The organism is Bradyrhizobium sp. UFLA05-125 (genome assembly GCF_059803515.1).
This window is the reverse complement of the sequence record NZ_JBANBJ010000018.1, coordinates 1-55,119: the sequence shown is the minus strand read 5'-3', so window position 1 is coordinate 55,119 and position 55,119 is coordinate 1. Positions and strand designations below refer to the sequence as shown.

At 63.6% G+C, this 55,119-nt stretch carries 56 protein-coding genes (1 of these 56 only partly in view); 25 read left to right on the top strand and 31 right to left on the bottom strand.

Annotated features, from left to right (window positions below):
- Positions 1-521, bottom strand: the 5' portion of a protein-coding gene (locus SO156_RS18225; RefSeq protein WP_498535811.1) for an ABC transporter substrate-binding protein. The gene continues 850 nt to the left of window position 1, outside the view; 521 of the gene's 1,371 nt are visible here — the first part of the coding sequence; it begins with the start codon at positions 519-521; the stop codon falls past the left edge of the window.
- Between the two features lie 509 nt (positions 522-1,030).
- Between SO156_RS18225 and SO156_RS18220 the strand changes: the two genes are divergently transcribed.
- Positions 1,031-1,723: a Crp/Fnr family transcriptional regulator gene (locus SO156_RS18220; RefSeq protein ID WP_498535810.1), complete on the top strand. Its 693-nt coding sequence runs from the start codon at positions 1,031-1,033 to the stop codon at positions 1,721-1,723.
- A 37-nt stretch (positions 1,724-1,760) separates the two neighbouring features.
- On the opposite strand, the gene SO156_RS18215 is transcribed toward SO156_RS18220, so the two are convergent.
- From SO156_RS18215 to SO156_RS18205, 3 genes are all read right to left on the bottom strand, one after another.
- Positions 1,761-2,786: a histone deacetylase family protein gene (locus SO156_RS18215; RefSeq protein ID WP_498535759.1), complete on the bottom strand. Its 1,026-nt coding sequence runs from the start codon at positions 2,784-2,786 to the stop codon at positions 1,761-1,763.
- A gap of 117 nt (positions 2,787-2,903) precedes the next feature.
- The gene (locus SO156_RS18210) at positions 2,904-3,845 is read right to left on the bottom strand and encodes an SMP-30/gluconolactonase/LRE family protein (protein WP_498535758.1); all 942 of its coding nucleotides are present in this window, start codon (positions 3,843-3,845) and stop codon (positions 2,904-2,906) included.
- Positions 3,802-5,820, bottom strand: coding sequence for a PQQ-dependent sugar dehydrogenase (locus tag SO156_RS18205; RefSeq protein ID WP_498535809.1), 2,019 nt, complete (start codon positions 5,818-5,820; stop codon positions 3,802-3,804). Before SO156_RS18205 ends, SO156_RS18210 begins: the two co-directional genes overlap by 44 nt.
- Positions 5,821-6,079: 259 nt before the next feature.
- On the opposite strand from SO156_RS18205, the gene SO156_RS18200 reads away from it, so the two are divergent.
- From SO156_RS18200 to SO156_RS18185, 4 genes are all read left to right on the top strand, one after another.
- A complete protein-coding gene (locus SO156_RS18200) occupies positions 6,080-6,313 on the top strand; it encodes a DUF6894 family protein (RefSeq protein ID WP_498535757.1) in 234 nt (77 codons plus the stop codon).
- A 10-nt stretch (positions 6,314-6,323) separates the two neighbouring features.
- A complete protein-coding gene (locus tag SO156_RS18195) occupies positions 6,324-6,500 on the top strand; it encodes a hypothetical protein (RefSeq protein WP_458147471.1) in 177 nt (58 codons plus the stop codon).
- Positions 6,501-6,621: 121 nt separating this feature from the next.
- Positions 6,622-7,437: an arylamine N-acetyltransferase family protein gene (locus SO156_RS18190; protein ID WP_498535756.1), complete on the top strand. Its 816-nt coding sequence runs from the start codon at positions 6,622-6,624 to the stop codon at positions 7,435-7,437.
- A 137-nt stretch (positions 7,438-7,574) separates the two neighbouring features.
- On the top strand, positions 7,575-9,164 hold the full coding sequence (locus tag SO156_RS18185) for a gamma-glutamyltransferase (protein WP_498535755.1): 1,590 nt from the start codon (positions 7,575-7,577) through the stop codon (positions 9,162-9,164).
- 262 nt (positions 9,165-9,426) lie between these two features.
- Here SO156_RS18185 and SO156_RS18180 read toward each other — a convergent pair whose 3' ends face one another.
- Genes SO156_RS18180 through SO156_RS18165 form a run of 4 tightly spaced genes read right to left on the bottom strand, consistent with a single transcriptional unit; the run spans position 9,427 to position 12,867 of the window.
- Entirely contained in the window at positions 9,427-10,713 is a 1,287-nt protein-coding gene (locus tag SO156_RS18180; protein ID WP_498535754.1) for an NAD(P)/FAD-dependent oxidoreductase, read from the bottom strand.
- Positions 10,714-10,726: 13 nt separating this feature from the next.
- A complete protein-coding gene (locus tag SO156_RS18175) occupies positions 10,727-11,458 on the bottom strand; it encodes an amino acid ABC transporter ATP-binding protein (RefSeq protein WP_498535753.1) in 732 nt (243 codons plus the stop codon).
- Entirely contained in the window at positions 11,455-12,108 is a 654-nt protein-coding gene (locus SO156_RS18170; RefSeq protein WP_458147467.1) for an amino acid ABC transporter permease, read from the bottom strand. Before SO156_RS18170 ends, SO156_RS18175 begins: the two co-directional genes overlap by 4 nt.
- Before the next feature lie 6 nt (positions 12,109-12,114).
- Positions 12,115-12,867 carry an ABC transporter substrate-binding protein gene (locus SO156_RS18165; protein ID WP_498535752.1) on the bottom strand — a complete coding sequence of 251 codons (753 nt, stop codon included), beginning with the start codon at positions 12,865-12,867 and terminating at the stop codon, positions 12,115-12,117.
- Positions 12,868-13,052: 185 nt separating this feature from the next.
- Here SO156_RS18165 and SO156_RS18160 point away from each other — a divergent pair, with 185 nt between their 5' ends.
- Positions 13,053-13,691 (top strand): helix-turn-helix domain-containing protein, encoded by a 639-nt coding sequence (locus SO156_RS18160; protein WP_498535751.1) that lies wholly within the window; start codon positions 13,053-13,055, stop codon positions 13,689-13,691.
- A gap of 93 nt (positions 13,692-13,784) precedes the next feature.
- Here SO156_RS18160 and SO156_RS18155 read toward each other — a convergent pair whose 3' ends face one another.
- Positions 13,785-15,050, bottom strand: a complete 1,266-nt coding sequence (locus SO156_RS18155) for a D-amino acid dehydrogenase (RefSeq protein ID WP_498535750.1) — start codon at positions 15,048-15,050, stop codon at positions 13,785-13,787.
- 174 nt (positions 15,051-15,224) lie between these two features.
- Positions 15,225-16,553, bottom strand: a complete 1,329-nt coding sequence (aptA, locus tag SO156_RS18150) for an omega-aminotransferase AptA (RefSeq protein WP_458147463.1) — start codon at positions 16,551-16,553, stop codon at positions 15,225-15,227.
- Between the two features lie 146 nt (positions 16,554-16,699).
- Here aptA and SO156_RS18145 point away from each other — a divergent pair, with 146 nt between their 5' ends.
- A complete protein-coding gene (locus SO156_RS18145; protein ID WP_027552747.1) occupies positions 16,700-17,248 on the top strand; it encodes a cupin domain-containing protein in 549 nt (182 codons plus the stop codon).
- A 183-nt stretch (positions 17,249-17,431) separates the two neighbouring features.
- Here SO156_RS18145 and SO156_RS18140 read toward each other — a convergent pair whose 3' ends face one another.
- From SO156_RS18140 to SO156_RS18130, 3 genes are read right to left on the bottom strand one after another with little or no spacing between them, the layout of a single operon-like run.
- Positions 17,432-19,693 (bottom strand): xanthine dehydrogenase family protein molybdopterin-binding subunit, encoded by a 2,262-nt coding sequence (locus SO156_RS18140; RefSeq protein WP_498535749.1) that lies wholly within the window; start codon positions 19,691-19,693, stop codon positions 17,432-17,434.
- Positions 19,686-20,735, bottom strand: a complete 1,050-nt coding sequence (locus SO156_RS18135; protein ID WP_498535748.1) for an FAD binding domain-containing protein — start codon at positions 20,733-20,735, stop codon at positions 19,686-19,688. The genes SO156_RS18140 and SO156_RS18135 overlap by 8 nt, the downstream gene beginning before the upstream one ends.
- The gene (locus SO156_RS18130) at positions 20,732-21,223 is read right to left on the bottom strand and encodes a (2Fe-2S)-binding protein (protein ID WP_458147460.1); all 492 of its coding nucleotides are present in this window, start codon (positions 21,221-21,223) and stop codon (positions 20,732-20,734) included. The genes SO156_RS18135 and SO156_RS18130 overlap by 4 nt, the downstream gene beginning before the upstream one ends.
- Before the next feature lie 24 nt (positions 21,224-21,247).
- On the opposite strand from SO156_RS18130, the gene SO156_RS18125 reads away from it, so the two are divergent.
- From SO156_RS18125 to SO156_RS18115, 3 genes are read left to right on the top strand one after another with little or no spacing between them, the layout of a single operon-like run.
- Positions 21,248-21,448: a hypothetical protein gene (locus SO156_RS18125; protein WP_458147459.1), complete on the top strand. Its 201-nt coding sequence runs from the start codon at positions 21,248-21,250 to the stop codon at positions 21,446-21,448.
- 15 nt (positions 21,449-21,463) lie between these two features.
- Positions 21,464-22,099, top strand: coding sequence for a TetR/AcrR family transcriptional regulator (locus SO156_RS18120; RefSeq protein WP_498535747.1), 636 nt, complete (start codon positions 21,464-21,466; stop codon positions 22,097-22,099).
- 13 nt (positions 22,100-22,112) lie between these two features.
- Positions 22,113-22,514 (top strand): DUF4864 domain-containing protein, encoded by a 402-nt coding sequence (locus SO156_RS18115; protein WP_458147458.1) that lies wholly within the window; start codon positions 22,113-22,115, stop codon positions 22,512-22,514.
- Positions 22,515-22,659: 145 nt separating this feature from the next.
- On the opposite strand, the gene SO156_RS18110 is transcribed toward SO156_RS18115, so the two are convergent.
- The gene (locus tag SO156_RS18110; RefSeq protein WP_498535808.1) at positions 22,660-24,048 is read right to left on the bottom strand and encodes a DUF1254 domain-containing protein; all 1,389 of its coding nucleotides are present in this window, start codon (positions 24,046-24,048) and stop codon (positions 22,660-22,662) included.
- A gap of 401 nt (positions 24,049-24,449) precedes the next feature.
- Complete coding sequence (locus SO156_RS18105; protein ID WP_498535746.1) at positions 24,450-24,824, bottom strand: cupin domain-containing protein; 375 nt, start codon at positions 24,822-24,824, stop codon at positions 24,450-24,452.
- 161 nt (positions 24,825-24,985) lie between these two features.
- Between SO156_RS18105 and SO156_RS18100 the strand changes: the two genes are divergently transcribed.
- Positions 24,986-25,375, top strand: coding sequence for a helix-turn-helix domain-containing protein (locus SO156_RS18100; protein ID WP_498535745.1), 390 nt, complete (start codon positions 24,986-24,988; stop codon positions 25,373-25,375).
- Between the two features lie 1,474 nt (positions 25,376-26,849).
- On the opposite strand, the gene SO156_RS18095 is transcribed toward SO156_RS18100, so the two are convergent.
- A complete protein-coding gene (locus tag SO156_RS18095; RefSeq protein WP_498535744.1) occupies positions 26,850-27,059 on the bottom strand; it encodes a hypothetical protein in 210 nt (69 codons plus the stop codon).
- Positions 27,056-27,247 (bottom strand): hypothetical protein, encoded by a 192-nt coding sequence (locus tag SO156_RS18090; protein WP_458147454.1) that lies wholly within the window; start codon positions 27,245-27,247, stop codon positions 27,056-27,058. The genes SO156_RS18095 and SO156_RS18090 overlap by 4 nt, the downstream gene beginning before the upstream one ends.
- Before the next feature lie 624 nt (positions 27,248-27,871).
- Between SO156_RS18090 and SO156_RS18085 the strand changes: the two genes are divergently transcribed.
- Positions 27,872-29,314: a DUF2252 domain-containing protein gene (locus tag SO156_RS18085; protein WP_498535743.1), complete on the top strand. Its 1,443-nt coding sequence runs from the start codon at positions 27,872-27,874 to the stop codon at positions 29,312-29,314.
- Between the two features lie 465 nt (positions 29,315-29,779).
- Here SO156_RS18085 and SO156_RS18080 read toward each other — a convergent pair whose 3' ends face one another.
- Positions 29,780-31,069, bottom strand: coding sequence for an MFS transporter (locus SO156_RS18080; protein ID WP_498535807.1), 1,290 nt, complete (start codon positions 31,067-31,069; stop codon positions 29,780-29,782).
- A gap of 121 nt (positions 31,070-31,190) precedes the next feature.
- Here SO156_RS18080 and SO156_RS18075 point away from each other — a divergent pair, with 121 nt between their 5' ends.
- The 8 genes from SO156_RS18075 (at position 31,191) to SO156_RS18040 (ending at position 38,510) form a co-directional block, all read left to right on the top strand.
- The gene (locus SO156_RS18075) at positions 31,191-31,634 is read left to right on the top strand and encodes a hypothetical protein (protein WP_458147452.1); all 444 of its coding nucleotides are present in this window, start codon (positions 31,191-31,193) and stop codon (positions 31,632-31,634) included.
- A 74-nt stretch (positions 31,635-31,708) separates the two neighbouring features.
- Positions 31,709-31,996, top strand: coding sequence for a hypothetical protein (locus SO156_RS18070; protein ID WP_498535742.1), 288 nt, complete (start codon positions 31,709-31,711; stop codon positions 31,994-31,996).
- A gap of 9 nt (positions 31,997-32,005) precedes the next feature.
- Entirely contained in the window at positions 32,006-33,430 is a 1,425-nt protein-coding gene (locus SO156_RS18065) for a TolC family protein (protein ID WP_498535741.1), read from the top strand.
- A 13-nt stretch (positions 33,431-33,443) separates the two neighbouring features.
- A complete protein-coding gene (locus tag SO156_RS18060; RefSeq protein ID WP_498535740.1) occupies positions 33,444-34,775 on the top strand; it encodes a multicopper oxidase family protein in 1,332 nt (443 codons plus the stop codon).
- Positions 34,776-34,810: 35 nt separating this feature from the next.
- Positions 34,811-35,266: a cupredoxin domain-containing protein gene (locus tag SO156_RS18055; protein ID WP_498535739.1), complete on the top strand. Its 456-nt coding sequence runs from the start codon at positions 34,811-34,813 to the stop codon at positions 35,264-35,266.
- Between the two features lie 15 nt (positions 35,267-35,281).
- Positions 35,282-35,584: a copper-binding protein gene (locus SO156_RS18050; RefSeq protein ID WP_458147523.1), complete on the top strand. Its 303-nt coding sequence runs from the start codon at positions 35,282-35,284 to the stop codon at positions 35,582-35,584.
- Between the two features lie 281 nt (positions 35,585-35,865).
- The gene (gene flhA, locus SO156_RS18045) at positions 35,866-38,007 is read left to right on the top strand and encodes a flagellar biosynthesis protein FlhA (protein ID WP_498535738.1); all 2,142 of its coding nucleotides are present in this window, start codon (positions 35,866-35,868) and stop codon (positions 38,005-38,007) included.
- 302 nt (positions 38,008-38,309) lie between these two features.
- Complete coding sequence (locus tag SO156_RS18040) at positions 38,310-38,510, top strand: hypothetical protein (RefSeq protein ID WP_498535737.1); 201 nt, start codon at positions 38,310-38,312, stop codon at positions 38,508-38,510.
- A gap of 342 nt (positions 38,511-38,852) precedes the next feature.
- Here SO156_RS18040 and SO156_RS18035 read toward each other — a convergent pair whose 3' ends face one another.
- The 8 genes from SO156_RS18035 to fliI form a co-directional block, all read right to left on the bottom strand.
- Complete coding sequence (locus SO156_RS18035; RefSeq protein ID WP_498535736.1) at positions 38,853-40,082, bottom strand: NAD(P)/FAD-dependent oxidoreductase; 1,230 nt, start codon at positions 40,080-40,082, stop codon at positions 38,853-38,855.
- Between the two features lie 45 nt (positions 40,083-40,127).
- A complete protein-coding gene (locus SO156_RS18030; RefSeq protein ID WP_458147445.1) occupies positions 40,128-41,057 on the bottom strand; it encodes a formylglycine-generating enzyme family protein in 930 nt (309 codons plus the stop codon).
- Between the two features lie 13 nt (positions 41,058-41,070).
- Entirely contained in the window at positions 41,071-41,313 is a 243-nt protein-coding gene (locus SO156_RS18025) for a hypothetical protein (protein ID WP_498535735.1), read from the bottom strand.
- 25 nt (positions 41,314-41,338) lie between these two features.
- Entirely contained in the window at positions 41,339-42,301 is a 963-nt protein-coding gene (locus SO156_RS18020; protein ID WP_458147444.1) for a helix-turn-helix transcriptional regulator, read from the bottom strand.
- Between the two features lie 361 nt (positions 42,302-42,662).
- On the bottom strand, positions 42,663-43,625 hold the full coding sequence (locus tag SO156_RS18015) for an anti-sigma factor (protein ID WP_498535734.1): 963 nt from the start codon (positions 43,623-43,625) through the stop codon (positions 42,663-42,665).
- A 3-nt stretch (positions 43,626-43,628) separates the two neighbouring features.
- Complete coding sequence (locus tag SO156_RS18010) at positions 43,629-44,174, bottom strand: sigma-70 family RNA polymerase sigma factor (protein ID WP_458147442.1); 546 nt, start codon at positions 44,172-44,174, stop codon at positions 43,629-43,631.
- Between the two features lie 180 nt (positions 44,175-44,354).
- Entirely contained in the window at positions 44,355-44,774 is a 420-nt protein-coding gene (gene fliJ / locus SO156_RS18005; RefSeq protein ID WP_458147441.1) for a flagellar export protein FliJ, read from the bottom strand.
- A gap of 119 nt (positions 44,775-44,893) precedes the next feature.
- Positions 44,894-46,219: a flagellar protein export ATPase FliI gene (gene fliI / locus SO156_RS18000; protein ID WP_498535733.1), complete on the bottom strand. Its 1,326-nt coding sequence runs from the start codon at positions 46,217-46,219 to the stop codon at positions 44,894-44,896.
- A 391-nt stretch (positions 46,220-46,610) separates the two neighbouring features.
- Here fliI and ctrA point away from each other — a divergent pair, with 391 nt between their 5' ends.
- A complete protein-coding gene (gene ctrA / locus SO156_RS17995; RefSeq protein ID WP_016848562.1) occupies positions 46,611-47,312 on the top strand; it encodes a response regulator transcription factor CtrA in 702 nt (233 codons plus the stop codon).
- A 104-nt stretch (positions 47,313-47,416) separates the two neighbouring features.
- Here the strand turns inward: ctrA and SO156_RS17990 are convergent, their stop codons facing one another.
- A complete protein-coding gene (locus SO156_RS17990) occupies positions 47,417-49,468 on the bottom strand; it encodes a phospholipase D-like domain-containing protein (protein ID WP_498535732.1) in 2,052 nt (683 codons plus the stop codon).
- 137 nt (positions 49,469-49,605) lie between these two features.
- Here SO156_RS17990 and SO156_RS17985 point away from each other — a divergent pair, with 137 nt between their 5' ends.
- The 4 genes from SO156_RS17985 (at position 49,606) to SO156_RS17970 (ending at position 51,860) form a co-directional block, all read left to right on the top strand.
- On the top strand, positions 49,606-50,010 hold the full coding sequence (locus tag SO156_RS17985) for a DUF350 domain-containing protein (protein ID WP_458147438.1): 405 nt from the start codon (positions 49,606-49,608) through the stop codon (positions 50,008-50,010).
- Positions 50,011-50,012: 2 nt separating this feature from the next.
- On the top strand, positions 50,013-50,402 hold the full coding sequence (locus tag SO156_RS17980; protein WP_498535731.1) for a hypothetical protein: 390 nt from the start codon (positions 50,013-50,015) through the stop codon (positions 50,400-50,402).
- Positions 50,403-50,468: 66 nt separating this feature from the next.
- Positions 50,469-50,696: a hypothetical protein gene (locus SO156_RS17975; protein WP_498535730.1), complete on the top strand. Its 228-nt coding sequence runs from the start codon at positions 50,469-50,471 to the stop codon at positions 50,694-50,696.
- A 3-nt stretch (positions 50,697-50,699) separates the two neighbouring features.
- Complete coding sequence (locus SO156_RS17970) at positions 50,700-51,860, top strand: glutathionylspermidine synthase family protein (RefSeq protein ID WP_498535729.1); 1,161 nt, start codon at positions 50,700-50,702, stop codon at positions 51,858-51,860.
- A 59-nt stretch (positions 51,861-51,919) separates the two neighbouring features.
- Here SO156_RS17970 and SO156_RS17965 read toward each other — a convergent pair whose 3' ends face one another.
- The 4 genes from SO156_RS17965 to SO156_RS17950 form a co-directional block, all read right to left on the bottom strand.
- Positions 51,920-52,792, bottom strand: a complete 873-nt coding sequence (locus tag SO156_RS17965) for a CheR family methyltransferase (RefSeq protein ID WP_498535728.1) — start codon at positions 52,790-52,792, stop codon at positions 51,920-51,922.
- Positions 52,789-53,976 carry a protein-glutamate methylesterase/protein-glutamine glutaminase gene (locus SO156_RS17960; protein WP_458147433.1) on the bottom strand — a complete coding sequence of 396 codons (1,188 nt, stop codon included), beginning with the start codon at positions 53,974-53,976 and terminating at the stop codon, positions 52,789-52,791. The genes SO156_RS17965 and SO156_RS17960 overlap by 4 nt, the downstream gene beginning before the upstream one ends.
- A 76-nt stretch (positions 53,977-54,052) precedes the next feature.
- A complete protein-coding gene (locus tag SO156_RS17955) occupies positions 54,053-54,418 on the bottom strand; it encodes a response regulator (protein WP_007600538.1) in 366 nt (121 codons plus the stop codon).
- Between the two features lie 69 nt (positions 54,419-54,487).
- Complete coding sequence (locus SO156_RS17950; protein ID WP_498535727.1) at positions 54,488-54,958, bottom strand: chemotaxis protein CheW; 471 nt, start codon at positions 54,956-54,958, stop codon at positions 54,488-54,490.
- Positions 54,959-55,119 lie beyond the last annotated feature (161 nt).

The following is a 55,119-nucleotide window of genomic DNA, read 5'->3' as shown; positions in this document are numbered from 1 at the left end:
GGCCCGGCGACTTCCGGCGCCTGCGTGATGATGTTGACGTCGGTCTCGGGATTCCAGCCCTTGGCCTCGATCGCACGCAGCAGCATGCCGTGAGAGGTCGAGGCAAAGGGAACGGAGATCGTCTTGCCCTTGAGATCGTCGAGCGACTGCGCCGGCGAATTCGCCGGCACCACGATGCCGTTGCCGCTGCCCTTGGTGCTTCCCGACAGCACGCTGATGAAAAGGCTGCGGCGCCCGGCCTTCTGAAAAGCAACGCCGTTCAGCGAGCCCGGAAAATCCGCCATCGCGCCGAAATCGAGCTTGCCCGCGACCATCTCGTTGGTCAGCGGCGCGCCGCTGGTAAAGTTCTTCCACTGAATGTCGTAGGTGACATCCTGGTACTTGCCGTCACGCGGCAAGAATTTCTCCAGGAGCTTGAGTTCGCGGATCAGCAAGCCACCGGTCGCGCAATTGATCGTGGTGTCCTGCGTCCCGACCGCGACGCTGATGGTCTCGGCATGCGACGATCCGACGAGAGCCATCGTGACGACGATGGCAGCGACGCTTCCCCTCACGGGGCCAAAAGAGATCATGCAACGGTCCTCAGCTCGCAATGGCCGGGCTGACCGCACCGGCACGAAATCACTCGCCGGCAACTATTGGATTTCGGTCGTTCGCGTTGAAGCAATTACTTGCGTCGTGCGCTCAAGATAATCCGTGTCGCAACTTCGTCGTCGTTTCGAACGCGCGAGATCGAACGATTTTTCTCGCGAGCAAGCCATCGACAGATGAAATCGTTTCGGCAGCATACGCCCAACGCAAGAGCTTTGCTAAGTGCATGTGATAGCGTTCAAAGAGATGGACATTCCACCCGCATCACTCTTACCTAGCGGCGAATGCTGAGTGCAGACGGACAGTGATGACGACACTCAAAGAGGCGACGACGTTGCGAAGCCGGAGGCTTCCGGCCATCGGGCTCGACTGGCGCCATGCGGAGGACATCGGGGCCGCGCGCGCCCTGCCGGCCGCGAGGGATGCAACGGCACTGTTCATGAGCGAGACGGTCGACGGGTTGAACGTCGGCGCGCATTTTCTCGACCGCCTGTCGGCCGCGCAGAGGTTGCAGGTCCAGGCGGCCGGACGCACCGTCGTCGTGCCGCAGGGTGCCATGGTCTTCAACCAGGGCGAAGGGCATGACGGCATCTTCATCATCCAGCGCGGTCAGGTGCGCGTCTACTACACGGCGCCGTCGGGACGCGAGATCACGCTGGCCTACTGGACGCCCGGACACTTCATTGGCGGGCCGGAGATCTCCGGCGGCGGCATCCATATGTGGTCCGGCATCGCCATCGAGTCCTGCGAGATCACGATCCTGTCGGGCGCGGCGCTGGGGAAGCTGCTCACGGATATGCCGACCTTTGCGCTGGCACTGATCGACGGGCTGATCGCAAAGGGCAAGTGCTATTCGTCGATGGCGCAGATGCTGGGAACGCGATCGGTCATTGAGCGGCTGGCCCAACTCCTGCTCAACCTGTCGGAGCTTCACGGCAATCCAGACGGCGATACGATCGTTATCGATCGCAAGATCACCCATGACCAGATCGCGGCGATGGTCGGCTCGACCCGGCAATGGGTAACCATGATGCTGAAGCGTTTTCAGAACCGCCGCATCATCGCCATTGACGGCAGCGTGATCCGCATCAAGCGTATCGACCTGTTGGAGAAGATCCTGTTCAAGGATTAGATCAATCTCATCGCGCCGTGGCACCGGCGGCGCCGGATCACCGCGCCTCTTCAAACCCCGCGAGCACCGACGTCAGGTTCGCGCCGAGGATATCGGAGAGATAACCGCCTTCCTGCACGAACACGGTCGGCAATCCCATGCGCGCGATCGCCTGGCCGATGCGTCGGAAGCCCGGCGTGGTGACGGCTAGCCCCCTCAGCGGATCGTGCTCGGAGGCGTCGAGGCCCAGCGCCACGACGAGCGCGCCGGGCGCGAATGCGTCGATCGCGGTCTTGGCGCGCGCGAGCGCCTGCATGTAGCCGTCATCGCCCGTGCCGATCGGCAGCGGGATGTTGAGATTGGTGCCGAGCCCCTCGCCCTCGCCGCGCTCATGGGCATACCCCCACACGAAGGGATAGTACGCAACCGGATCGGCATGAATCGAGATGGTGTAGACGTCGGGTCGCGCATAGAAGATGCCTTGCGTGCCGTTGCCGTGATGCACGTCGACGTCGAGGATCACGACGCGCTCATGCCTGAGCCGCAGATGCGCGGCCGCGACCGCGCTGTTGTTGAGAAAGCAGAAGCCGCCGGCCATGTCGCGATAGGCGTGATGGCCGGGCGGACGGCAGAGCGCGTACGTCGCATCCTCGCCGTCCATCACGAGTTGCGCCGCCGTGGTCGCAACATCCGTCGCCGCGCAGGCCGCAGCCCAGGTGCCCGGCCCGATCGGCGCGGCGGTATCGGCGGTATGCCAGCCGAGCTTGCCGACGATGTGCGTCGGATAGGTGGCGGCATGCCGCACAGGATGGATGTTGCCGATCATCTCCGGACCGGAATCGCCGAGTGCGCTCCAGGCGCCCCAGGCCTCAGAGAGGAAGGCGAGATATTCCGGGCTATGGACACGCGCGCGCGGTCCTTGCCCGAATGTGGTCGGCTCGACAAGTTGATGCTTACCGTCCTTCAAACCCTTGAGCAGCCGGTCCGCGCGCTCGGGCTGCTCGGTCGTGCGCTTGACGACCCCGCGCACCAGGAAGAATTGCGGATCGTGGCTGCGATGCAGTTCGCTATAGACGGCTTTCACGTGGGCGGCTCCATTGCCTTGGGATCGAATGACGTCTTGATCCCGGCGGCGCTGCGATGCAAGCAAGAACAGCGCCGCACCTTGCGTGCGTGCCCTGCGCGGAGCGCGGATCGCGGCTCAGCAACCGCCGCGTTGCAGGCAATGCTCGCGACCCTGCTGATCGCTGCGGAAGGCCTCGACGAAGCCGCCCTGGCGTTGCGTGACGAAGACGGTCTTGCCGTCGGCGCCGCCGAAAGCGAGGTTGGTTGGCTCCTTGCCCTTCAACGCGACCTCGCGCTGAACCGCGCCGTTGGGCTTCATGACCGCGATCGTGCCCTTGAGAATGCGCGCGACATAGAGCCTGCCGCTGACGTCGGTGCGCAGGCCGTCGATGGTGTCGGGCTGGAACGTCTTGATCAGCTTTGCGTCGGTGAGCTCGGTGCCGCGGATGCTGTACGACCAGATCTCGCCGCTGTTGGATTCGCCGACATAAAGCGTCCTGCCGTCCGGGCTGAGATCGATACCGTTGGTGGTGCCCATCGCGCGCGGCGCCGCCATGAGCTGGCCCTGCACCGATCCGTCGGCAGTCTTCGCGATGCGCCAGATATGGCCCTCGCGCCCCTTCCAGTTCGGATCGCTCGCATAGATCGTGCCGTCGCGCGCGATCGTCATGTCGTTGGGCTGCTTCATCTCGTCGGAATGAAACCAGACGCGCGGCTCCGCGTTGCCCTTGGAAAGCGCGAAAATGTTGTGGCCCTTGTAGTCGGCGACGAACATGGTGCCGTCGCGATCGAAGCGGATGGAGACGCCGACGCTGCCTTGCGGAAGCTGCGCGAAAGGCTCGGACGCCGAAGCGCCCGCCGGCAATCTGCCGATCGTGCCGGGCTTGCCGAGATTGACCACGAACAGATTGCCGTCGAGATCGACGGCCGGCCCTTCGATGCCGAAGGTGTATTCGCCCGCCGGCGTCACCTGCGTGCTTTCGAACAGCTTCATCTCGGCGAAGGCCGGCTGCACGGCGATCGCCAGGAGCACGCTACTGCAAAGGCACCAGATCGTTCTGCTGGATGTAGTAGCCATCGTCGTCGGTGCATTCGCCGTTGAGATATTGATCGGCCGGCCGGTAGAACCGGCTGAAGCCGGCTTTGTCTACAGCGGTCCTTTGTGTCACGACGACGACCTTGGTGGCCGGCATTTCGCCGCATTCCTTGCCGCTGCGCGCGACGAATTTGCGCGTCGGTGGACCGGGCTTGATCCGCATGCGTGTTCCCGGAATCATATTTGCGACCAGCGAGTCCGCATAGTCGAGCAGGCGGGCGTAGCCGGGCTCGGTCTTCGCCAGCGCTTCGCCGCCCGGCGGCATCAGCTTCTCCGCGCCGACGCCGCGCAGGCGCGTACGCAGCTTTCCGGATCCGGGATCGCCGGGATAGATCCAGCCGTCCTGTGACAACATGAAGCGCAGCACGCTCTGGTCCTTCTCGGTGTCGGACTGGTCCTGCTTCAGTCCGAAATCCGAATGGCAGCCGACGCAGTGCTTCTGCACGAGCCCCTTGCGCAGCACCGAGAGCCGATCCCTGTTCTGTGCATCCTTTGCAACGAAAGCGGCGAGCTGGTCGATCTGCCCCGCGCTTCGCGTGTCGCAGGGGAGCGGCTCCGGCGCGTTGCCATCCGTGCGGTCAATCCGGATCACGGTCTGGTTCTTGTCCTCGACCAGCCAGATCGCGCCATCCTCCGCAACGGTGATGCCGACGGGCGCGCCCTGCGGCCGCGCGCCGTTGACGCGGTGCCAGCCAGCGATCAATTCCTCGAAGGGTGCCGCGGCGACCTCGCCTGCGTCGGTCCGGAAGCTGCGCGTCGGCTCGGCGGCGCAGCTCAGATGGTAGCGGACTGGCGGCGGACTCACCTTGGGGAAGCCGTGATCGTCGACGTCGTAGACCAGCAGGCGGCTGCCGGTCGGACGATAGCCATGAAGGGCGATCAGCAGCCTGCCTTCCAGCTCCGGAAACTTCTGGCCGTGATAGTAGAGCATCCCGAGCGGCGCGCCGTGCGGCGGCAGCAGCGAAAACGGCTGCTTGTAGAGGGCATTGCCGGCGCAGAGGTTCTTGTAAGGCCCCGATTGCAGTACCAGCCTGAATTCCGGGCTCACCGTGGAGAGGTCGTAGCAATAGGGCCAGCCGTAGTGCTTGCCCTGCTCGATCGCGTTGATCTCCTCGTTCGGCTTGAAGATATCAGGCAGGTCGCGGCCGTTCTCACCTTGCAGGAAAGCGTAGCCGGGATCGGGAAATTGCGGGTGCAGCGCCAGCGCCATCGAGTTGCGCAAGCCGCGCGCATAGACCTCGTGCGGCGGATTGAGATCGTTGGGCTTCAATGCGGGGAAGATGCCGCCTGAAGGCGGCGTGAACATCCAGATCGCGGCGAGCGCCGAGGCGCCTTCCGCCGGCGCGCATGGCCCCGTGATCGGCGGCTGGGTAATGCAGTCATCGCTATGCGAGCCGACATTGACGAACAGGCGCCCGGTGCGGTCGAACACGAACTGCTTGAGCGGATGCGCGCTCTCCTCGAGCCTGGTGCCATCAGGCAGGGTGAGCCGGCGGCCCGGCAGACGATGAAGGATGGTCTCGACCGTGCCGCGCGGATTGTCGGCAAGCGGATCGACGCGGAAGATCGTCTCGTCGGTGGAGGCATAGAGCTTCTTGTCGGGACCGATCGCCAGACCGAAGGGATATTCGATCCCCGTCAGCAGCTCCCTGATCCGCTTGCCCTCGGCCGCGCGGGGATCGAGCAGCAACAGTCGGCCGTCGGTGTGGCCCCAGCCGCCCATGTCGGCGACCACGAACAGCTCATGTCCGGGGATCTGGATGATCGATCGCGGGAATTTCAGATGATCGTCTTCGCTGGCGACGAGACCGGCGCAAAACCCTTGGCGGAGGTCGATCTTAAGTCTCGGGAAGGCGAGATCGCCACTGCCGCAGGTGTCCGTGCCGATCGCATAGCCGCTTTTCCGGATCGGGTCGGACGATGCCGGCGGCGCAAGGCCAAGCCCCGCAGCCAGCAGAACGCATGCGAGCGCGCGCGGCCGGCCAAAGGCCTTTCTCGTGAATTGCAAAGCTTCCCCTCCCCCGGTCCCCGGCAAATCGAGAGTTCCACGGCTCCGCTGCGCCGTCCAGCCGATGGTTAAGAATCGGTAACGCGCTCACCGTCCCGTGAATCGGAACATCCGTAAATTCCCTTACCGGGTTGAACCCGAATATTTCCGACAACGTCAGAGTGTTATGGGTTGATTGCGTCCGATTCGCTTCGTGGAGGAGGGGGCTGTGGTCCAGGTTTTTTTTCACTGCTCGAATACTGACGGCATGTTGATCGACCGGCACGGCACCGCCGTGTCGAATCTGACCGAGGCCCGCGACCGCGCTGCGCAAATCATGCGCTCGATGATCATGGTGCCCGGCGACGAAGACTGGCGCGACTGGATCCTGCACGTCAGCGACGACGACGGCGAGGAGATCTTCGACCTGCCGTTCAGCTCCATGCTCGGTAGGCCGCACTGAGGACTTTGCCATGCTGATCGCTTCGCTCACGCTGCTTCGCCACCACGTCTCCGCGATCGCCTCGCGGTGGCAGACGCTGGTGAAGCTCGCGGGCAATCCCTACCGCCCCGAGCTGCATTACATGCGTGGCCCGGGGCCGAAATGGCACGCCAGGCACGGCAAACGCCGGCCTGACGGCAGGCTCTGAGCCCACCGGATCGAAGGACGTCATCCGTCCCGGTCCCGCCCCCTCCCGCCACGATTAAAGCTTCCAACAGGAAACGGCCTTGTCTACCCTGCCCGCCTTTTCAGGCCGCAGGGATCATTTCATGTCGCATGAATTCCATTTGGACAATTACCTGGCACGCATCGGCCACGGCGCGGCGGTCAAGCCGGATCTGGCGACCCTCACGGCACTCCACCGCGCTCACGTCGACGCGATCCCGTTCGAGGGGCTCAATCCGCTGTTGCGCCGGCCGGTCGACCTCGATCTGCCGGCCGTGCAGGCCAAGCTCGTCGACTCCCGGCGCGGCGGCTACTGCTTCGAGCAGAATGCGCTGTTCAAGGCGGCGCTCGAGCACATCGGCTTTGCGGTAACGGGCCTGTCCGGCCGCGTGCGCTGGATGTCGCCACCCGACAGTCCGTTGGGTCCAAGGGTCCACATGCTGCTCAAGGTCGACCTGCCCGAGGGTCCCTACATCGCCGATGTCGGATTCGGCGTCTGCGTGATGGATAGCCCCTTGCAGTTCCGGACGGAGATCGAGCAGCGCACCGCGATGGGTACTTTCCGGATCAGCGAGACCAACGGCCTGTTCTCGATCAGTGCGAGACAGCCCAGCGGTTGGCGGACCATGTACGTCTTCGACCTGGTTCCGCAGCTTCAATCCGACTACGAGCTCGGCAACTATTTCACCTCGACGAGCTCCATCCCGCCCTTCACCAGCACGCTGATCATGGAGCGTGTCGCAGCGGATGCGCGCTACAAGCTCGCCAACCGCCGGCTGACCATCGAAGGACGCGACGGCGAGGTCAGAAGCGAGCGCACGATCGACAGCGCCGACGAGCTGCGACGGGTGCTGGATGAGACGTTCAACGTCGAGCCGCCGGTGCCGGCGGAACAGGTGTTTGCGCGGATCGGGGACTAGCGTCGGATTACCCGACCATCTTGCGTCTCCTTCACACCTGCCATGTTGCGCTTTCCCATGGATCACTGGCCGCGATGTGCCATGCTCTCGTCGCCACACCAGCGCAGTGCAATTCCATCCAACGCAATATGAGCGCCATGTCCCACCAGTTCAGCTATGCCCAGCAGCCACGGAAACCCGCGCGCCACGCCAAAGGCGGCATCGTCGCGGCGCAGTCACGCCGCGCGGCCGAGATCGGGGCCGAGGTGCTGGCGGCCGGCGGCGACTGCGTCGATGCGGTGATCGCCACGACCTTCGCGCTGAACGTGCTGGAGCCCTGGATGAGCGGCATGGGCGGCGGGGGCATCATGGTGCTCTATCGCGCGGCCGACAACCGCTATGAGGTGATCGACTACAACATGCGTGCGCCGCAAAGCCTGCGCGTCGAGGATTATCCGCTCACTGGAAAAGGCGCGGCCTCCGACCTCTTTCCCTGGGTCCGGGTGAAGGACGACCGCAACGTCCACGGTCCGGGCTCGATCGCCGTGCCCGGCGTCGTCGCCGGCATGGAGGAAGCCCATCGCCGCCACGCCAGGCTACCGTGGAAGGACCTGATCGCACCGAGCGCAAAACTCGCCGGCGAAGGCCTGCTGGTCGACTGGTGGACGACGCTGATGATCGCAAGCTCGGCGGCCGACCTGCGGCGCTATCCTGCCAGCACCGAGGCGTATCTTGTCGACGGTCTGCCCCCGAATGCGCCGTGGGGCATCAAGGCCGAGACGCGGTTACCGCAGCAGAAATTGCAGGCGACGCTGTCGCACCTTGCCGCATCGGGCCCGCGCGACTTCTATCAGGGCGATCTAGCCAGAAGTATCGCATCCGACATCCGGGCTGATGGCGGCGCCCTCTCGGTCGAGGATTTGGCCTCCTTCCGCGCCCATCTGCGCGAGCCGCTGAAAATTCCCTATCGTGGTGGCGAGGTGTTTGCGACACCCGAGCTCACCGCCGGCCCGACACTTGCGCATGCGCTGCGCCTGTTGCAACAAAACCTGAAGCCGGAAGGCGCACCCGATGCTGCGGCCTACGCTGAATACGCCGCCGCCCTGCAAGCGGCCTATCGCGAACGGCTCAACGACATGGGCGATGCCGATGGCAAGCGGTCGCTCGGCGCCGAATATCTCGCGCCCGGCTGTACCACGCATTTCTCCGTGGTCGATCGCCACGGCAACATGGCCGCGGTGACGCAGACGCTGCTGTCGACCTTCGGCTCGAAATACGTGACGCCGCACTCGGGCATTCCCATGAACAACGGCATCATGTGGTTCGACCCGACGCCCGGCACGACCAATTCGCTGGCGCCCGGCAAGCGCTGCCTCACCAACATCACGCCGGTGATCGCCGAAACCAGAGACGGCAAGCGCCTCGCAGTCGGCGCCTCCGGCGGCCGCCGCATCCTGCCCGCAGTCACACAGCTCCTCTCCTTCGCGATGGACTATGGCATGGACCTCGATGCCGCAATCCACCAGCCGCGCATCGACGCCAGCGAAGGCGCCGTCGTGACCGGCGATCGGCGGCTGCCCGCGGACGCCCGCAAGGCGCTCGCGGCGCGCTTCGATTATGAGGAGACGCAGGTGCAGGCCGTGCCGATGAAGTTCGCCTGCCCGACCGTCGTGATGCGCGAGGGCGACACGAATTCCGGCGCAGTCGATATCTTCCAGCCGTGGGCCGATGCGGTGGCGGAAGGCTGAGAAGGAAAGTCGATCGGGCCGCGAGCACCGCTGCACCTCTCCCGCTTGCACAGGGCAATCGCATATGATCATCGACTAGGTCGTCATGCCCGGCTTGTCCCGGGCATCCACGTTCTTTGTGCTGCGGGTTAGACGTGGATGGCCGGGACAAGCCCGGCCATGACGATGTGGAAGCTTCAGCGCCGCTAGCGCTTACGTCATATGCGATTGCCCTGCCCGCAAGCGGGAGAGCGAGCGCACCTGCGTCAAATCCAAACGCGCGCTAGATCCCCAGCCGGTCCCGCACGCGACCGGCGATCACCGCGCTCTTGACCCCGACCGGCCAGAAGGCGTGCAGCGGGATTGGCTTGATGCCTGTGATGGGCATGTCGATTTCGGCGCTCCTGCCGCCGATCAGGCGGCGAGCGAGCTGGGCGCCCATCGCTGTGGAGAGCGCGACACCACGGCCGTTGCAGCCGAGCGAGATCAGGATGTTCTCCGCCGGCTCGTGCACATGCGGATAGTGATCCTTGGTGATCGCAAGACGGCTGTTCCAGCCATGGGTCCAGGCGACGCCCCTGAGCTGCGGCCACAGCCGCTCGGCATAGCGCATGAGATAGGCGACATCGGACGGCGCGTTGATCCAGCGCATCGGGCCGCGGCCGCCCATCAGCAGGCGGTTCTGCTGATCGATGCGATAGTAGACCGTGATGTGCCCGCTTTCGTAGAGCACCGGACGCGTCGGCATGATCGAACGGGCGACCTCGTCGGAGAGCTGTGCGGTCGCGGCGATCGACGAAAACACCGGCACGATGGTGCGGCGGAGCGTGGGCCAGAGATCATCCGTAAAGCCGTTGGTGGCGAGCAGCACCTTTTCGGCACGTACCACCGCGCGCGGCGTCTCGATGCGCCAACGCGTACCTTCACGGCGAAGGGAGAGCGCCGGGGTTTCGCCGTGCACGTTCGCACCGGCCGAGATAGCGGCGCGCGCGAGGCCACGGGCGTAGCTCAGCGGATGCAGATCGCCGCCGCGCGCATCGAACATGGCGCAGAGATAGCGATCGCTGCCGGTCATCTCGCGCAGTTGCTCGCGATTGAGCAGCGTCACCGGCATGCCACGGCGAATGCACTGTTTTGCGGTGCTTTCGATCGCCGCGGCGCTTGCTTCATTATAGGCAGCGCGCAGTGTGCCGTTCTGCCGCGCCTCGCAGGGAATCTGGTAACGGCGGATCAAATCATGGGTAAAATTCGTCGTGCCGTAGGAGAATTCGATCATGCGGCGGCCGAGTGAGAGGCCGAAATCGGCCTCGATCTGGTCGGGATCGTGCTTCAGCCCCGGATTGGTGTGGCCGCCATTGTTGCCGGATGCGCCCCAGCCCGGCTCCTGCGCCTCCAGCACCAGCGTGTCGACACCCTGCTCGGCCAGATGCAGCGCCGTAGACAGACCGGTGTAGCCGCCGCCGACGATGGCAACGGAGACGGTCTTGTCCGCATCGAGTGGCGGCGTGGCCACCGGCGCAACGGCGGTGTCGGCGTAGAGCGAGGGCGGCAAAGGCAGGCGGGCGGTCATGTCGGACACCGGATCAGAGCGGATGCAGCACGCGGCGCAAGAAGTCTTGCGTCCGCGCATGCTGCGGTTGGTTGAGCACCGCTTTCGCCGGCCCCTGCTCGACGATGACGCCGCCGTCGATGAACAGCACGCGATCAGCGACGTCGCGGGCAAAGCCCATCTCGTGGGTGACGACGACCATGGTCATGCCGTCATCGGCGAGCTTGCGCATCACCGAAAGCACCTCGCCGACGAGTTCGGGATCGAGGGCCGAAGTCGGCTCGTCGAACAGGATCGCCCTGGGCTGCATGGCGAGCGCGCGCGCGATCGCGACGCGCTGCTGCTGGCCGCCGGAGAGCTGCGGCGGATGCATGTCGGCTTTTTCGGCGAGGCCCACTTGCGCGAGCAGCGCGCGGCCGCACTCGAGCGCCGCGGCACGCGGCTCCTTCTTTACATAGAGCGGCCCCTCGACGACGTTCTCAAGGGCCGTGCGATGCGGGAACAGGTTGAAGCGCTGGAACACCATCGACACCTGCGTGCGGATCGAGACGATCGATGGCGCATTGCGATCGACGCGCGTGCCTTCGATGCTGATGTCGCCGCGGTCGTAGCTTTCGAGCCCGTTGATACAGCGCAGGATGGTCGACTTGCCGGAGCCGGACGGGCCGATGATGCAGACCACCTCGCCCTTCTCGACGGATGCCGTGATGCCCTTGAGCACCTCGACCTTGCCAAAGCTCTTGTGGACGTCGTCGAGCTCGATCATCGCTTGCCGGCCCGCTTCTCGAAATGACGGACGAGCAGGATCAAGGGGATGCTCATGGTGAGATACATCAGCGCCACCAGCGTGAACACGCTGGTGTTCTTGAAGGTCGAGGAGGCGATCAGCTTGCCCTGTAAGGCCAGCTCGGCCACCGTGATGGTCGAGGCTTGTGACGAATCCTTCAGCATCATGATCATGACGTTGCCGTAGGGCGGCAGCACGATGCGCACCGCCTGAGGCAGCACCACGCGACGCATGGTGAGCCACCAGCCCATGCCGATGGTCTGCGCTGCCTCGATCTGCCCCTTGTCGATCGCCTCGATGCCGGCACGGAAGTTTTCCGCCTGATAGGCCGAATAGGCGATGCCGAGGCCGAGGATCGCGGCCTGCAATGCCGTGAGCGTGACGCCAAGATCAGGCATCACGAAATAGAGATAGAACAGCAGCACGATGATCGGGATGCCGCGGATCACGTTGATCACGCTGGCGCTCAGGCCCGACAGGAAGCCGATGCCGGAGACCCGCATCAGGGCCCAGACCAGCCCGAGCAGCGTCGAGAGGATCAGCGAGCCGATGGTGACGACGATCGTGAGCGCGACGCCGTTGAGGAGGATCGGGAAGAACTCGACGGTGTCGCGCCAAAAGCCCTGCATCGGCGATCAGCCCTTCAGGCCCCATTTGGCAAGAATCTTGTCCACGGTGCCGTTGGCCTTCAGCCGGCCGAGCGAGGCATTGATCTTGCCGAGCAGCTCGGTGTCGCTCTTGCGCACGCCGATGCCGACCGAGCCGACGGTCACGGGCTTGTAGCTCGCAACGAGGCGCACCTCGGGGAAGCCACCCTGCTTGAGGTTGTAGGCGAGGATCGGATAGTCGGCGAAGCCGGCCTTGAGGCGCGCGGCGTTCACGTCACGCAGGATGTCGGGAATGGTGTCGTAGGCCTTCACGTCGCTGAACAGGCCCGATTTCTTCAGCGCGTCGACGAAGGCGGTGCCGACCTGGGCGCCGACGACTTCACCCTTCAGATCCTCCTGCGAGGTATAGGCCTTGGTGTCGCTCCTCGGCACCACCAGGCCTTCGCCATAGGTGTAGATCGGATCGGAGAAGTCGATCACCTCCTTGCGCGGCGCGGTGATGAACATTGCGGCGGCAATGATGTCGATCTTGTTCGAGGTCAGCGAGGGGATCAGCGCCGAGAACTGCATCGGCTCGATCTGGACGTTGAGGCCGGCGTCCTTGCCGACCTCGGTGATGAGATCGACCATGACGCCCTGGATGGTGTTGGTCTTGGTGTCGAGGAAGGTGAAGGGAATGCCCGTCGGGGTCGAGCCGACCTTCAGCACCTGCTGCGCGGATGCCGGCATGCTGGCTGCAAGGGCGAGCGCCGCGACCGCGGCCTGAACGAAACGCTTCATCGCAATCCCCCTGTTGGGTTCGGCCGATGGCTGCGCACCCGCGCAGCTTGTGAGGGCAGATGTTGCGGGTCAGGCCGTTTCGGCTTATTTTCACCAATATGAAAATTTGGTCACACTTTCGCGGGTGATGCAAGCGGTTTTCATGCACATGAAGGAAGCGGTTTGAAGTGAGCGGTGGCAAAAGAATGCGCAAACCGGCCGCCGTGAAGGCGGTGAAGAGGGCAAAAGCCGTCGCCAAGCCGGCCGAGCCGGCGATGGACGTCGCGGTAGGACGCCGCATCCGCGATCTCAGGCGGATACGGCAGCTCTCACTTGAGACGATCGCCGAGCGCACGTCGCTGTCGATCGGCTTCCTCAGCCAGATCGAGCGCGGCCTGTCCTCGCCATCGCTGCGCGTGCTTGCGACGCTCGCCGACGTGCTCGGGGTCGGCATCGCCGCGCTGTTCGGCGCGAGCCCGAGCACGGACGGCACATCGGATTCCGTGGTGACGCGCGGTATGCAACGTCCGGAGCTGAAGCTCTGGCGCACCGGCATTTCGAAACAGCTGCTGAGCGCCGCGGGCGCCGAGAACCGGCTCAACCTGTTCCTGGTACATCTCGAGCCCGGTGGCTCGACCGGCGATGAGCTCTACACCCATGACGGCGAAGAGGCCGGCCTCGTGCTCGAAGGCGAGATGATGCTGACGGTGGATACGGAGACATGGTCGCTGAAGACGGGCGATAGTTTTCGGTTTGCAAGCCGGCGGCCGCACCGGTTTTCCAACCCGGCTGATGATGCGAAGGCAGTCGTGCTGTGGGTAAACTGCGTGACTGGGACGAGCTAATCTGCGTCATTCCGGGGCGATGCGAAGCATCGAACCCGGAATCTCGAGATTCCGGGTTCGCCTCTTCGAGGCGCCCCGGAATGACAGCGCAAATCACCCAAACCGGTGATTGTAACGATCCAGCGTCAGCTCGCTCGTATCGATTTCCGGCTTCTTGCCCGACAGCATGTCCGCGAGCACGCGGCCCGAGCCACAGGACATGGTCCAGCCAAGCGTGCCGTGGCCGGTATTGAGATGGAGATTCGGATAGCGCGTGGCGCCGATCACGGGCGGGCCGTCGGGCGTCATCGGTCGCAGACCGCTCCAGAACGTGGCCTTGGAGAGATCGCCACCGCGCGGGAACAGATCCGACACCGAGTGATCGAGCGTGGCGCGGCGCGCGGCGTAGAGCTTGTCGGAATAGCCGGAGATCTCCGCGGTGCCGCCGACGCGGATGCGATTGCCAAGCCGCGTGATCGCAACTTTGTAGCTCTCGTCCATCACGGTCGATTCCGGCGCGCCGGAAGCATCCTTGATCGGCACCGTGATCGAATAGCCCTTCACCGGATAGACCGGCAAGGAAATCCCGAGGGGAGCAACGAGGCGCGACGACCAGCTTCCGAGCGCGACGACATAGGCATCCGCCTGCAACAGGCCGGCACCGGTCGCCACACCGGTGACACGCGAGGCGTCCGTGACGATGCCGTCGATGGACGTGTTGAACATGAAGCGCACGCCGAGCTTTTCGGCCTCTGCGGCCAGCGCCTGCGTGAACATGTGGCAGTCGCCGGTCTCGTCCTCGGGCAGCCGAAGGCCGCCGACGAACTTTTCCTTCACGCCGGCGAGTGCGGGCTCTGCCGCGATGCAGCCCTCACGATTGAGCACCTCGTAGGGCACGCCATACTGCTTGAGCACGGCGATATCCTCAGCCGTGCCGTCGAGCTGCGCCTGGTAGCGGAACAGCTGGAGCGTCCCCTTCGAGCGCTCGTCATATTGAATGCCGATGTCCCGGCGCAGCGCGCGCAGGCAATCGCGGCTATATTCCGCGATCGGGATCATCCGGCTCTTGTTGACGGCATAGCGCGCGGACGTGCAGTTGCGCAGCATCTTGAGCAGCCAGACCCACATCACGGGATCGACCTTGGGCCGGATCACCAGCGGACCATGCTTCATCAAGAGCCATTTGATCGCCTTCACCGGCACGCCGGGACCGGCCCACGGCGAGGAATAGCCGGGCGAGACCTCGCCGGCATTGGCAAAGGACGTTTCGAGCGCCGGCTCGCCTTGACGGTCGACGACCGTCACCTCATGGCCGGCACGCGCGAGATAATAGGCAGAGGTGACACCGATGACACCGCTGCCGAGGATCAGGACTTTCACGTTTGACACCACTCCCGCGGCGTATGTCGCGCCGCTAGAGCATGATCCGGAAAAGTGTGAAGCGGTTTTCCGAAAAGATCATGCTCAAACAACAACCTAAAGCGCGATGACGATTCATCTCAATTTCATCGCGCTTTAGCAAGAACAACTGGTCGAGAACCGCGAGAGCAATTATCAGGCCACGCGTTTGATGGCGTCGCCGAGAATCGAGACAATCTGGTCGATGTGGCTCTTTTCGACGATCAGGGGCGGCGACATCGCAAAGGAGTCGCCGCTCATGCGCAGGTAAAGACCGGTGTTGAAGCAATCGACCATGATGTCATAGCCGCGCGCGCCGACCGCGCCATCACGCGGTGCGACCTCGACCGCGCCCATCAGGCCGCAATTGCGGATGTCGACGACGTTCGGCAGCCCCTTCAGCTGATGCAGCGCATCGCGCCAGTAGTCGGCGATCCCTGCGCCACGGGTGAGCAGGCCCTCGTCCTTGTAGATGTCGAGCGTCGCGATGCCGGCGGCACAGGCCACCGGGTGCGCCGAATAGGTGTAGCCGTGGAACAGCTCGATCTGGCCCTCCGGGCCGGTCATCACGCCGTCATGCACCTTGCGGCTCGCGAACACGGCGCCGCAGGGCACGGTGCCATTGGTGATGCCCTTGGCCGTCGTCATCAGGTCCGGCGTGACGCCGAAGAAATTGGCGGCGAACGGCGTACCCAGGCGGCCGAAGCCGGTGATGACCTCGTCGAAGATCAGGAGGATGCCGTGCTTGTCGCAGATCTCGCGCAGGCGCTTGAGATAGCCCTGCGGCGGGGGCAGCACCGCGGTCGAGCCCGGCACCGGCTCGACGATGACGGCGGCGATCGTCTCGGCGCCGTGCAGCGCGACGAGGCGCTCGAGATCGTCGGCAAGCTCGGCGCCATGGGCCGGCTGGTCCTTGGCAAAGGCGTTGCGGGTGAGATCATGGGTGTGGCGGATGTGATCGACGCCCGGCAGATGGGTCGCAAAGGCGCGGCGGTTCGCCACCATGCCGCCGACCGACATGCCGCCGAAGCCGACGCCGTGATAGCCGCGCTCGCGGCCGATCAGGCGGGTGCGGCTCGACTGGCCGGTGGCGCGATGATAGGCGAGCGCGATCTTGAGCGCAGTGTCGACCGACTCGGAGCCGGAGTTGGTGAAGAAGATGCGATCGAGGCCCTTTGGCGCGATCTCCGCGAGCCGCTCGGCGAAGTCGAACGAAAGCGGATGACCCATATTGAACGACGGCGCGAAATCGAGCGTCATGAGCTGCTTCTCGACCGCTGCCGCAATCTGCTTGCGGCCATGGCCGGCGTTGACGCACCACAGGCCCGCCGAGCCGTCGATCACCTTGCGACCGTCGACGGTGGTGTAATGCATGCCCTCGGCCGAGGAGAACAGGCGCGGCGCCTTCTTGAACTGCCGGTTGGCCGTGAACGGCATCCAGTGCGAATCGGTCTTGATGGTGTTCGGAATCTGGTGAAGGGTCACGGGCCGCTCCTTTGCTGACCCGGAAGCAGAGCCACGGCTTTAGAAGCGCAACAAGCCCTTTTCTGCACGGCCGCAACCCATTGATCTAGCTGGGGCGGCCGGTCCATATTTGCGCGATCCGCAACACCTGCAACAGGGATTTGCCCATGAGCGTCGACATCGGTGGACGGCTGCGATTCATCCGGGCGCGCCACAAGCTGTCGCAGCGCGAACTCGCCAAGCGTTCCGGCGTCACCAATTCGACGATCTCGCTGATCGAATCCAACCAGATGAACCCGTCCGTCGGCGCGCTCAAGCGCATCCTCGACGGCATTCCGATGGGCCTCGCCGAGTTCTTCGCGCTGGAGCCGGAGACGCGGCGCAAGATCTTCTATCGCGCCGAGGAGCTGACCGAGGTCGGCAAGAAGCCGATCTCCTACCGCCAGGTCGGCGACAATCTGTTCGGCCGGAGCCTGCAGATCCTCAAAGAGCGCTACGAGCCGGGCAGCGACACCGGCCGCGTGCCGCTGGTGCATGACGGCGAGGAAGGCGGCGTCGTGATCTCCGGCAAGCTCGAGGTCACGGTGGAGGACGAGCGGCGCATCCTCAACCCGGGAGATGCCTATTATTTCGAAAGCCGCAGGCCGCACCGCTTCCGCTGCGTCGGCGGCAAGCCATGCGAGGTGATCTCGGCCTGCACGCCGCCGACGTTCTGAGGAGATAGCGGCCGCGGAGATGCTGCGCCCCCTCTCCCGCTTGCGGGAGAGGGCTGGGGAGAGGGTGTCTCGGCAGAAAGACTCCCTCAAAGGAGAGAGCCCTCACCCGCCGCGCTCAGGCGCGCAAGTGCGCTGCCGAGCGCGTCGACCTCTCCCGCAAGCGGGAGAGGTGAACAAAGCATCTCACAGCGGCGTCAACATCTCCTCGATCCGGATCGGGAAGCGGCGCACGCGCACGCCGGTCGCATGCCATACGGCGTTCGCCACCGCGCCGGCGCTGCCGGTGATGCCGATCTCGCCGACGCCCTTGATGCCGAGCGCGTTGACGTGCGGATCGTGCTCCTCGACCGTCAGCACGTCCATCGGTGGCACGTCGGCATTCACGGGGATGTGGTACTCGCCGAGATTGGCGTTCATGATCCGGCCGCTGCGCCGGTCGATGATGGCCTCCTCGTGCAACGCAAAGGACAGGCCCCAGATCATGCCGCCGGCAAGCTGACTTCGCACCAGATGCGGATTGATGATGCGGCCCGCGGCGAACGCGCCGACCATGCGCGAGACCCGGATCTGCCCGAGCTCGGGATCGACCTTCACCTCGGCAAAGACCGCGCCGTGCGCATGCATGGCATAGTCGGTCTGCGCCGTCGGATTCGGTGCGCCGGTGCCGCGCGCATCGACCTCGGCAAGGCCGGCCCGCGCGAGGATGTCGGCATAGCTCTCGCCGCGGCTCTCGTCGTCGCGCCGGAACAGTTTTCCATCGCGCGCGATCACGCCGGCATTGCCGGCGCCGAACAGCGGCGAACGCTCGTCACGGGTTGCGAGATCGGCGAGCTTCGCAATTACGGCCGCGCCGGCATTGTGGATCGCGTTGCCCGCGGTCGCCGTATGCGCCGAGCCGCCGGCAATGCCACCATCGGGCAGATCGGAGGTACCGGAGCGAAACTCAACGCGATCGACATCGAGGCCGAGGCCATCAGCCGCGATCTGGGCGAGCGCGGTCCAGGCGCCCTGCCCCATGTCGTGCGCGCCGATCTCCATCACGCCGGTGCCATCGCGGCGGATCGCCGCGCGCGCCTCGGCCTGGAACATCAGCGCGGGGAAAGTCGCCGTCCCCATGCCCCAGCCAACCAGGAGACCGGAGTCATCGCGCATCTGCCGCGCCGCAAGCGGGCGGCTTCTCCAGCCGAAGCGCGCCGCGCCCTGCTCGTAACAGGCGCGCAGCGCCTTTGAGGAGAACGGCTTGCCGGTGGTCGGCTCGACCTCGGCATAGTTCTTCAGGCGGAAGGCGAGCGGGTCCATGCCGCAGGCGAGCGCCATCTCGTCGATCGCGCTTTCGAGCGCGATCGATCCCGTCGCTTCGCCGGGCGCGCGCATGAACAACGGCGTGCCGGTGTCGACACGCGCTGCCTCGTGCGAGGTCCTGATCGCGGGGCTCGCATAGAGCGTATGCGATGCGTCCGCGGCGGGCTCGTAGAAATCGTCATAGCTGCTCGACACCGTCTTCGCGTGGTGATCGATCGCGGTGAAGCGCCCGTCCGCGTCGACGCCCATCCGCAAGCGCTGCCGCGTCGGCGCACGATGGCCGACCGGGCCGTACATCTGCTCTCGGCGCAGCACGAGCTTCACCGGCTTGCCGACCAGCTTCGCCGCCATGACGCCGAGAATCTGCGGTCCCGTCAAAAATCCCTTCGAGCCGAAACCGCCACCGAGGAACGGGCTGCGGATCCGGATCTTGTCCGGCGCGATGCCGAACAGCTCGGCGACGCGGGCGCGCGCCATCACCATGGCCTGGCTCGGCGTATCGATCGAGAGCGTGTCGCCGTCCCAGCTAGCGACGATCGCGTGCGGCTCCATGGCGTTGTGGTATTGCGGCGGCGTCTCGTAGGTCACCTCTAACCGCTTTGCGGCCGCGGCGATCCCGGCGTCAACATCGCCATGCTGCACCTGTGCAGGATTGCCAACACCGACGACGGGCGGTGCGAACGCTTCGCCGGCATCGAGACCGACGCGAGGGTTTAGCGCATCATAGCGCGGCGCCAGCAGCGCTGCGCCCTCGGTGGCCGCCTCCAGCGTCTCCGCGATCACGACGGCGACCGGCTGGTTGGCGTAGCGGATCTCATCGCTCTGCAGGACCTCCATCCGGAATACGAACGGGTTGGTCTTGATGTCGGGGTCGATCGCGAGCTCGGGCTTGTGCTTCGACGTCATGACCTCGACCACGCCCTTGTGGCCTCTGGCCGCCGCGACGTCGAGCGCTGTCACGCGGCCGCGCGCGATGCTGGACACAGCGATCACCGCAAACAGCATACCGGGCGGATGATGGTCCGCGGCGTAGGCGGCCTGCCCCTTGACCTTCAGAACGCCATCACGGCGGGTCAGCGGCTGGCCCATGTTCGAGCCATGGCGGATGTGAGCGGGGGCGGAGGTGAGGCTGATCTCAGGCATGCAGGGCTCCGGAAGCAAAGGGAGAGGCCGGCAGCGCTGGAATGCGCGCGGGCGTTCCAGCGGCGGCAAGGGTCAGCGCGCGCACGACGATGCGGCGCGCGAGCTCGATCTTGAAGGCGTTGTCGCCGGACGGCCTTGCATCAGCGAGCGCAGCTTGCGCGGCTTCGCGGAAGGCGGACGGCTCGGGCGTGGCACCTTTCAGCACCGCTTCGGCAGCGCGGGCGCGCCAGGGCTTTGCGGCGACACCGCCGAGCGCAAGCCGGGCATCGCTGATCTTGCCGTTCTCGATCCTCAGCGCTGCCGCGGCGGATACCACGGCAAAGGCATAGGAGGTGCGCTCGCGGACCTTGAGATAGCGCGCATGGCTGGCGAAATCGCGGGCTGCGGCCGGCAGGCGCACCGCCACGATCAGATCACCGGGCTCGAGCGCCGTCTCGTGCTCGGGCGTTGCGCCCGGCAAAAGGTGCAGCGCATCGAGCGGCAGCTCGCGCCGACCGCCCTTGCCTTCGATCTCGACGATGGCGTCGAGTGCGAGAAGTGGCACGCAGAAGTCTGAGGGATGCGTGGCGATGCAGCCCTCGCTCCAGCCGAGCACCGCATGCAGCCGGTTCTCGCCGCCGCGCGCGTCGCAACCGCTGCCGGCCTCGCGCCGGTTGCAGCGGCTGGCGGGGTCATAGAAATACGCACAGCGCGTCCGTTGCAGGAGATTGCCGCCGACGGTCGCGGCATTGCGCAATTGCGCCGAGGCGCCCGACAACAGCGCTTCGGCAATCTCCGGATAGGCTTTTGCAAACGCGGGGTCATGCGCGAGATCGGCATTACGAACGAGCGCGCCGATACGCAGGCTGCCGTCTGGGAGATGCTCGATCCGGTCGAGCCCCTTCAGGTGCGTGACATCGACCAGACGATCCGGACGGCTGACGCCGCCCTTCATCAGGTCGAGCAGATTGGTGCCGGCGGCAAGATAGGTCGCGCCGGGCTGCGCGGCGGCGGTGACGGCCTCGGCGATGGTCGCAGGCCTGACGTAATCGAACGGCTTCATGCGGAGCGCCTCTGGTTGGCTTCACCGGTCTGCACCTCGAGCACGGCATCGACGATGCCGGCATAGGCGCCGCAGCGGCAGAGATTGCCGCTCATGCATTCCCTGATACGTTCGGGATCATCGCCCGCCTGCGCCTCCCGCATCATCCCGATCGCGCTCATGATCTGGCCGGGCGTGCAGAAGCCGCATTGAAAGCCGTCATGGGCGATGAAGGCCGCCTGCACGGGATGAAGCTGGTCGCCGCGCGCAATGCCTTCGATGGTGAGGATGTCGGCGCCGTCATGGCTGACGGCGAGCGCGAGGCAGGAGTTGATCCGCTTGCCGTCGACCAGGATGGTGCAGGCGCCGCACTGGCCGCGGTCGCATCCCTTCTTGGTTCCGGTCAGTTCCAGACGCTCACGCAAGAGATCGAGCAGCGTGACTCTGGGATCGTCGAGTTGGAAATCGCGCCGCACACCGTTTACGGTGAGGCTGATGGAGTGGGTCATACAGGGCTCCGATCAGATATGGAGATGGTCGATCGCATGCGCGCCACCGCCGTGGCCGCAGTCGATCTGTCGCCGGACGAACATGAGACGAGCCGACGTGTCAGCGAAGATACGGAGGCACCCTCCGTTTCACAAGTGCCGTCGAAAAATATTGGAATTCGTCAAAACCCCGTGTGCAAACAACGCGATGCCTCGCGCAAAGGGTTCAATCTAACCAGATCGTGATCTAGATTGGTCTGTATGGACGACCAGGTCGACAACATCCGGAAGCCCCGCGCCGACGCCGTGCGCAATCGCGAGCGCGTGCTGGAGGCTGCGAAAGCCGTGTTCAGCGCGGGTGGGCCGGAGGCGAGCCTGGAAGCCGTTGCAAAACGCGCCGGTGTCGGCATCGGCACGCTCTATCGCCATTTTCCAACGCGCGAGGCACTGTTCGAGGCGGTGTACCGCCGCGAGGTCGAGCAGCTCGGCGAGCTTGCCGAGCAACTCAGAAGCGCGAAGGACCCGGTTGACGCCCTGCGGCGCTGGCTGCGCTCCAATGTCGAGTTCGTCACGACCAAGAAAGGCATGTCGGCAGCGCTGGCCCTTGCGGTGCAGAGCGGGTCGGAGCTGCACGCTTTCTCGTTCGAGCGTCTGACCAAAGCCATCGGCTCACTGCTCGATCGTGCGGTTGCAGCCGGCCAGATGCGGGCCGACATCAGTCCCGAGGACCTGCTGCGTGCATTCTTCGGCATGTGCTACATGCACGACCAACCCGGCTGGCAATCGACCGCGCTCAGGCTGCTCGACGTATTCGTCGACGGACTTCGCGTGCAGTCCAAACCATCATCGCGCGCGGCCGTCAAAAAGACAAAACCGGCGGCGAAGAAAAAACGATAATACGGAGCCAGTGATGCGCATCGCGGTGTTGCTGATCACATTACTCCTGAGTTTTGCGGCCGCGCAGGCCGACAACATCGCCGACGCCAAGAGCGTGATCCGCGCCCAGGAGCAGGCTTTTGCCCGCGACGATGCCGCGGCCGCCTATTCCTACGCCGCGCCCGCGATCAGGAAGATCTTCCCGGCCGCCGACATCTTCATGGCGATGGTGGAGAGTGCCTACGCACCGATCTATCGGCACAAGAGCTTTGAGTTCGGCGAGACCAAGGTCGATGGCGACTGGATCGGCCAGTACGTCCACATCATCGATGCCAATAACGAAGCCTGGGACGCCCTCTATACGCTGGAGCAGCAGAGCGACGGCAGCTACAAGATCACGGGATGCTCGCTGTCGAAGGCAGGACAGGCAGTTTAGGCGTGGACTCTCGCGTCTGTGATGTCCGTTTAACCTTCAATAACGTCGAAGATGCCGGCGTTGCATGAGGTCCGAGAAGGGCCATGAGCCGACATTCAGCGTAAGGTGAGCACCGGTGCGTGAGCGTCGATGCTCGCGTTGATGCTCACTGAGCCATCAGGTTCGACACGCCCTGAAGCTTCGTGATGGGCGGCGGGTTCCACTTGCCGGTGAGGGCGTCCGATTTCGGAGCGTAGAGGCGCATCGTCAAGTTGAAAGGCCCCTTTGGCGCGGGCAGCCAGTTGATCTCTTTGTCCGCTCCCGGGCTCTCGTTCTGGAAGTAGAGGTCAAGAGAGCCGTCCGGGTTGTATTTGAATGGCATCCAGCTACTCACCGCAAAGCGATTGAGGCTGTTTGCTACCTGAAAGCCGTCACTGTCGTAGAGCGTGATCGACCAAAAGGCATTTGCCGGTGGTGTAGCGCCCTTGTCGAAGTGGACGGAGTATTTGCTTGCGCCGTCGAGCGGCTTGCCGGTTTCGTCGGCGAGGTTAAGTGGATAGATCGCATCTTCCGGTAGGTTCGCGCCGAGGCCAACCTGCGCGACGATGGCGCGTTTGAGATAATAATTGCCGTACACGCCCATCGTGTCGGTATTCATTGACCAGCCATTCGCAACCCGGGCAATAGTTGGCACTTTCCATTCCATGAGTTGTTGCCCAGCCGCCGGGGCATCGTCCAGCGCCTTCCTCACGACGGGATCGAGGTTGCTCATATCCAGGCTCTTGCCCGGCTCGATGCCGATCCGCTTCATCTGGGCAATAACCGGCTGGTCAGTGAGGTGGGGCGGGTGCAGCTTGAGAAGCTCAGCCGCATAGACGAAGTAATCGCCGCCCTTCATGGTATCGACCTGAATTTTTGGAGGCGTCTTCATGTCGATCCTCGGATCGATCTTCGCCTCGACTGGTTTGGATGGCTTGCCCCACTCCGAGAGCGGCGTGACTTTGTACCCGGCCTGAATTTTGTGAACCGCATCGTAATCCGCCGGACCGTCAGTCTTGGTGCGGCCAATAATCCAGACGTATGGGGTCGGCGCTTCGATTTGCGTAAATTTTTCCGGTACGGTTCCGCTCCAACCGCGTGGCGTGACGAGGAAATTGCCCGCTTGCGTTCCCGTCGTGCGCCAACCCGGCGACGCAAATACGTCCGTCCACATGTCGAGCATGGGCAGCAGGTAATAACGCCCACCCGTGTCAGGGACCGAAACGACCATCGGCTCCTTGGTGAGGTCGACGTACCCAAAGGAATACAGCGTGTCGAAATTGGGTCGCACGACCTGTCTCATGTCGGCAGCGGGAAAGGTCGGAACGTTGAACAACATGTTCATGGGCGCGCCGATGCCTTTGCCAGGCTCGACATTTGTAAGCTGCTTGCGGGTTACGTCCATGGACACCAACGGATAGAAGTAGATGTAGGCATCCCTGGCAATGGATTGCGCCTCCTGCTCGGTGATGACGCTCTGTGCCTGCGTGGTGAGTGAAAGGATAGGCGAGAGCATAAGACCCAATATCAAAGAAATCGCGCTTCTACTCACGTGATCTCTCCCATGAATGCGTTGCGGCTGAGCATAGAAATTATTCGGCCTAACGGGTGGCCTGACAACCCCGAGTAGACGAAACGCCATGTCATTTCTCGTTGATCTAAATCAAGAATGCCTCTTTTGGGTCATTCGCGACTGAGCCGGGCAGTGCTCACTACCAATCGATGTCCGCTTCCGTCCCGATAGCGACTGCTTTTGGGCAGACGCAGCAAACGACGCGAAGGGCCATAGGCAGTCAATTTGCGCCTCCAGAAGAAGGTCGACACCCGGGGCCGCCCAAAATGATAGAGCCGTCGGGCGCAGTCCCCGGCGGCTCCTAGAGTGATGTTTGCCCCGTCTCTTTTCGGATGCGCGAATGCCTATTTTTTTTCTACAAAGATTTGTTTGCAGTCCGCGTCGCCGATGTTCTCGGCTGAGTGTGAGGGGATCGCAGGCAATACCTGCACTGATCCGGCCTTGGCGACATTTTCAGTTGTCTTACCATCGGCCCCGTTCAGCCTGTTCTTGCAGTCGGCAAGGTTAACCACGACAAACGGCACGGGGTGACCGTGCACTTTGTCGTGGACACCCTTTTTGTGGTTCGCTTCGATCACTCGGTAGTTAGCGTCCTCAAAAATCACTTTGTAGGTGTCAGGATCGGCTTTGTAGGTTGGTTCTGCGGTTTGGGCCACCGAAGCGGAGCAGCCCAGGCCCGTCAACACCACTGCTCTCAACAAGATTCCAAAGGACTTCATTACATCCCCTCTGAGTTGGATCGCGATCTGCTAGTAACATCCGATCCTAACGACGGTCTTGTGATAGAGCGTCCATTTTGGACACTCATGTCGTTGCGCTATCGCCGCCGGTTAATCGCCAGGTCAGCCTTACGGTGATGAAAATATCAAAGGAGGGTCACATGCCTGGGACGTACCCGATTATGCACCGTACGGAGCGGCTTGCATTGGCGAAAGCGTACATTGCGCTCACCCGTGTGATGGTCGACTCTGTGTTCGGCAAGAAGCCTGCTGATCACTCGCTGTTGTTGATTGGCTCCGCAATCATGGTGGGCCACGCAGAAAACAGACCTATGAATGCAACAAAAATCTCGCATTACGTGGGCCTGCCGCGCTCGACGGTAATTCGCAAGCTCAACGAGTTCTCAAGAACTGGCGTGGTCGCGCGTCACGGCAACGTCTATCTACTGTCGGAAGAACGCGCCCACAATCAGACAAAGTACGTCACCGAAGCGATGCGCATTTTTTATACTGCGGAGAAAAGTTTGAAAGCCTCCAAGCTCGACACTTAGAAGGGCCGCTAATCGCTGCCGTGAGCGCGCACGAGACGCATGAGGCTCATTGGGGCCGCAGCATTACGCAAGCGTCATTTAGCAGAAGAATAGGCCATCGTCCGATTGCAAAATGTCCGCTCGGGGTCAAAAGCGGCCGTCTCGGCTAAGCCGCATGTTGGTCCGCTCTCGTGTTGAAAGCGGACTCCGCCCTGAATCACCAGCCAAAATGAGCCCAGCGCGGCATGGTTGTTATCGAAGCATAAAACCCGCAGCGGATTTCTCCGCGCGGGTTGATGCGAACTCTTTCGATGATGCCACTTTAGAGGTGATTTGCCCGACGCGTCAAATTGTTTTCGGATTTTCCTATTTTGCCAGAAGGTCCGATCTCCGTTTCCATTCCTGGAAGTATCAGTTTGTCCCTTAAGGCCATGAGCGGAAGACAGCACTGGTGCCCGTGCCCTTCCAACGCGATTGTTGCGGCGCACCAGGCGCTTGCTTGGGCGTATCCGTTGCCCGCAACGCCGGCGTGCACAACTTTTTGGCGAGCAAGCCGCTAGCCAGGTTGCAGAATACAAGCTACGAATTGCGCGTGGTTTATTTTGACCAATGGACGGCCTGTCCGTCCTGGAAAGGCATCATCATGAAATTGTCTTCAAGTGCTGTCGCCCCCTCGGTCCTCGCTATGTTCGCAACTGTCTTCCTGTGTGGCCCGGCATCGCCGCAAGGTTCGGCCACCAGCACGCTTCCCGGTGTCACCGTCAATGCGCCGGACCAGGCAGCAAGGCCCCATCATTCGCAACGGGGGTCGTCAAACACGGTGACATCCCGCAGGACAACCGGCACCTCAACCGCTCAAACGCCAGGGTTCGCGCCGAATTCAACATTGGGGAGGCTTGCCAAGCTGGAGAGAGAAGCCCGCAGCTGCAACGGTGGTTGCGAAACAAGTTTCAGGGTCGGCAACGCCCCCTGGGTTGGATGTAGCCTTGCTGGCCAGGGAGGAATGGATGGTAGCATGTTCTCGCCAACGTGCACAGACACGCTCAGCTACAACACTTACGCGCAGTGCGTAGAGACCAAGGCTTTCCTTGGCGCGCAACCCAGAGAATCTCGGTGGATTTGCAGCAGCCTGCTGGCCGGGGGCAAGTTGCCCGGCGAAAAGCGAGTCGCCGAAATCAAGCAATTGGGCACCCGATAGTCCACGCCACCCGCCGGCTGCACTCGAAGACGGGATAGCATGGCTCGAGGGATTTCGAGCCATGCGCAATGCGCTTCGGGGCACAAGCAGCGGTCAAGGCAAGCTGCCCCACGTCCGGTTTACCACCGACAGCAGACATCACAACGGCCCAAGCGCTGTTCGGCTTGGGGCCACTTCCAGGCTCATGCTCCGCAAACAAGAACTTGCTCGATGGGCAGGCCATTGAACGGTCCCAGTCAGTAACCGCAGCGGTCGTGGTTAAGCGGTTCAAACCGTCTGGGGAGGCAGCTTTCCACGCTAAGCTCCCCTGCGATCCTGGTTACCAATCACGCATCGCCATGCCGCCAGGCGCTCTGCTGGATGCTGGTTCATCCACTCGGCGAGCTGCGGCGCGCCCATCAGGCAGGACTGCAGTGAGACGTCGGCGAAGTCGGAGGTGGTGACGATCTGCTCGTGGCAATTCGTCGGAGAAGAGAGACTGCAGAGCACGGCGATGACCTTGATCACGACACGAGACCTCCGTCGCCGCGATGGGCTTTGGGGCCGCTGACCGTGTGACTTATCGATGCCTTGTCATGCTGCTCCCTGACCGGATCAGCCGCCGGGAAGATGCTGTCATATATCGCGCGGGCTTCTCGAATTAAGCGGGCTCGCTCGCGCTCAGACTTTGCGACAAATCGAATAATCTCGCCCATATTGAATGCTCCTGCTATTATTAAGAGGGACCATTCCCTTTGAAGGCGAAGAATAGGCGCGGCCTTGCTATTCAATCTGTGATACGTCTCACCATGCGCAGCGTGCTTTGAAAGACTTCGGGGAACGAACTTCAATTTGCTAAACGAGCCTGCTGATCGCGAACGCAGCAACGAGAAACACTCCGATAATTAATGCTGCCATGACGCGATCTTCCGTCCCTCTCATGTGAGCAACATCTGGCTCAAAGCACGCCCGTGCCTCCACCGCTCGTGTTGATATCGGAGGGTGGTTTTTCAATCTGTGACAGAAATCACGAGCGCCCCAGCAGTCGGCGTTGGATAGAAACTCGTTGGCAAGAATGATCTTCGTTTGTGGGATGTCTGCTTCGCGTCATTCGCGACTGAGCCAGGCAGCGCTTGCGACCAATCGGTGTCCGCTTCGGTCCCGATAGCCCACGCATTGAGCAGACGCAGCAAATGACGCGAGGGGCCAAGAGGCAACTTGGCCGCCATGACCCTTTTGTCCCGGCATCTCCAATCCCAGTCTGGTAGCCTAGGCGGCGATATCTGAAGCAGGTTAGGCTTTCGCCATTGCGAGAGATCCGCAAGCTATTGGAGGACAGCATGGGCATGGTTCGATTGCAGTCCAATGTCGACCCCACTTTTTACCGGATGCTCGGGTCGACCAAAGAAGGCGCTCTGCTTGAAAGTTTCACGATCAGAAAGCCTTCCACCAACCAGCGAATGGAGGCCGGAAAGGCCTTGCGCAAGCAAGTGCCACGCACGTCGCATGCGATCTATGACCGGTCCAGTCACCGTCCTGATCCCATTGATATTCTCGAGCGACAAAACGCAACGCGAGTCCAGAAGCTAGTGCCCGTTCGCTACAGCCGCATGCTCGCGAACCCCTTTGCCTTCCTGCGCGGATCAGCTGCGGTCATGGCAAGCGACTTGTCGACATCGCCCGTATCAGGCATTCGCGTTGCAGCGTGTGGAGATATGCATATCAGCAATTTTGGTGTTTACGCCACGGCCGAGAGAAATCTGGTTTTCTCGATCAACGATTTCGATGAAATCCATGTTGGTCCTTGGGAGTGGGATCTCAAGCGACTTGCCGCCAGCGCTACTGTCGCGGCCAACTTCCTCGGCGGCGACCAGGCGCAATCCGAACAGGCCGCTCGTGAATGCGTTCGCTCCTACAGAAAGCATATCCATTGCTACGCTGAGATGGGATACCTGAGCGTCTGGTATCAGCGGATCGACGAGCGCGCCATACTGGGCAGCCTGACGCCTGACTCGCGCCGCCTCGCCAGAAATGTCATGGATCGGGCGAAAGCACGAGGACACATCACCACGTTCGACAAATTGACCGAGCCTGTGAAGGGGCATCATCGATTCATCGAAGACGTTCCGCTGATCGTACGCGAAACCCACACCGAGAAAGGAACCTCCATCAAAGTCGCGCTTGACCGCTTCCTGCACTCGTACATTCACTCGCTCGGTTACGACCGCAAGCTCCTGCTTTCGCGCTATCACATCACAGACGTCGCCCGCAAAGTGGTGGGCGTTGGCAGCGTTGGCACCGAATGCTGGATGCTCATGCTCGAAGGAGCCAACGAGAGCGATCCCCTCTTCCTGCAGATCAAGGAGGCTAACGCCTCCGTTCTGGCGCCATACGTCGACCTCAAGCTGCCATTCCGGCATCACGGTCAAAGGGTGGTATTCGGTCAACGTCTGACCCAGGGTTCGCCGGATATCTTTCTGGGTTGGGGCGAGGTTGAAGGAAAGCAGTTCTATATTCGTCAGCTGGCGGACATGAAGGGTGGGGTCAAGGTAGACAACCTCGAAACGCTCCCGGACTATTGCCGGCTGTGTGGCTGGGCGTTGGCGCTCGCGCACGCGAAGTCCGGGGACGTCGCGATGATCGCGGGCTATTGCGGCAAGAGCGATGTCCTCGATGATGCGTTAGCGAAATTTGCGGCGAGTTACGCCCGACAGACTGAGCAGGATTATGAGGCGCTGTCGCGCGCAAAAAGGACAAGGAGGATCAGGGTGGCAGGGAAGTAAATAGGCTACGGGCGGCCTGCCAAGGGGTCATTCGCGTCGCTCGAGAGCATGGCGCGCACTTCCGGGCATCTCCAATATGGGAACAATCTCCGAAGCGATCGGCAGGTTTGTCTCAGACGGGTCAAAAGCGGGAATGCTCTGATCGAACGAAAAAACTTCCGCTTGGCCTCAAAAAGCCGACGCTCACGCGTCAAGGGTTGTGGATGTCGAGCCGATCACATTCGCCAACGGGCTCGCCGCCCTCAAATGTCGGCTGAAGCCGTGCGCGCTGATAGACGCCCGCCGTGCTCCATTCTCAGGCTGTCCCTTCCGTCATGCAGATTGCGCGATGATCCTCTTTTACCCCTGATTTGCCCGACGCGTCAAGTTTATTTCGGTAAATCCGTAGTTCCGGTCAGCGTCTCCTACTGTGCATGGGGTTGTTTTTCGAGTTTTGATGGAGGGCCGTAAAGATCGCTCCCAGCCTCAGGTCGCAAACCCCGGACCGGCCTTCGCTGCGTTCATGCGCGAGCGGATCAGGAGCAGCGCGACGATGCCGATGTTCAGCGCGTTCCACGCCACGCCGTTGGCGAAGGCGGCGGCGTAGGAGCCGGTGGCATCGAAGATCAGGCCCGATACCCAGCCGCCGAAGGACATGCCGAACACGGAGGCGAAGATCACGATGCCGACGCGGGTCGCAGCTTCGCTTGCCGGCATCGCCTCGCGCACGATGATGGCGTAGCTCGGCACGATGCCGCCCTGGAACAGGCCGAACATCGCGGAGATCAGGTAGAGCGAGGTCAGGCTGTCAAAGAACAAATAGAACATGAGCGCGAAGCACTGCGCCAGCGAGCCGATCAGCAGCGTGGGGATGCCGCCGATCTTGTCGGCGAGGTAGCCCGAGCCGATCCGGCTGACGATGCCGCAGCCCATCATCAGCGACAGCATCTCCGCGCCGCGCGCCACGCCGTAGCCGAGGTCGCCGCAATACGCGACGATGTGGACCTGCGGCATCGCCATCGCGACGCAGCAGGAGATCGAGGCGATCGACAGCAGCACCGTCAGCGTGTTGGTCGACAGCCCGAGATCGACGCGCGGCGGCGGTGCGTTGGCGTGATTGCGAACCTTGTCGTGGCCGATCTGGGCCCGCAGGACCAGAACCAGCATCGTCATCGTGCTCGCGCAGACGATGCCGATGCCGACGTGGGTCATGCGCCAGCCGGCAGTCTGCACGCCCCAATTCACGATCGGCGGCCACATCGCGCCCGCGACATAATTGCCGCTGGCGACGATGGTCACGGCGAGGCCGCGATAGCGCTCGAACCAGTGCGAGGCTTCCGCCATCAGCGGCGCGAAAGTCGCGGATGTCCCGAGCCCGATCAGGAAATACACCGCCACGAACTGCCAGAGCTGGGTCGACAGCCCAGCCAGCACGTTGGCGACGCCGAGAAAGGCGATGCTGATCGCCATCGCCGGCACGATGCCGAAGCGATCGGTGATCTTGCCTGCGATCACACCGCCAAGGCCGAAGCCGAACATCATGAGCGTAAAGGCCAGCGACACCGCGCCGCGCGTGGCCGCAAATTCGGCCTGCACCACGGGAATCACGACCACGACCGCCCACATGCCGACGGCGCCGATCGATCCGATCACGAGTGCAAGCACGAGCCGCACCCAGGCCTGACGTGAATCAGGGGTGAAGCCGGCCGGTCGCTGCGGGTGATTTGGCGCGTGCACGGCGCGACCTTCTTCGCTGACCGCCTTGCGGTCAAGCATCATGCTGCGATATTGGGCATGCGCGGTGCGCTGCGGTAAGAAGAGCCTGGCGGAACCGGGCTTTGCCATTAATTTGCAATCTGCGTGTGCATCATGGCCGCGCAACGGACATGTCGACGGGATGTTGTTGCAATTGACGCGATCGATGCGGATCAGGGTGGGGTGGTTCGTCGCCCTCGCCTATCTGTTCTGCGTCCTCGCGCCGGCAGCCGCGCTTGCGTGGGGCAGCGGTCCCGCGCCGTGCCTTGGCGATGACTTGCAGACAGTCGTTCTCGCGCCGGAGCACCATCATGGTGCGAGCGGGATGCACGCCGACGGCGGCCATGATCACATTGCCGCGCATGCGCATCACCAGACCGCTGGGCAGAATGCACCTGCACCACATCATCATGACGGCAAGGGCACACCTGGCCCCTGCTGCGCGATGATGTGCGCGAGCGCGCTGCCGGCCGCCCTGCCCGACGTCGTCAAGCCGGTGCAGCCGATTTCGGCCTGTGCGCCCGAGATCGCGGTGAGCCTGCACAGCGAGGCGCCGCCCCTGCTCTACCGTCCCCCTATCGCCTGACCTGACGTCACGACGTGAGGCCTCGCGCAACCTGCGCGCGGGCTCGTGGTCATCAGACAGATCAGGGATTACCCATGCTTACCCTTTTCGGGGCGAAGCTCGCCGTCGCATCTGCGGCGCGTGGATGGCACTTTGGATTCACTCGGCCGATCCTAGTCGCAACGGCGCTCGCATTGTCCGGCTGCATGCCAGCGACCACCGCACCGCTGGCGAGCGCTGATCCTGCCGATCCCGCGGCCAAGGTCGCGCGCGTCGGCTATCGCTCGACGATCGCGCCCTACACCAGCCTGCGACCGACAATGCCGGCGCCATGGCGCGAGCGCAACGACAGTGTCGCGCCTCAACCCAAAGCGGACCAGTAGGAGCGCGCCATGGAACAACCATTCGCGCGCGGCCTGCTCGCATTCGTCGCACTTGGCCTTTCCGGCTGCGCCGCGTTCTCGCCCGACAGCGGCATGAGCACTGTTGCAGACCTGACCAGCCGGAGCATCAACAAGGATGTCGCTTTCGTGCGGACGGCCGAGGGGGCCGATACAGTCAACGATCGCGTTCGCCGCCTGCTGTCGCGGACGCTCAGCGCGGATGCCGCCGTGCAGATCGCGCTGCTCAACAACAAGGGGCTGCAAGCTGCCTATGACGAGCTGGCACTGGCCGAGACCGATCTCGTCGAGCAAAGCCTGCCGCCCAATCCAGTCTTTTCGGTCTCGCGGATTTCAGGCGATGGCGCCAGCGAAATCGAGCGCCAGGTCATCGGCGATATCCTGGCACTGGCGACGCTGCCGTTCCGCTCCGACATCGCCCGCGACCGTTTCCACCAGGCGCAGCTGCGCGCGGCACTGGCAACGCTGCGGCTCGCCGCCGACGTGCGCCGCGGCTATGTCCGCGCCGTTGCCGCCAACGAGATGGTGGCACTGCTGGCCGACGCGAAATCGACGGCGGAGTCCACCGCGCAGCTCGCCGTGAAGCTCGGTGAGACCGGATCGATCAACAAGCTCGATCAGGCCCGCGAGCAGGTGTTTTACGCCGAGACCACGGCCGATCTCGCCACTGCCCGACAGACAGCAACCAGTGCGCGCGAAAAGCTCGCGAGGCTGATGGGGCTGTGGGACGACGGGCTCGACTTCCGCCTGCCCAACGCGTTGCCGCCGCTGCCCCGCCGGCCGCTCGCGCTGACCTCCGTCGAGACCGATGCGGTGGCTCATCGCATCGACCTGCAGATCGCGCGGCTCGAGCTCACGGCGCTGGCAAAATCGCTCAATCTCACCGAAGCGACGCGCTTCGTCACGCTGCTCGATCTCGCCGGCGTCTCCCGCCGCACCCAGGATCCGGAAGGCGCGCCGTTCCGCGAGCGCGGCTTCGACGTGCAGTTCCAGATCCCGATCTTCGATGGCGGTGAGGTGCGCGTGCGGCAGGTGACCGAAACCTACAATCTCGCCTTCAACCGGCTGACCGAGCGGGCCATCACTGTGCGCTCCGAAGCGCGCGACGCCTACCGTGCCTATCGCTCGACCTACGACATCGCCAGCCACTACCAGCGTGAGATCCTGCCCCTGCGAAAAATCATCACAGAGGAGATGCAGCTTCGCTTCTCCAGCATGCAGGTCGATATCTTCGCGCTTCTGACCGAGGCGCGCCAGCGCCTCTCCTCGCTGCGCGGGGCGATCGACGCGAAGCAAAAATTCTTTCTCGCGCAGTCCGAGTTGCAGACCGCCGTCAACGGCGGCGGCGCACCTGCGGGCGGCACCGACGATGCCACGACCATCGCCGCGGCAGCGCCTGGCGATGGCGGACACTGAGACGGAGGCCAGCATGTTTTCCCGAAGAGGATTTTTGGGCACCGCCGCACTTGCAGGCGCGTCAGCGATCAGCGGCCGCGTCCAGGCGGCATCGATTCCGGAAGCCACACATATGGACAAGGTGGTGATGCAGCCGCCGTTGCATCCGAGCAGCGGCCCCGATTATCGCCCCGTCGTCACGCTCAATGGCTGGACGCTGCCGTTCCGCATGAACGGCGACTGGAAGGAATTCCATCTCGTCGCCGAGCCCGTGGTGCGCGAATTCGCCGAAGGCATGAAGGTCAACCTCTGGGGCTATAACGGCCAGTCGCCGGGGCCGACGATCGAGGCGGTCGAGGGCGACAAGGTCCGCATCTTCGTCACCAACAAATTGCCCGAATACACCACCGTGCACTGGCACGGCATGATCGTGCCGAGCGGCATGGACGGCGTCGGCGGGCTCAATCAGCCGCACATCCCACCCGGCAAAACCTTCGTCTACGAGTTCGAGATGAAGAAGAGCGGGACCTTCATGTACCACCCGCATTCCGACGAGATGGTGCAGATGGCGATGGGCATGATGGGCATGATCGTCGTGCATTCGCGCGATCGAGATTTCCGTCCGGTCGACCGCGACTTCGTCTTCGTGATGAGCACCTATCGCGTCGACCCCGGCACTTATTTGCCCAAGGTCAACGAGATGACCGATTTCAACATGTGGACCTGGAATTCGCGGGTGTTTCCCGGCATCGATCCGTTGCCGGTGCGGCTCGGCGACAAGGTGCGCGTGCGCATCGGCAATCTCAGCATGACCAACCATCCGATCCATCTGCATGGTCACAGTTTTGCGGTGACCTGCACCGACGGCGGCTGGATTCCCGAGAGTGCGCAATATCCGGAGACGACGACCGACGTGCCGGTCGGCGCCGTGCGCGTATTCGACGTTCTCGCCGACAATCCCGGCGACTGGGCATTCCACTGCCACAAGTCGCATCACACCATGAATGCGATGGGCCACGACATGCGCAATCTCATCGGCGTCTCGAAGAAGGATCTCGCGCGTGCGGTCGGCAAGCTCGCGCCCGACGCCATGGTAATGGGCCAGTCGGGCATGGCGATGGGCAACATGGAGATGCCCGCGCCCGACAACACGCTGCCGATGATGACCGGCGCCGGACAGTTCGGCCCGATCGAGATGGGCGGCATGTTCACGGTGATGAAGATCCGCGAGGAGATGGCGCGTGACGATTACAGCGACCCCGGCCCCTATCAATTCCCGCAAGGCACCGTCGCCTATGAGGTCGCTTCGCCAGCCGCGGAGCCGGAGCGGCAGCAAAACGTACCGATGAAGAAAATGAAGATGTGAACGAACGTTTCGACGACCACCAACTGGAGAACAAGATGAAGAAGACGACGATGATCATACTTGCGGCACTTTCGCTTTTGGCCGCGCCTGGACTCGCACACGAGCATCACACCCATGAGACCTTTTCGGCTGGCGAGCCCGGCGATCCCAACAAGCCGGCACGCACCATCGAGATCGCGCTGAGCGAGATGGCCTATGAGCCCTCGCGCATCAGCTTCAAGCGCGGCGAGCAGATCCGCTTCGTGCTGCGCAACGTCGGCAAGGAGGACCACGAATTCCTGCTCGCTACGACCAAAGAGAATCTCGCGCATGCCGAAGTGATGAAGAAGCATCCGCACATGGAGCACGACGACCCCAATGGCGTACGGCTCGCGCCGGGCAAAACGACCGAGATCGTCTGGAAATTCACCAAGGCCGGCACGTTCGAATTTTCCTGCCTGATCCCCGATCACCGCGACTACGGCATGGTCGGCCACGTCACCGTGAAGTGAGCAATGGAGCCTCCCATGAACAATTTCATCCGCATCGCTGCCGCGCTGGTGCTTAGCATCGGCCCGTCTCTCGGCGCCCTCGCGGCCGGGGGCGCCGCGATCAGCGGCGAGGTCAAGAAGATCGACGAGGGCGCGGGAAAGATCACGCTCAAGCACGGACCGGCGAAAAGCCTCGGCATGGATGAGCCCATGACCATGGTCTACCGCGTCAAGGACCCGGCGGTGCTGAAGCAGGTCCGGGTGGGCGACAAGGTCACGTTCGAGGCCGAGGAAGCGGCGTCGGGGTATACGGTGACGAAAATGCAGAAGGCGAAGTAGGCACGTCCTCCATCGCACCAGTCATTCCGGGGGCTCGAAGAGCCAAACCCCGAATGACAACCCAAATGGCCCCATTTCGCCCAGCCGCCTCCCCCGTTAACCCTTTGCTAACCATACACCGGGCAAAAATTGCCGGGTGAAGTCGAGTGTCGTCGGCCGCGTAGAACGGGAGACCCCCCGTGGACGCCAGTGCGGTGCCTCACTTTCGGAACGGTGGCCCATCGGCCGCCGCGGAGACGTTTGGCGCGCGTGGGCGGCAATCGCGCGGGGAGGCAGCAACCATGGTCGACGTCACCGCGGGTAAGGGCATGGGCAGCCCGAAGCCCGGCCTCCCCTCCCTCGCCGAGATTGGCAACATCCTCAAGCGCGGCGACATCGCGCTCGCGCTCGGCATCCTCACCATCCTGGTGGTGCTGATCCTGCCGCTGCCCTCGATCATCCTCGATCTCTTCCTGGCGATCTCGATCACGCTCTCGATCCTGATCCTGATGACGTCGCTGTTCATCCAGGCGCCGCTTGAATTCTCCGCCTTCCCGACCATTCTGCTGATCTCGACCATGTTGAGACTGTCGCTCAACATGGCCTCGACCCGCCTGATCCTGTCGCGCGGCCACGAGGGCACGGATGCGGCCGGCCACGTCATCGAAGCCTTCGGCAACTTCGTGATGGGCGGCAATTTCGTGATCGGCATCATCGTCTTCGCCATCCTCATCATCGTCAACTTCGTCGTCATCACCAAGGGTTCGGGCCGCATCGCCGAGGTCGCGGCGCGCTTCCACCTCGACGCCATGCCCGGCAAGCAGATGGCGATCGACGCCGACCTGTCCGCCGGACTGATCGACGAGAAGGTCGCCAAGGAGCGCCGCAAGGCGCTGGAGGACGAGAGCGGCTTCTTCGGCGCAATGGACGGTGCCTCGAAATTCGTCCGAGGCGATGCCATCGCCGGTCTTTTGATCGTCTTCATCAACGTCGTCGGCGGCATGATCATCGGCGTCGCGCAGCAGGGCCTCTCCTTTACCGACGCCGGGCGCAGCTATACGCTGCTGACCGTCGGCGACGGCCTCGTCACCCAGGTGCCGGCGTTGATCGTCTCGACCGCCGCCGGCCTGCTCGTCTCCAAGGCCGGCGTCTCCGGTGCTGCCGACAAGGCGCTGATGAAGCAGTTCTCCGGCTATCCGCAGGCGCTGGCGATGTCGTCGGCGGTGATGATCGTACTGGCGATCCTGCCGGGCATCCCGACCATCCCTTTCCTTGCGCTGGGCGCCGGCGCCGGCGCGCTCGCCTGGTCGGCGCGCAACCACAAGCGGACCACAGCAAGGGCCGAGGAAGCCGCCAAGGCCGCGCCCGCGCCAGGAACGCCCGGCGCGCCTGGCGCCGCCGTGGCCGAGGAGCCGATCTCCGCGGCGCTGAAGATCGACGATCTCAAGATCGAGCTCGGCTACGCGCTTCTGCCACTGGTCAACGGACCCGACGGCACCGACCGCCTCACCGAGCAGATCAAGGCGCTCCGCCGCTCGCTTGCCATCGAGATGGGTTTCGTGATGCCGGCCGTCCGCATCCTCGACAACGTCCAGCTCGAGGCCAACACCTACATCATCAAGATCAAGGAGGTCGACGCCGGCACCGGCAAGATCTGGCCGAACCAATTCATGGTGATGGACCCCGCGGGCAACCAGGTGCAGGTGCCGGGCATCCACACCACTGAACCGACGTTCGGCCTGCCCGCGACCTGGATCGATGCCAGCCTCAAGGAGGAGGCTTCGCTCAAGGGCTATACCGTCGTGGACGCCGCGACCGTGCTCTCCACCCACCTCACCGAGCTGCTCAAGACGAATATGTCTGACCTGCTGTCCTATGGTGAGGTGCAAAAGCTGCTCAAGGAGTTGCCGAAGGAGCAGAGCGAGCTGGTCAAAGACATCGTACCGGGCCAGGTCACCATCTCGGGCATTCAGCGCGTGCTGCAACTCCTGCTCGCCGAACGCATCTCGATCCGCGATCTCTCGACCATTCTGGAAGGCATCGCCGACTCGCTCGCCTTCTCGCGCAACCCCTCGACCATGGTCGAGCATGTCCGCGCCCGCCTCGCCCGGCAGATCTGCGCGCAGAACACGTCCTTCAACGGCTACCTGCCGCTGATCGCGCTGTCGGCGAGATGGGAACAGGCCTTTGCCGAATCGATCATCGGCCAAGGCGAGGAGCGCAGTCTGGCAATGCAGCCCTCGAAACTCTCCGAGTTCATGACGGCCGTGCGCGAGGCGTTCGAGCGTGCGGCGCGCGAGGGCGAGGCGCCGGTGCTCGTCACCTCTGCGGCAATTCGTCCCTTCGTGCGTTCCCTGGTGGAGCGGTTCCGCGCCCAAACCACCGTGCTGTCGCAGGCAGAAATCCATCCGCGGGCGCGGCTGAAAACCGTCGGAAGCATCTGATTTGCTTCTGATTTGCCCGATTTCCATTCGTGTTTTTTCGCCACAGGCAAATGGTTTTTGCGATTTTAGGACAACCCGCTGATTTGGCTCAGGAACTCCCGCCATACAGCTAACAGCCTGAGTTACCTGAATAAATATTCATGGTCGCGATTTTTTGGATCGCGGTCGTTCACGTCTTTTCACGCCCTTGTGAACGCCTCTTGGGAACGAATCCTCCCAATACTACGTTGTTGGGCACCGAAGGCATGAACCTCGCCGTTGAAGTCGGCGACTACTTCGGTAGATGGCGGCAGGAGGCTTCCATGAACCACTCGATCTACAGCGCGGATCGATCGACCCATCTTAAGATCGTGGTCGTCGCTCTCGTTGCCGGCATCGCGGTGGCAGGCCTCGGCAACACGGCGCGATCGGGTTCCGATGACGGCATGACCCAGACCGCCCGCGTCATCAAGGCCGGCAAGCCGGTTGTGATCACCAGTACGAACGCTTCACTCGTTCGCTAGGGAGATTTGACGGAATTCAGGAATTCACGTGGCTCTTTACCAGCCCCCCAAAGTCGCCATGTGGATATGTAGACGACCCCAACCCCAAGTCGACTACAGAAAGCGCCCGCCCCCCACGGGCGCTTTCTCATGTCTGCGGGGACGATTTCGCTTCAACAGACATCGCGAACGTCTCGCCTCAAATACAGCTGTCATTCCCCGCGAAAGCGAATGCGGGGAATCCAATACGCCGCAACCTCTCCGTATCCATTCACCGCCTCTGGAATACTGGATCGTCCGCTTTCGCGGACGATGACACCGAGAGGTGGCGCAAGCTCCCGCCACACGATCATCGCTGTTGAGCTAACGAGAGCCCCCCGAAGCCCCGTAGGTCGGGGGCGGCGCCTGAACGGTCGGTGCAGCAGCAGCGAACAAATCCTCTTTGCTGCCGGTGAGTGGCGGGTAGATGCGCTGGTGATTAATGATCTGCTTGGTCGCTTTCGCCGCTGCCCCCGTCGTGCGCACCTCGCGGTCCCAGCCTTCAGTATAGAGAGCGCCCCAGCCACCGAGATCGAGCACGGTCACGTACCAGTCGATCCGCAGCGGCAGCAGCGGCTGGCCGACGAGATCGGCGACCACGTTGTGGCCGGCAAAGCGGCCCATAGGGCGCGCGAACTGGCAGGACATCACGGTCGGGTGCAGCCCGTCGACGACGCTCGAGGCGACATCACCTGCCGCGAAGACGTGAGCGAGACTGGCAACGCGCATGAAGGGATCGACCAGGATACGGCCCAGACGGTCCCGTTCGACCGGCAGCGTCGACGCGATCGGGCTCGCACGCATGCCCGCGCACCAGATCACCGTCTGCGTCGGAATGACTTCGCCAGAGCTCAAGCGGACGCCGGCCGCATCCATCGCCTCAACCCGCACACCGAGACGCGTCTCGACCTCGAGCGCTGCGAGCGCCTCGTTGATGACGGGACGGGCACGCTCGCCGATGGTCGCGCCGACAACCGGGTTCGGATCGACCAGGATAATGCGGCAGCCAGCGATGCCGGCGCGCGCGAGCCGGTCCGGCATCTCGGCCGCCACCTCGATGCCGGTGAAGCCGGCGCCGACCACCACGACCGTCGTTCGCCCCGGCGCCGGCGCGCTACCGCCGAGCGCGGCAAGATGGGTCTCGAGCCGGGCGGCGGCTGCATAAGTGTCAACATCGAAGGCGTACTCGGCGAGACCGGAAATATCCGGCCGCGGCACCTCACTGCCGAGCGACAGCACCAGCCGATCATAGGCCACAATCTCGCGCGCACCGTTCGCAGCAAGGGTCACGCTGCCCTTCGCAGCGTCGATGGCTTCGACGTCACCGAGCCTGTGATCGACACCAATCGGATCGAGCAGCTGCGACAGTGGAAGCGCGACCGCGCTCAGATCCACCTCGTAATTGCGTACGCGAATGTTGTGATAGGGATTCCGGTCGATGACGAGGATCTCGACGTCGCTGCCGGCCGCACCGACCTCGTCGCGCTTGCGGGCAGCGCCGATGGCGGCCCAAAGCCCCGCGAACCCGGCACCGAGCACAATGACACGCGCCATCCCAAGTCCTGCTTCAAGTCCTGCTTCAAGTCCTGCCTGCGCCGCCTACGGCCCCAGCGTCCGCGCCACGCGCACACTCATATAGCTCATCCGGTTCGGCGGACCAAACCAGAGGCGCGCGGCGGAGCGGCGCGTCTGGAGGGCGCGGCCGAAGGCACCGCCGCGCAGGACGTGGCCTTTACAATCATCCGCGAACCATGCCGAGCCGTCATTCGGCGCTCCGACGTAGTTATCGTGCCAGCAATCCTCGACCCAGTCGTAGACGCCGCCATGGACCTCGAAGAGGCCAAAAGGATTCGCCGAGGGCGGCGTGGATGCCGTGGTCGCGATCGTCACGATTCCGATATCGGCGACCAGATCGGCGGCCGCGATATCGGCGAGATGCGGATCGGCGCCATCGCCCCACCAGAATGCGGTGGTCGTGCCGGCGCGCGCAACATACTCGCGCTCGGCTTCGCTCGGGAGCCGGTAGGAACGGCCCGTCAATCGCGACAGCCACTGCACGTAGTGGTTTGCCTCCTGCCAGAGGATGCCGCTCACGGGATCGCCCGCGTACTCCGGCTCGGTCGGATGAGGACTGCACGCCTTGGCCGCCACGCAGGCGCTCCATTCCTCGACGCTGACGGGCCAGCTCCCTACCGCAAAGCGCTGCACCGTCACCTGGTGTTGCGGCCGCTCGTCCTCGGTACTTCCCACCTCTCTTGCGCTCGCGCCCATCATGAAGGTGCCGTCGGGGATTACCACCATCTCAGGGCAATGCGCGCATTCCCTGAAGCGATCCTTTGGCCTGAGCGCCGATTCCTCGCCGCGCGAGAGCGGCTTTGACAGGCGAATGTCGAGAACGCTCGCATCGGTGCTCGCCAATGCCAGGCTGGTCGGAGGTTGCTCGATGGTTTGCGCCGACGCGAGCGGCGCCGATAGAGCAGACATCAGCAAGGCTAACAGGGCAAACGGCCGGTCAATGAACCCGCCCATGAGACCCTCCCGGTCACGTCAGTGTGACCTTCAAAATGACTTCTTCAAAAACGTGCTTCGAATACCGACAAAGCTCGTCGACGATCAGCATATTTGCGCGCGAAAAGCGCCGCTCAATCTGATGATGATGCGAGGCGAATGTTTCAGGCGTGTTTCGCGGCGCGCCAAAGCAGCTTCGCGGTGAAGCGCTTTGTCGCTTTTGACGGCGACAAAACGTCTCAACTTCACGCGCGGCGTGCGCCGCTGCCGAATTCACGACATGATTGCAGATATCGGCGCGATCACGCCTCGCGCAGCTCCGACGGAGTCGTACCGAACCGCTTGCGGAAGGCGCGGTTGAAATAGGACAGATCCGCAAAGCCCGAGGAATGCGCGATGTCGCTGATCTTGCGTGCGCGCGAGCGCGGATCCTGCAACAGCTTTCGCGCGAGCAGGAGGCGCTGCTCGAGTACGAATTCGGTGAAAGTTGTGCCGGCCTGCTCGAACAGGCGCTGCGCCTGGCGCGGGCTGAGGCCCGAGCGTCCGGCGACTTCCGACAGACTGAGATCGTTGCGGCCGAGCGACGACATCACGTCGGCGCGCATCAGATCGAGACGCACGGCAGCGTGACCACGGCCGCGGGCAAGCGCCGCCTGCTCCGCATCGGTGCCGAGCAGGAGGCCGACGAGATCGACCATGTGCTGCGCGGTGAGGCGCTGGCCGACTGCATCGAGAAGCGGCGCGTGATTGGCGGCGAGCGTATGATAGCGCGTGATGGTTTCGGCGACCGCGCCGTCGGAGAGGAGTTGCGAGATCTTCTCCTCGGCGCGCGGATTGATCTCGAGCAGTGCGCGGCGCGGCATGCGGATGGTGGTGAAACGGTCCTGCTCAGTATGGCCGACCGTGCCGGTGACGCTGAGATCAGCGAGCACCATCTGCGACGGCGCGAGCTCGAGTGTGTGGCCGTTCTGCTGCACGCGGACGAGGCCCGAATGCGCCGAGATCAGCACGAGGTCATCGCAGCCGTCGGCGAGGCCTCCTTGCGTGCGCGAGAACTGAGCGGAGGCGCCTTCGGGAATCCCGAGCACGATGTTGCCGACCAGGCTGACCTGAAGGCGGCAATCAATGCTGTCTCCGCGGCTCGGCGCGACGTCGAGCCCGCACGATCCGAAAGCCCGCTCACGCCAGTGCTCGAACGCCGGACCGCGCGGCAGCCCCGTATACTGATGAATGAAGATGCCCGGCGGCTTCGCTGGATCCAGCATTCGATATCTCTCGCCCCTTCACTCCGGCGCCAACCGCGCCGGCACTGCCAAATTGCGCGGATTTGACGCAGTGAAACGGAAGGAGGTTCAAATGGGGCGCTGGAGTCCGCCAGGATTGTCGGAATACGACGTAAAGATGGACCATGACGACAAAGCAGGCCGTAGAATTACGGGCGCGGCCATTGCGAGTGTTGAGAACGCGCTCACCACATTCTCAACCGTCACCGCCCGCGAAAGCGGGCGATCCAGTATTCCAGAGGCAGTGACGGGATACGGAAGAGCCGCGGCGTACTGGATTGCCCGCTTACGCGGGGAATGACGAAGATGGGCAGGTTAGAGCGTAGCCCAATCGACGGCGTCGCTACTTGTTTGCGCCTGCGGGCGCATGCGGCTGAGACGGCGGCACGGTCTCGATCAGCTTGCCGGAAAATACCGGCGCGGATGTCGGCTGGCCGCTGGGCGAGCCTCCGGCCGGCTCGACGGTGACGGCGTAGGTGGCGGCATTGATGACGTCGACATCGTAGCCGGCGAGCACCGGGCGCGCGGTGAAATCGCCATTGTTGATCACGCCGAGCGAGCGCGGGCGCGGCAGCTTGTCGGAGATCAGCCAGAGCTCAAAGCTCTTGCCCGGCTCCGGAGTGGCGCCCACTTTGCGGACCGTGAAATTCTTGGTCGCGCCGTCGATGGTGAGGATGAAGGCGGGGCCGCCACCCTGTCCCTGCAACAGCGCGACATATTGCGACGACGGCGTGAGCGGCGTGGCCGGCGTCTTCACCTCGACGGTCTGGATCCGCGGCGCGGGACGGAGCGCACCAGGCAGCGCATCGGGCTTCAGGATCTGAAGCGACAGCACCACAAAGAGCGCGGCGGCAAGCGCACTGAGGCCGGAAGCGATGCTGCGCCAGCGCTTCGCGCGGCCTTCGAGATAGATGACGTTGGTGTCGTCGACGATCGGCACCTGCGGCAAGGTAAATTCGGGCGGCGTATGGACTTGTGGCACGAATTGCGGCGCAGTGTCCGGCTCGGCCGGCGGCTCCGGCACCTCCGGCAGCGGAGACGTCGGCGCCTCGGGCAGCGCCTGCGGCTCCTCCGTTGCCCGAATCGGTTCGATCGCGGCCTTGATGTTTTCCCACACGATCGGCCGCGGCTCGACTGAGCCGACCATCTGGTTCAACACGCCCAGCCGCAATTGCCAGGCCTGCACGAGGCCGGCGAACTCCTTGTCCACCGCCATCATGGTCTCGACCTGCGCGCGCTCGTCGGCATCGAGTGTGCCGAGTGCATATTCCGCGGCGAGCGCGATATGGTCCTCAGTGTAGGCCATCAATTACAATCCAAGGCACTCCCGGATATCCATCATGCTGCGCCTCAGCCACGTCTTCACCGTGTTGACGGGCGCAGAAAACTTCTCCGCCAGCTGCTCGCGGCTCCAGCCGTTGTAATAGGCGAGAAGCACGAGCTTCTGGCGGTCCGGCTCGAGCCGGCCGACACATTCCAGGAGTCGCTTCAACTCCTCCGTCATCTCGCGCCGCGCGAGCGGATCGGGGCTGTCGGCGGCAACCTCCATCGCCTGCGGCTCCTCCTCGATCGAGGCTTCGGTCTTCTTGCGCACCAGGTCGATGGCGCGGTTGCGCGCAATCGACGCCATCCACGTGATCGGCGAGGACAGCGCCGGATTGAACTGGCCCGCACTGCTCCAGATCCTGACGTAGGTCTCCTGAATGACCTCCTCCGCGAGGTCCTGTCGGCGCAAGATACGGAGCACGACGCCATAGAGTTTCGCGCGCGTGGCACCGTAGAGGCGCTCGAAAGCCGCCTCGTCGCCCTTCGCCACCGCTGCGATCAGCCAGACCAGATCTGCTGGCGTCAGCATTCAGTCCCCCAACGCGCCGCCCCGTCGCTTTCCCGCGAGGCCCCTGCAACCCCACCACCATAGCGCGCAGCAAACCCCGCCACAAAGGGGCCGGGCGCCACGCTGTGGACATCACACGCGAAAAACCCGGACCCCTTTCGGGGCCGGGCTCACGCTATTCCCTGGCTGTCGCGAAGAGCGTTAGGCGATGGCGCCCATGCGGGCTCGCATCAGGCCGATGCTGTCGAGGTCGGCCTGCTCGCGGGCGCTCTCCTCGGCGCGCTCGCGCGCCTGGTCGCGCTCGTCCAGGAGCTCGACTTTCTTCAACTCCTCAAAAGCCTCGGCCAACGCGCCCTTGGCCTCTTCGAGCTGGCCCCTCAGCTCGTCCGCCGAGCGGGTCAGGTTCTCGCGGCGCTGGATCGCGGCCTTGGCATAGGTCGGGTAGGCGAAATGCGAGGGATCGTTGATCCCGGCGCGCTCCTGCTCGGTCAGGATCTCGCGCTCGAGATCGACTGACATGCGCTGGAAGTCCGCGATCATGCTCTCGATCTGGGTGACCCTGCGGCGCTTCTCGTCGACCTGAAATTTCTTCAGGCGAATGAGCGTTTCACGTGACTTCATCGACTCGTACTCCCCAGAAGTCCCCTAGCTGCACGTGGGACAACACCGGCCCCCCCGATCCCGAAATTGGGCCCCGACCGGCTCTGCTACTCTCTGGAGCGGATGATGGCCTGACAAAGTTAGCGTTCCGTTTCCAAATTCCGGAGGATTTGCGCCAACTGGCGGTAGCCATCCGCCAAACCGGCACTTTCGTCCTTGCGCTGCCGCAGGAACGCCTCCAGCGGCTCATGGAGCCGGATCGCCTCGTCGACCTCGGGGCTGGACCCCGCCCGGTAGGCGCCAAGCCGGATCAGTTCCTCCATGTCGGCATAGGTCGCCATCACCTGGCGAGCCTTCTGAATGGTCGGCCAGAACTGCGGGTCGGCCGATTTCGGCATGGTACGGGAGACGGATTTGAGGATGTTGATGGCGGGGTAGCGTCCGCGCTCGGCGATCGAGCGCTGCATCACGATGTGACCGTCGAGGATGCCGCGGACGGCGTCCGCGATCGGCTCGTTATGGTCGTCGCCATCGACCAGCACCGTGAAGATTGCGGTGATGGCACCAACCCCCATGCCGGGACCTGCGCGCTCCAGGAGCTTCGGCAGTTCGGTGAAGACGGTCGGCGTATAGCCCTTGGCCGTCGGCGGCTCGCCGGCGGAGAGGCCGATCTCGCGTTGGGCCATGGCAAAGCGCGTCACGGAGTCCATCAGGCACAGCACGTCCTGATCCTCGTCGCGAAAATATTCGGCGATCGCAAGCGTCAGATACGCGGCCTGGCGCCGCATCAGCGCCGGCTCGTCTGATGTCGCGACCACGACGACAGAGCGCGCCAGCCCCTCTTCACCAAGATCGTCCTGCAAGAACTCCTGCACCTCGCGGCCGCGTTCGCCGATCAGGCCGATGACGCTGACATCGGCGTCGACGTTGCGCGCGAGCATCGACAACAGCACGGACTTGCCGACGCCGGAGCCGGCAAAAATGCCCATGCGCTGGCCACGGCAGCAGGTCAGGAACGTGTTGAGCGCGCGCACGCCGAGATCGAGCGGCGCGCCGACGCGCTTCCTCGAATGCGCCGGCGGCGGCGAATTGCGGAACGGCATCGGCGAGCTGCCCTGCAGCAGCGGCCCCTTGCCATCGATCGGCTCGCCCAGTGCATTGACGACGCGGCCGAGCCAGGCCGCTGACGGCCGCACCTGGTTGGCGGCATTCGCGATGACAGCCTTGCAGCCGCGCCGCACGCCCTCGAGTCCGGCGAACGGCATCACGACAGCGTTGTTGCCGGAAAAACCGATCACCTCGCAGGGAATGAAGCGGTTCGCGCCGGTCTCGATCACGAGCCGCGCACCGACCGACATCGCGTGAATAGGACCGGCAACCTCGACCATCAGGCCGCGTACCCCGACGACGCGACCGTATATATTGACGCCGTCGATGTCCCCGATCTGCTCGGCAAGCGCCTTCATGACTCAGCCTTCATTCGGGCCCTTCATGACGAAACCCTTAAATTTCGCCACATTTCTGAACGGCGCTTAACTTCGTGTTTACCCGCATCATTAATCATTGCGTCACTGTCTTTGTGACTGAGCGCCTGCCCGACAGAAGAAGGGGAGTCGCGAGAGTCGGTTAGGCCCGTCTCTTAAAGTGGAACTTGAACGGAACCGAGTAACGAAAACTGCTTCTGCGCAACATCTTAGGGCGATTCGACAAAAATTGCACCGCGGGCTCTTGCGTTCCAGAATCAGACTTTGTTAACCATGTGACGTCAGGATCCGAATCAGTTGTTCAAAGGCGTTTTGTTGAGTGCCGCGAATGCGGCCGACCTGACGCCCGGAGCGGCGACTATGGGGAACTGGCATGCGCGTTTTGCTGATAGAAGATGACAGCGCCGTCGCGCAGTCGATCGAGCTGATGCTGAAGTCTGAAAGCTTCAACGTCTATACGACCGACCTGGGGGAAGAGGGCGTCGATCTCGGTAAGCTATACGATTACGACATTATTCTTCTCGACCTCAACCTGCCCGACATGTCCGGTTACGACGTGCTCAAGCAGCTCCGGGTCTCCAAGATCAAGACACCGATTCTGATCCTCTCCGGCCTCGCCGGCATCGAGGACAAGGTCAAGGGTCTCGGCGTCGGCGCCGACGACTACATGACCAAGCCGTTCCACAAGGACGAGCTGGTGGCCCGCATCCACGCGATCGTGCGCCGCTCCAAAGGCCATGCCCAGTCGGTCATCCAGACCGGCGACCTCGTCGTCAACCTCGACACCAAGACGGTGGAAGTCGGCGGCCAGCGCGTGCATCTGACCGGCAAGGAATACCAGATGCTGGAGCTGCTCTCGCTCCGCAAGGGCACGACGCTCACCAAGGAAATGTTCCTCAACCACCTCTATGGCGGCATGGACGAGCCGGAGCTGAAGATCATCGACGTCTTCATCTGCAAGCTCCGCAAGAAGCTCGCCAACGCCTCCGAAGGCCGCAACTTCATCGAAACCGTGTGGGGTCGCGGCTACGTGCTGCGCGAGCCGCACGAGGCCGACGAGCGGATCCCGGCTTAAGACCTGCTTCTGTCGCGAGCCGAACGGCTCGCTCCTCCCCGACTGGACCCCGCCGCAAATGGCGGGGTTTTCGTTTTTGGAATGGCCAGTCGTGGCCGTTTTTATCAACGGCTCCGCTTCCTGCTCGCCTTTTTCGCGCTCGCAGCAATCTTCTTGGAAGCCTTCCCTGCGGTCTTTTTCGATGCTTTCGCGGGCTTCTTGCCTTGCTTCTGCGAGGCCGCCTTCGCCTGTGGAGCCTTCTTTGGCTTGCTGGGTTTGGCGCCGGCAGGCTTCGGCTGCGCCCCTGATTCCGCCAGAGCGATCGGATTGGCCGCCGGCTTGTGCGAAGCGGACGCAATGCCTCTGCTCGCCGCCGCAAGCCAGAACCTCAATTCCGGCGACTTGACGCTTGGTCCCTGGATGTAGCGCTCCTGCCAGGTATCGTCGCCTTGCAGCGGCTTGCCGAACACCTCCGGATGCGTCTGCAGCAGGAAGCGCCAAGCGTAGTGATCATAGAGATCGAGCACGTGACAGGCATAGGCCTCCGCCAGCCCGCGATGGCCGCGGACGATGACCATGTTCTCGTCGTTGTTGTGGGAGGCGCGGAAGCCGAGATTGTGCGAGCCGGTGACGACAACGCAGTCGTCGCTAAACGGATCGATCACCACGATCTTGTTGTGGATGATGGCAAAGCCGAACTTGGCAAGCTCGCCTTCCCAGGCGCCGAAGGCATCGTGCGACGTCACCGCCCCTGCCGGCACCGCACGGAAATCGATCTCGCCGGGAGCGCCTTGCTTCTTTGGCTTGCCGGATTCGCCGACCACGGTCACGCCGCCCTGCGATCCCTGCGACGAGCCGTCTTCATCGTCGGCAGCTTCAGTTGCGCCACCCGAATGCAGCGCTGCGGAGAAATTCTTCGCGCGCACGGGGCTCGTCAGCGCGCCCCGCACGAAGAGGTCGGGCTTCTCCTTCAAGAGCTGGCCGGCCTGATCGAGGATCGAGTTGTTGCCGGGGTCGAACGCCAGGAACAGGATCGCCTGCTTGGCTCCGCTCATCAGCTCGAACACCCGCCCCATGTCGTTGGGTGTGTCGGGATGCTTCGATAGCTTGTGCGGCGTGTTCGGCGAGAACATCAGCTCGATGGTCACGCCGTTGCCGAGGCTGATCGGTGACGCGATCGACTTGTCGTTGTTGCCATGCGCAAACTTGCGCAGGGTTGGCGATTGCAATCTGCTCTTGTCGTCCTGGGCCGCGTCGACATCGGCCTTCAGCGCCGTCCAATAGTCGAGATAGCGCTGCGCGACGTCCTTCGACTCGATCACCAGCGCATTGTTGGTCTGGGTGCACAGGCCGGTGCTGGTCCAGTTGGTCGAACCCGACAGCGTGGCGATCGGCGTGTCATTCTGGGTCAGGACCATGAACTTGTTGTGCGGGATGTCGCCCTTGCCGAGGATGCGGTCGATCACGTTGACGCCGGCCGCCTTCAGCGCGGCGCGATTGGCCTTGTCCGCGTCGTCGCTGTCCGGTGCCTGCTCGTTGCCGAGGATAACGTTGCGACTGTGGGAATTGGCCCGGAGTTGCTTCTCCAGCCCGTTCGGATCGTTGAGCTCGTAGAGCGCGGCATGAATAACGCCACCGTTCTTGTCGGCCCGGGCAAGAAGCGACGTCAGGCCTTCCTGCAACTGTCCCATCAGGTGGATACGAATCGGATCGCCGGGATCGAGGATGTGAGGCTGCAGCGCGTCGATGCTGGGGTGACCATGCAGGGCTTGCGACAGCGCCTGGGTTGCCGTGATGCCGCGGTTGAAATATGCGCTGAAGGGCGGTCGGCTTGGCGTCAGCGTGACCTGGTTGCTGAGCAGCGGCGTGATCCCTGCAAGCGGCGTCAACGTCTGGCCCGGCGCGCCACCCATGGGAACAATGCGATACTGATAGGTGCCGCCGCGCCTGGCGAAGAGATCCTTCCACCAGAATTTCTGGACCGGCGCCTGCTCGGTCGTCAGCTTCGCGGCTGTATTCTGATTGGCAAATCGCGCAAGCGCGGGCAGGACCGTCCCGTGGTTCCCGGCGTCGACATCGATCTGGTGGATCGCAAAGCCAAGACAGCCATCGAGGTGACGGTCGAACGTCCAGGCAACAACGGCAATGTCATTGTTGGAAAACGCAATTGCAGGCATTGAACCGCTCCTTGGGCTCGGGCCGAATGAAAAACGCTCAAGTTGCAAGCGAACGTTATTGCTCGCAAAGAACTTTAAATCCTGGATGACAAGTCACGAAATTATCCGCAGGATAAGTGTGCTCGGGGGAACGACTGATGATTCTGCAATCGCTCGCGGGGCTGCCCGCTTTTCTCGTCTATTTCTGCACCGGGCTGGTGGCGATCGTGGCCTATCTGTTCGTCTACACCCGCATCACGCCGCACAACGAATTCCAACTCATCCGCGACAATGATCCGGCCGCCGCGATCGCGCTGGGCCTGAGCCTGCTCGGCTTCGTCGCACCTCTGTTCAGTGCCATCGCACATTCAGCCAATGTGGTGGACTGCCTGATCTGGGCGTTCATCGCACTGATCGTCCAGGTCGTCGTGTTCTACGTCGTGAAGGTGCCGGTGCCGAACCTTTCGGCGCGGATCGCCGCGGGCGACATGGCGCCCGCGATCTGGCTCGGCCTTTCCTCGCTCGCCGCAGGCCTCTTGAATGCCGCCTGCATGATCTACTGACCATGGCCGAAAAGCGCCCCAACAAGGAGTTCGGCAAGCGTCGGCCACAGCCCTTGCCGCTGCCACCAAAGGAGCCGGTAAAACGCTCCGGCCATGTCGCGCTGCTGGTCATGGGCACGATCGCGGTCGGCACCAGCGCCTACGCGCTGATGCCGCGGGAGAACTGCGACCCGCCTGGCATGGCGGCGCCGGCGCAACCCAACACGGCCTGCACCAGCCGAAGCTCGTCCGGCGGAAGCGGTGGCCATTGGTCATCGCGCTCGAGCTTCTTCAGCAGCGATTCGTCGAGTCATTCCTCATCCGGTGGCTCGTCCGACTCGAGCTCCGGCGGCGTGACGCGGGGCGGCTTCGGCTCGTTCGCACATGCCTTCGGCTTTTCGGGGAGCGGGTGAGCCGGGCCAACTTTTGAATTCACCGCCATTGGCCGGTCTGCTTAACTGGGGGCGGGAGGAAGTGACATGAAACGTTCGCGACGCGTCGTGCTCACCTTGATGGGCAGTGCCGCGGTCGGCGCGGTCTCGATGGGATTTGTGCGGCGGCCCTATGACTGCGGATCCGGAATGACGGCGGTTCCCGGCATCGACGGACAACCCTATTGCCGCCCCGCCACCTATGGCGGCTTCGGCGGCACGCTGTATGTCGTCCACGGGCACGGCGGCCATGGTCACGGCCATGGCGGCGGCTAGCGCATGCAGCGGATCGCCTGTCCCGAGCGCGACGACTGGGAGCAAACCGCGCAGCAATGCGGCTTCGACTTCCATACCATCGACGGTGAGCGCTACTGGGATGAGCGCGCCTATTACGCCTTCACACTCGACGAGATCGAGCGCGGGGTCGAAACGCCGACCGGCGAGATCGACGCGATGTGCCTCGAGCTCGCCGGCCGCATCATCCTTGATGAGCGGCTGCTGGAGCGGTTGAAGATCCCTCAGGGCTTCTGGGACCTGATCGCCGACAGCTGGGAGCGCGATGACCGCAGCCTGTACGGCCGGCTCGACCTGAAGTTCGACGGCACGTCACCGGCCAAGCTGCTCGAATACAACGCGGATACACCAACCTCGATCTTCGAGGCTGCGGTGTTTCAATGGACCTGGCTCGAACAGGCGATCGAGCGGCGTATCATTCCGGCGCGCGCCGACCAGTTCAACTCCATCCATGAGCGACTGATCGAGACCTGGGGGACGATCGCTGCAGGCCAGCATCTGCATCTCACCGGCACGACCGGCAACGAAGAAGACGCCGGCACGCTCGCTTATCTCGAAGACACCGCGCGCCAGGCGGGGCTAGCGACCACGCTGCTCGACATCGAGGAGATCGGCTGGCGCGAGGTTGACGGCGGCTTCGTCGATCTCGACGATCGCGACATCGCGCTCGCTTTCAAGCTCTATCCCTGGGAATGGATGTTCCACGATGCCTTCGGCGCCAAGCTCAAGGAGGCGCCGACGCGCTGGATCGAGCCGCCGTGGAAGGCGGTGCTCTCCAACAAGGGCATCCTGCCGCTGCTCTGGGAGATGTTTCCGAACCATCCCAACCTGCTGCCGGCCTTCTTCGAAGATGATCCGCGCGCGGCCGAGCTCGGCAGCTCCTACGTGCGCAAGCCGCTGCTGTCGCGCGAAGGCGCCAACGTCACGCTGGTCTCCGGTGGTGTCTCGCTCGACGAGCACGCGGGCCCCTACGGCGCCGAAGGTTTTGTGCGCCAGGCGCTGTCACCGCTGCCGAACTTCTCCGGGTTCTATCCGGTGGTCGGAAGCTGGCTCGTCAACCACGAGCCGTGCGGCCTGTCGATCCGCGAGGACGAGAGCCCCATCACCGGCAACAGCTCGCGATTTTTGCCGCACGCGATCTTGTGAGGCGTCTGTCATTCCGGGGCGCGACGAGGTCGCGAGCCCGGAATGACGAGAAGAGCATCTCACCGCGCCGCGGCGATCCTCATGCCTGCAAGCATCGGCGCGCCGGCCGGACGGGCGCCGCGCGCCGGATTGATCTGGTAGAGGCCGCGGCGGTCGGCGACGGGACGGAATGCGTCGGTGATACCGACGACGGACTCGGCGGCACCAAGCAGCAAGGTGCCATCCGTCTCAAGGCTCTTCGCCATGCGTTCGAAGATCACCGCCTTCGTGTCCTGGTCGAAATAGATCAGCACGTTACGGCAGAAGATGACGTCGAAGGTGCCGAGATGCGAGAAATCCTGCAGCAGGTTGAGCTGGCGGAACTGCACCATTGAGCGCACGTCGGCATTGAGCTGCCAGATGTCGCCGGACTGGGTGAAGTATTTCACCAGCAACTGAATCGGCAGGCCGCGCTGCACCTCGAACTGGCTGTAGACGCCGGCCTTGGATTTCTCCAGCACCTCCTGCGACAGATCGGTCGCGACGATCTCGACGCGCCAGCCGACGAGCGCGGCGGCCTTCTCCTTCAGGCACATCGCGATCGAATAAGGCTCCTGCCCGGTCGACGATGCCGCCGACCAGATACGCAGGCTTTTGCGCGCCGCGCGCGCCTGGATCAGGCCAGGCAAGATGGTGTCACGCAGATGATCGAACGGCACCTTGTCGCGGAAGAAGAAGGTCTCGTTGGTGGTCATCGCCTCGACCACGTCGGTGGCGAGCCTGGCGTCGCCGTTCCTGATTTTCTGTACGAGATCGGGAATGGCGGTGAGGCCCGCCTTGCGCGCGAGCGGCATGAGCCGGCTCTCGACCAGGTAGGTCTTGTCGGCGGAGAGATCGAGGCCCGAACGCTCCTTCAGGAACTTGCGCAGATATTCATAATCCATCGGCGTCACGAGCGGTCTCCCGAAAACAGCCGATTGACCTTCGGCGCAATCTGATTGAGCGGCAGGATCGCGGCGCAGATGCCGGCATTCGCGGCCGCGCCCGGCATGCCCCACACCACGCTGGAAGCTTCGTCCTGCGCGATCACGCTGCCGCCGGCGGCGACGATGTCCTTGCCGCCTCGCATGCCGTCCGAACCCATGCCGGTCAGGATCACCGCGAGAATGCCGCCGTGCCAGAGGTCGATGGCGGAGGTGAAGAGCGGATCGACTGCAGGCTTGCAGAAGTTCACCGCAGGTCCGTCGTCGAGCGCGATCGCGGCCTCAACGCCGCTGCGCACCACGCGCATGTGCTTGCCGCCCGGCGCCAGATAGATTTGGCCCGGCTTCACCGCCTCGCCATCGATCGCCTCATGCGCGGGCCTGCGGCTCGAGCGCGCCAGATGCTCGGCCAGAATGGTGGTGAAGGTCGGCGGCATGTGCTGGGTAATGAGCACCGGGAAGCGATCGATCACCGGACCGAGTTCGGTCACCAGCGACATCAGTGCCTGCGGCCCGCCGGTCGAGGACCCGATCAACAGCACCTTCGGGGCCTGCGTCGAGAACGAGCGCTTGACGAGCGAGGCGGCGGAAGCCGCCGGAGCAGCCGGTGCCGGTGCCGCGGGACGCGCGGCGGGCTCGCGCGCAAGCGGAGCCGGGCTCGCGGGCGCGAGCGACGGGCTTGCGACCGCCGCCTTCCTGCGCAGCCGCGCGCCGAGATGACGGATCTTCTGGATCAGGTCGTGATGGAAGATGTCGGCGGCGGAGGCCTCGCGGGTCGATTCCGGCTTCGGAATGTAATCGGCCGCGCCCAGCGACAGCGCCTTGAAGCTGATCTCCGCGTTACGCCGGGTCAACGTGGAGGCCATGATGATGACGAGATCGCGCTTCTTGGCCAGAAGCTGCGGCAGCGCCGTGAGGCCATCGAGTTCGGGCATTTCGATGTCGAGCACGGCGACATCGGGGTTGATGCGTTCGAGCTGGTTGACCGCCTCAAGTCCGGTGCGCAAGGAGGCCGCGACCTCCATGTCGTGCTCGGCGCCGATCCAGCGCGAGATCAGACCGCGGATGACGACGGAATCGTCGACGATCATCACGCGCAGTGGCCCTTCCCGCGACGGACTGACAGTCGAACTTCCAGCGAACGCAACACTCATTACTCACCAACTCAGACTGGAACGGTTCAGTTGAAAACAAACGCCGAAGGATCCGTTCAGCCCTCGGGCAGCACGGTCATATGAGGCCGACTTCCTGGAACTTCGCCGTCACGATGTCCTTGTCGAACGGCTTCATGATGTACTCGTTGGCACCGGCATGCAGCGCGCGCGCGATATGCGCGACATCATTCTCGGTGGTGCAGAACACCACCTTGGGCTGGTCGCCGCCGGGCATGCGGCGCAGGTGGCCGAGGAATTCGTAGCCGTCCATGACCGGCATGTTCCAGTCGAGCAGCACGGCATCGGGCAGCCCGCGCTTGCAGGCTTCCAGCGCCTTCTCGCCATCCTCGGCTTCGAGGATCTGGAAGTCGAGGCCTTCCAGGATGCGGCGCGCAACCTTGCGGATGACACTGGAGTCATCAACGACGAGACAAGTTCTCATGTGAGCCTCTACTTCCTGTCCCCGGCGGGACACTCCAATTGCAGGTCGGTCGGTGGGCTGACCGTCGTCTCAGGCCGCCATCATTTCGGGCGCGAGTTCGAGAACGCGATCGACATCGAGAACGACCATGAGCTGGCCGTCGAGACGGTGGACGCCGCCGGCAAGCTTGGCCATGCGGGGGTCGAGGTTGACGGGGTTTTCCTCTTTGCCGTCCTCGGGCAGGCGCAGCACCTCGCCGATCGTGTCGATCAGGAGGCCATAGGATTCCCCGCGCAGGTCGACACCGACCGCCATCGGCACCTTGCCGTCCTCCGCCTTGGGCAGGCCAAGGCGCGCGCGCATGTCGACCACGGTGACGATGCGGCCGCGCAGGTTCAAAACGCCCGCGATCTCGCGGGAGGCGAGCGGCACGCGGGTGACGCGCTCGGGCATGAACACGTCCTGGACGCGCGAGATCGGCAAGCCGAAGAGCTGGCCGCCGATCATCGCGGTGACGTACTCGACCATGGCGCCTTCGCTGCTTTGCGTCTTGCTGCTCATCTGTGTTTCCTCTGACTCTTCTTGAGCATGATCTTCTCGGAGAACCGCTTCACACTTTTCCGGATCATGCTCTACGCCGCCGCGCGGCTCAGCTCGGAGGCGCCGGCCGCGCCTGCGGTCTGCTCCTTCAGCGCCGCGATCAGACCGGGACGGTCGAACTT

Excerpts from the sequence above, each read along its gene's own strand:
- SO156_RS18195 (WP_458147471.1), top strand. The coding sequence starts at position 6,324 with ATGCTGATCGCTTCGCTCACGCTGCTTCGCCACCACGTCTCCGCGATC.
- SO156_RS18210 (WP_498535758.1), bottom strand. The coding sequence starts at position 3,845 with ATGGCTACTACATCCAGCAGAACGATCTGGTGCCTTTGCAGTAGCGTG.
- SO156_RS17960 (WP_458147433.1), bottom strand. The coding sequence starts at position 53,976 with ATGAGTGTTGCGTTCGCTGGAAGTTCGACTGTCAGTCCGTCGCGGGAA.
- SO156_RS18120 (WP_498535747.1), top strand. The coding sequence starts at position 21,464 with ATGGACGACCAGGTCGACAACATCCGGAAGCCCCGCGCCGACGCCGTG.
- SO156_RS18175 (WP_498535753.1), bottom strand. The coding sequence starts at position 11,458 with ATGATCGAGCTCGACGACGTCCACAAGAGCTTTGGCAAGGTCGAGGTG.
- SO156_RS18160 (WP_498535751.1), top strand. The coding sequence starts at position 13,053 with ATGCGCAAACCGGCCGCCGTGAAGGCGGTGAAGAGGGCAAAAGCCGTC.
- SO156_RS17950 (WP_498535727.1), bottom strand. The coding sequence starts at position 54,958 with ATGAGCAGCAAGACGCAAAGCAGCGAAGGCGCCATGGTCGAGTACGTC.
- SO156_RS18105 (WP_498535746.1), bottom strand. The coding sequence starts at position 24,824 with ATGAAGTCCTTTGGAATCTTGTTGAGAGCAGTGGTGTTGACGGGCCTG.
- SO156_RS18055 (WP_498535739.1), top strand. The coding sequence starts at position 34,811 with ATGAAGAAGACGACGATGATCATACTTGCGGCACTTTCGCTTTTGGCC.
- SO156_RS18100 (WP_498535745.1), top strand. The coding sequence starts at position 24,986 with ATGCCTGGGACGTACCCGATTATGCACCGTACGGAGCGGCTTGCATTG.
- ctrA (WP_016848562.1), top strand. The coding sequence starts at position 46,611 with ATGCGCGTTTTGCTGATAGAAGATGACAGCGCCGTCGCGCAGTCGATC.
- SO156_RS18070 (WP_498535742.1), top strand. The coding sequence starts at position 31,709 with ATGCTTACCCTTTTCGGGGCGAAGCTCGCCGTCGCATCTGCGGCGCGT.
- SO156_RS18030 (WP_458147445.1), bottom strand. The coding sequence starts at position 41,057 with ATGGGCGGGTTCATTGACCGGCCGTTTGCCCTGTTAGCCTTGCTGATG.
- SO156_RS17980 (WP_498535731.1), top strand. The coding sequence starts at position 50,013 with ATGGCCGAAAAGCGCCCCAACAAGGAGTTCGGCAAGCGTCGGCCACAG.
- flhA (WP_498535738.1), top strand. The coding sequence starts at position 35,866 with ATGGTCGACGTCACCGCGGGTAAGGGCATGGGCAGCCCGAAGCCCGGC.
- SO156_RS18060 (WP_498535740.1), top strand. The coding sequence starts at position 33,444 with ATGTTTTCCCGAAGAGGATTTTTGGGCACCGCCGCACTTGCAGGCGCG.
- SO156_RS18015 (WP_498535734.1), bottom strand. The coding sequence starts at position 43,625 with ATGGCCTACACTGAGGACCATATCGCGCTCGCCGCGGAATATGCACTC.
- SO156_RS18145 (WP_027552747.1), top strand. The coding sequence starts at position 16,700 with ATGAGCGTCGACATCGGTGGACGGCTGCGATTCATCCGGGCGCGCCAC.
- SO156_RS17990 (WP_498535732.1), bottom strand. The coding sequence starts at position 49,468 with ATGCCTGCAATTGCGTTTTCCAACAATGACATTGCCGTTGTTGCCTGG.
- SO156_RS18085 (WP_498535743.1), top strand. The coding sequence starts at position 27,872 with ATGGGCATGGTTCGATTGCAGTCCAATGTCGACCCCACTTTTTACCGG.
- SO156_RS18110 (WP_498535808.1), bottom strand. The coding sequence starts at position 24,048 with ATGCTCTCGCCTATCCTTTCACTCACCACGCAGGCACAGAGCGTCATC.
- SO156_RS18075 (WP_458147452.1), top strand. The coding sequence starts at position 31,191 with ATGTTGTTGCAATTGACGCGATCGATGCGGATCAGGGTGGGGTGGTTC.
- SO156_RS18065 (WP_498535741.1), top strand. The coding sequence starts at position 32,006 with ATGGAACAACCATTCGCGCGCGGCCTGCTCGCATTCGTCGCACTTGGC.
- SO156_RS18140 (WP_498535749.1), bottom strand. The coding sequence starts at position 19,693 with ATGCCTGAGATCAGCCTCACCTCCGCCCCCGCTCACATCCGCCATGGC.
- SO156_RS18115 (WP_458147458.1), top strand. The coding sequence starts at position 22,113 with ATGCGCATCGCGGTGTTGCTGATCACATTACTCCTGAGTTTTGCGGCC.
- SO156_RS18035 (WP_498535736.1), bottom strand. The coding sequence starts at position 40,082 with ATGGCGCGTGTCATTGTGCTCGGTGCCGGGTTCGCGGGGCTTTGGGCC.
- SO156_RS18040 (WP_498535737.1), top strand. The coding sequence starts at position 38,310 with ATGAACCACTCGATCTACAGCGCGGATCGATCGACCCATCTTAAGATC.
- SO156_RS18080 (WP_498535807.1), bottom strand. The coding sequence starts at position 31,069 with ATGCTTGACCGCAAGGCGGTCAGCGAAGAAGGTCGCGCCGTGCACGCG.
- SO156_RS18180 (WP_498535754.1), bottom strand. The coding sequence starts at position 10,713 with ATGACCGCCCGCCTGCCTTTGCCGCCCTCGCTCTACGCCGACACCGCC.
- SO156_RS18170 (WP_458147467.1), bottom strand. The coding sequence starts at position 12,108 with ATGCAGGGCTTTTGGCGCGACACCGTCGAGTTCTTCCCGATCCTCCTC.
- SO156_RS18135 (WP_498535748.1), bottom strand. The coding sequence starts at position 20,735 with ATGAAGCCGTTCGATTACGTCAGGCCTGCGACCATCGCCGAGGCCGTC.
- SO156_RS18220 (WP_498535810.1), top strand. The coding sequence starts at position 1,031 with ATGAGCGAGACGGTCGACGGGTTGAACGTCGGCGCGCATTTTCTCGAC.
- SO156_RS18010 (WP_458147442.1), bottom strand. The coding sequence starts at position 44,174 with ATGCTGACGCCAGCAGATCTGGTCTGGCTGATCGCAGCGGTGGCGAAG.
- SO156_RS17970 (WP_498535729.1), top strand. The coding sequence starts at position 50,700 with ATGCAGCGGATCGCCTGTCCCGAGCGCGACGACTGGGAGCAAACCGCG.
- SO156_RS18090 (WP_458147454.1), bottom strand. The coding sequence starts at position 27,247 with ATGGGCGAGATTATTCGATTTGTCGCAAAGTCTGAGCGCGAGCGAGCC.
- SO156_RS18020 (WP_458147444.1), bottom strand. The coding sequence starts at position 42,301 with ATGCTGGATCCAGCGAAGCCGCCGGGCATCTTCATTCATCAGTATACG.
- fliJ (WP_458147441.1), bottom strand. The coding sequence starts at position 44,774 with ATGAAGTCACGTGAAACGCTCATTCGCCTGAAGAAATTTCAGGTCGAC.
- SO156_RS18185 (WP_498535755.1), top strand. The coding sequence starts at position 7,575 with ATGTCCCACCAGTTCAGCTATGCCCAGCAGCCACGGAAACCCGCGCGC.
- SO156_RS18190 (WP_498535756.1), top strand. The coding sequence starts at position 6,622 with ATGTCGCATGAATTCCATTTGGACAATTACCTGGCACGCATCGGCCAC.
- SO156_RS18130 (WP_458147460.1), bottom strand. The coding sequence starts at position 21,223 with ATGACCCACTCCATCAGCCTCACCGTAAACGGTGTGCGGCGCGATTTC.
- SO156_RS17985 (WP_458147438.1), top strand. The coding sequence starts at position 49,606 with ATGATTCTGCAATCGCTCGCGGGGCTGCCCGCTTTTCTCGTCTATTTC.
- SO156_RS17955 (WP_007600538.1), bottom strand. The coding sequence starts at position 54,418 with ATGAGAACTTGTCTCGTCGTTGATGACTCCAGTGTCATCCGCAAGGTT.
- fliI (WP_498535733.1), bottom strand. The coding sequence starts at position 46,219 with ATGAAGGCGCTTGCCGAGCAGATCGGGGACATCGACGGCGTCAATATA.
- SO156_RS18165 (WP_498535752.1), bottom strand. The coding sequence starts at position 12,867 with ATGAAGCGTTTCGTTCAGGCCGCGGTCGCGGCGCTCGCCCTTGCAGCC.
- SO156_RS17975 (WP_498535730.1), top strand. The coding sequence starts at position 50,469 with ATGAAACGTTCGCGACGCGTCGTGCTCACCTTGATGGGCAGTGCCGCG.
- SO156_RS18050 (WP_458147523.1), top strand. The coding sequence starts at position 35,282 with ATGAACAATTTCATCCGCATCGCTGCCGCGCTGGTGCTTAGCATCGGC.
- SO156_RS18125 (WP_458147459.1), top strand. The coding sequence starts at position 21,248 with ATGGTCGATCGCATGCGCGCCACCGCCGTGGCCGCAGTCGATCTGTCG.